Origin of the sequence: Moorella sp. E308F (assembly GCF_006538365.1) — a bacterium.
In the GTDB taxonomy this organism is placed as follows: Bacteria; Bacillota; DSM-521; order Neomoorellales; family Neomoorellaceae; genus Neomoorella.
Genome location: NZ_BJKN01000002.1, coordinates 1,107,273 through 1,164,943 on the forward strand (window position 1 = coordinate 1,107,273; position 57,671 = coordinate 1,164,943).

The window sequence follows — 57,671 nt, forward strand, 5'->3', positions numbered from 1 at the left end:
TCATCACCCACCTCCCTGGAACAGCCTTTCAGCCCTGCCTGGAAAAGGCGGCCGCAGCTGTCATACATCAATAACCTGGTGCCCAAGAGAGGTAGGCCCATGCCTGCAGCAGCCTCGATAAGGTTTTCATCCGGCCTCTTCCCCCGGACGAAGACGATGGCCACGGCGTCGATCATGGCTGCGGTATGGAGAACATGGGTATTGGTCAAACCTGTCAGTAGGAGAACCCGCCCGCAGGCAAAGGCCAGGACGTCGCTCATCAGGTCGGAACCAAAACCGGCTTCTACTTCCAGGTCCAGTTTATCAGCACCGGTAAAGACCTCAGCTTCCAGAATCGCCTGAACTTCCCGGAGTTTCACCGGGTCCGAACCCCCTGATGGTGAATTGCTTCACAATAGCTAGCAAAAATAACAGGCCTTCAATAAGCCCCTGCCTGTTTCTTTTTCATTTCAGTAATAGCGCGCTCATTCACTTTCATTGTAAAGTCCTTTTGTGATAGTTCATATGTGGTTTTTATTCGCCATGAATTTTAATTTTCCTGCTAGGTCTTATAAAATTCTTATTAACCATACATTTTATTGTACATCATTGTCCATTTTTTTGGCATTTTGCTTTTTGGATATAAGGCAAGGATGGCCCGTCAGGCCGGGCCGAGGATTTAATGGAGGGGAGCCACGGAGCGAAAGCGGAGTAGGGTGGAGGCCGTTTAAGCCTCAGGCCGTATCCTTGCTAGAAGTATAAATCCGCAGTCAGTATTAACGTCCCACCAGCACCTTAGACATGCGTGGTCACCTCCAAAACATAATTAACATCGCAGGGGAAGGGAGCAGGGGGCAAAAAACTTTCTCACCTGCTCCCAAAGCCCTGAGATTTAATACAGTTTATCCCCAAGACGGCCTTCATAACTTCTGGTCAGCAGTTCTACTGCCGCATCTTTGGTCATCGGCCGCTTAGACCAGCCGTAAAAAGCAGTAATCCATGGGCTCTCAACCATCATTTTGGCTAATATTGGAATATCTTCCTTCTTACCGAATGCTGCCCATGTAGTGGGAAGACCAACATCTTCCAGCAACTGTTTGACCGCACGTATAGCAGTCTGGGCAGCCTGACGGACGCTCATGCCAGCTGTATTCTGACCTAAAGCCACGGCAATGCGAGCCAGCTTCTCCATACCGTGCCCCATGTTATATTCCATCGCGTAGGGCAGAGCTACTGCACAACCAACACCATGCGGTACATGGTATACAGAACCTAGAGTATGCGCTAGAGCATGCCCCTCTACGATACCTGGATCATTAAAAGCCATGCCGGCCATCATTGAAGCATAAGCCATCTTGACTCGAGCTTCCAGGTTATCCCCTTCGTAAACAGCTACCGGTAGGGCCTCTGCTATGAACTCCACCGCCTTAAGAGCAATTGCGTCAGTAAGCGGGTTTTCCTGCCTGGCCATCATCGTCTCAATAGCATGCGACAGGGCGTCGGCACCCGTAGAAGCAGTAACTTTAGGTGGCATACTTACAGTCAGGGTAGGATCCACCAGTGCCATATCCGGCAGGATGGTCGGTGTGGCGAAGAAGCCCTTAATATTATCTTTAGCAAAGGTTACCACAGAATACATTGTACATTCGGTACCGGTTCCGGACGTGGTAGGGACGGCAATAATAGGCGCACCCTTTTTGGGGAAGGTGGTATTAACCAGATAATCCTCGGTTTTACCCGGCAGCGCCAGGAGCTGAGCAACCACCTTAGCAATGTCGATAGCACTACCGCCACCCAGACCAATTACAAAGCTGCCAGCTTCCTTTCGGGCAAAGTCAGCAGCTTGGTCACAGACCACATTATCCGGCTCGGGTTTACCCTGGTCAAAAACCGCTGCTTCAAATCCATCCTTCTTAAGGGCCTGTACTACCCGATCAGCGATCCCCGCCTGAGCTACCCCGGGATCAGTTACAATAATAGCCTTTCCGCTTATACCCATTTCTTTGATATACTGGCCAATATTGTCTACGGCATTTACACCAAACACTACTTTTTGAGGAGTATAGTACTGAACCACTTTGAGCACTGAGAACATAATAATAACGTAACCTCCTTAACCTTAGTATTTTTTCATGGGATTTAAACCACAAGTACTATCACTGGATTTACTTCTACCACCAGGCCTCGCTATCTCTTATCAAAAATCACCTTCTCAAGTTTCTAGTAGGTTCTCGGAAATTCTCAACCGTTGCCATGCAAGCCCTTAAAGAGAGCCTTTATTTTTTCTCCTCACCCCCAGGGAGTATTGGTTTTAAGGGGTCAGTTTTGCTATTCTTTTTTTGCCTCAACTTTTATTACTTTTTCCCTGATGAATGGTTTCTTGGTTTGTTAAAGCATTTTTTATTGTTCTTCTTGGTATTATTAGTGTGTGTTGCCCCCTCCTAGCATATTCCCTGTTTATCCCTGGAGGTTTATGGGGCTTTCCGAGAGCTTACATGGTGCACCCGCGGACGGTAGCAGTCGTCAAAGAGCAAGATGATGGCCCTGACACCGGCAGGCGAAGAATTCCTGGCCGGAATATTAAAATACCGTTCCTCAGTTTTATAAAAAGCCCTGGCAAACCAGGATGGTATAAACTTAGGACAATTAAACGCTTTTCTGCGTTTGCTCCTTACTAACCTCAGGTACCTGTGCCCTCATCTGCGGTCCTCGCCAGGTTTGGGTTGCCGTACAAAAATCGCATCCGACCCCAGCACTAGCTGTCCTGTTAATAGATAAGGGAGTAGCGTGCGGCTGACCATCATGGATCCATGCCGCGGTGATTACTAACATTACAGTAATTCGACATCCTGCACCGCCTGGCAAATTGGTAATCTACGATAGCCCCGGTCACCTGGGACGCCGGGCCTCAGGTTGAGCCTCACAATAATAAAAACCCCCACTCCTGCCAGGGTGGGGGTAAGGTTTAAGTGAAGGCGGATTTAAAAATACAAATCCCTTTCGCCGCTAGCGATTCGCTCCAGGCGGCGTTCGGTTTCGGCCCGGATGGCAGCACTAGGTATCTGGGCCAGGTGCTCCCTGATAGCCGCTTCTCCCGCTTCCCGGGTGGCCGGTCCGGCGTAATCCAGCAGGTATTCTTTAAAGGTCAGGATGGCGTTGGGCTGGCATACATGCTGGATCTCGCCGGTTTTGGCCAGGGCCATAAAACGGTCCCCTGTACGCCCGCGGCGATAACAGGCCGTGCAGTAGCTGGGTAGATAACCACGCTGGCACAGGTCGCGGATTACTTCATCTGGGTGCCGGTGGTCGCCGATTTCAAACTGGGGCACATCGTCGCTGTTTTCAGCATAGTGGCGGCTGTATCCGCCGACACCGGTGCAGGAGCCGGCGCTGAGCTGGGAAATTCCGAGGGCCAGGAGTTCGGCCCGGAGTTCCGGCGTCTCGCGCGTAGAAATGATCATGCCGGTATAGGGCACGGCCAAACGAATGATGGCCACCAGCTTCTTGAAATCGTCATCGTTAACCAGATATGGGAAGTTTTCCAAACTAATGCCATACGCCGGCCGCAGGCGAGGTACGGAGATGGTATGCGGCCCGACGCCGAAGGTTTGCTCCAGATGGCGGGCATGGTAGAGCAGGCCCATCACCTCAAATTTATAATCGTAAAGACCGAAGAGGACCCCCAGGCCAACGTCGTCGATGCCACCTTCCATGGCCCGGTCCATAGCGGTGGTGTGCCAGTCATAATCAGCTTTGGGACCGCTGGGATGCATGTAGGCGTAAGTCGGCCGGTGGTAGGTTTCCTGGAAAAGAATATAGGTGCCGATGCCGGCTTCTTTGAGCCGGCGGTAAGCATCCACAGTAGTGGCGGCAATGTTGACGTTCACCCGGCGGATATTACCATTGGCCTCGGTAATATGATAGACGCGGTTGATAACATCCAGAACGTAGTCCAGGGGGCAATGGACCGGGTCTTCCCCCGCTTCCAGGGCCAGGCGTTTATGCCCCAGGGACTCTAAAATGCGTACCTCCCGCTCCAGTTCCGCCGGTTCCAGGCGACGGCGTTCAAATTTGTTTTCCCGCCGGTAGCCGCAGTAACGGCAGTTGTTAACGCAGTAGTCGCTGAAGTAAAGGGGAGCAAAGAGGACCATGCGCCGACCGTAAATCTTTTCTTTTATTTCCCGGGCGGCGGCAAACATCTGCCGGCGCACGCCCGTATCGTCGTTCTGGAGCAAAACGGCTACTTCGTAGGGTTCCAGTCCCTTCGCTTCCCGCGCCTTTGCGACGATGCGGGCAGCCTCGTCCCTCGTTGCCCGCTTGGCTTCTTCCAGGTAGCCTTCTATCTCTTCATGCTTAATAAAGTCGGCACGATAACCGTACTGCATGGAAAATTCCCCCATTCCGTTTAATGATACTTAAACGTTTAACCGGACCTTCTCTGCTTTTACTCCTCTTTCACATCGTTTTACGAACGTATATTAAATAAAGCCGTGCTGATATCTTTTCCAATTCGTGGCTACCGCCACCCACTAAGCCGGGAGGGGCTTCAAGGTGTGTCCCGGTCCCCGCCCCAGCCGCCGCCCTAAAGCGCGCACCATGCCTTCCAGGCAGTAGCGGCAGTCTTCCGGGCCTTCGTTGACGCAAATCTTATTGGGGTAGATTTGATAATTGGACCGGTATTTGGTCGGCGTCAGGTTAGGCATAATGACGTTCGCCCCCCGTTGCAGGGCGAGCTGGCGGCCATTGGGGGCCAGTGTGCCCACCGCGGTAGTTGCCGGCAAATGGGCGTATGGTATGACCAGTCGAGCGGTAGCTACCACCCGGTAAGTGAGGTCCAGGCTCCCCGCCGGTTCCCCGCCCAGGGGCGTTGCCGGATGGGGGATAAAGGGGCCCAAACCTGCCATTTCCACGTCCAGCTGCCGCAGGAGGATTAAATCATCAGCCAGGTCCTCCAGGGTCTGACCCGGCAGGCCGATAATGTTGCCGGAACCTACCTGGTAGCCCAGCTCCCGCAGCCACTGGAGGCACTGGAGGCGCTCCTCCCAGCTCATACCGGGGTGGAGGCGGGCGTAGAGGTTTTCATTGGCCGTCTCATGTTTCAGGAGGTAGCGGTCGGCCCCGGCCTCCCGCCACATAGCGTATTCATCCCTCGTCCTCTCCCCGGCGCATAAAGTTACGGCTACCCCCAGCTTTTTTATTTCCCTGATTATTCCTGCCAGCATCGGGCCTGTATACCAGGGGTCTTCCCCCGACTGGAGGACGATGGTCCCATAACCCAGCTCCGCCCCGCGCCTGGCGGCAGCAACGATATCTTCTGGCATTAAGCGGTACCGCTGCAATTTCACATTGTCAGCCCGCAGGCCGCAGTAATAACAGTGGCGGCGGCAGTAATTGGAGAACTCGATGACGCCGCGCAGGTGGACTTCCTCCCCGGCTACCCGGGCGCGGACGCCGTCCGCCAGCCGGTAGAGGGCTTCTTCTTCCGCCCCGGTGTCTGCGGCCAGCAGGTTCATGATGTCTGCCTTGGTGAGTTCTTCTCCGGCAGCGGCCCGCTCCAGGCTGCAGGCAAATTCCCGTCGCACGGCAATAACCTCCTTCCATTTCCAACCAGTATAACCTAATTTTCGGCCTCCCCGCCGCCGGGACAGGCAGCTCACTTTCCCTTTCCTGTCAGGGCCGCCCGCACTTTTACCCCGGGGAGGCTGCCCAGCTTTCCCGTCAGGGCGCCGATGGTATCGGTGGTCCCGTCTACAATCAAAGCTATAACGGCCACGCCCCGTTCCCGGTAGGGAATACCCATGCGGCCGACGATGCAGTTGCCGTAATCGCTTAGGATGGCATTAACCCGGGCGGCAGTATGTTCGCGATCCTCAATTACTATCCCCACTACTCCCAGGCGGTTTTCCATCGTCATACTCCTTCATACTCCTTCCACGAACAAGGCTGCACCGGATTATTATCGTTGCAGCTAAACCAAAAAACGCCTGCCAGCTTGAATACTAAGCCGGCAAGCGTGAAAAATTACTTCCCATACAATTCCTCCTTCCCTAAGGTTCAGGTAATCCCTCACCGCAGGATAATTTTTGCCGCCCTCCCGCACCGGTCCTTAAACCCGTACGGTCAGGTTTGTTCTAGATCTATTTTGTACGATTATGAACAAAAATGCAAGTTAATTTTTCAGCCCGGACCTGGAAGGAATTTTTTACCCGGCGGAGAAATTATATCCTTTAAAAGATAACCTGAGAAAGGAAAGTGAATTATATGGAAGAAATCTTAAAACAGCTCCTTCAGGGACAGGAAGAAATCAAAAAGACATTACAACAGCATACCGAAATTCTGCAGCAGCATACTGAAATTCTACAGCAGCATACCGAAACTCTGCAGCAGCACAGCAAACAGTTAGACTATCTGGAACAAAGAATGATTAAAATCGAAAACCGCCTGGATAACGAACTGCTGCCGAAAATCAACGTCCTGTTTGACGCTTTTGAGCTGCGGGGGGATGAGATTGCCAAACTCCAAAAACACCTGGATGACAGGCTTGATATAATCGCCCTGGATGTTAATTACCTGCTGGGCAAAACCGCCCGCCAGGAAACAGCTATCCTGGAATTAAGACGGGCTAAGTAAAGGAAATCGCCGGAACAGAAAAACGAGGCTGTCGACATAAATGCCGCTAATCATCTCCAAAGCTGATCCCTATAGCCCGCGCCGTGGCCAGGAGCTGGTGATCTAGAGGTATGGTCCGGGGTTTCCCGACGGCTGCTTCCAGGGGGACATGAGAAATATCGTTACCCCGCAGGCAGACCATCACCCCGTGAATGCCTTTAACGGCGAGCTCCGCTGCCGCCACGCCGAAGCGGGTGGCCAGTACCCGGTCGTAGGACGACGGCGAGCCGCCCCGCTGGATATGGCCCAGGACGGTCACCCGGGTTTCGATGCCGCTCTTTTCTTCGATTAGCTTCCCTACCAGCTGGCCGATGCCTCCCAGGCGCACCCGCTCTACACTGCCCTCCACCGTCCGTTGGACAACCAGTTCTCCCTCCGGCGACTTGACCCCCTCGGCGACAACGACGATGCTGAAAGGTTTACCCTCGGCCCGGCGGGCTTCTATTTTTTTCAACACGCTTTCAATATGCCAGGGGATTTCCGGTATCAGGATGACATCGGCCCCGCCGGCCAGGCCGCTGTAGAGGGCGATCCAGCCGGCATAGCGGCCCATGAGTTCCAGGACCATGACCCGGTGATGGGATTCGGCCGTGGTATGCAGCTTATCCAGGGCCTCGGTTGCCGTCCTCACCGCCGTGTCGAAGCCGAAGGTCTGGTCGGTGGCCGCCAGATCGTTGTCGATAGTTTTAGGAATACCGATCACCCGTGCCCCCCTGGCTTTAAAATCCCTGGCCCCGGCCAGGGTACCGTCACCACCCACTACCAGCAGCACTTCGATGCCCATTTGCTCCAGGCGGGTTATGGCCTTATCTGACATATCACGGTAAGTAACCTCACCGTTTTCTTTAACGGGAAAGTAAAAGGGATTGCTGCGGTTGTTCGTCCCCAGGATGGTACCGCCCCGGTGGAGAAGGCCGGAGATGGCCGGCGGGTCCAGTTTGATATAACGTCCTTCTACTACCCCGGTATAGCCGTCCAGGAAACCGAACATTTCGTAACCATGGCTATAGGCAGTTTTGGTCGCCGCCCGGATGACGGCATTGAGGCCGGGACAGTCTCCCCCGCCGGTGAGAATGCCTAGACGTTTGGGCATGAGATAACCTCCTTATGATACCAATCCCAGCATCGTTATTTCCTGTCTCTTCCCCGGTTGCGCTTCAGCCTGGCCAGCAACCGTTCCAGTTTCCAGGTGTTGACTACATTCTCCGGTTCCAGCCAGCCGCGCCGGGCGGTAAGGACGCCATATTCCATGTCTGCCAGACGGATGGAATCATGGGCATCCGTATTGATAGCTATAGGTACATCGTATTCTTTGGCCAGGCGTACGGCCGTATCATTTAAATCCAGCCGGTCGGGGCTGGCATTGATCTCCAGGATGGTACCCGTCTCCGCTGCCAGCTCAATAATCCTGGTTACATCTACGGCGTAGGGCCGGCGCCGTCCCAGCATGCGGCCGGTAGGATGACCTAGAATATCTACGTAAGGATGGCGCAGGGCCGCCTCCAGCCGGGCCATCATCCGCTCCTCTTCCTGGCGGAAGCCGGAATGGACGGAAGCGATCACCAGATCAAACTCCTTTAAGATTTCATCCTCATAATCCAGGCTGCCGTCGGCCAGGATATCGACTTCAATCCCGGCAAGGATGGTAATATCTTTCAACTCTTCGTTCAGCCGGGCTATTTCCTCCCGCTGGGCCTTTAACTGTTCGACGCTCAAGCCCCGGGCCACCACCAAAGAGCGGGAGTGATCGGTAATGGCAATATACTGGTAACCCCGCCTGCGGGCTGCTGTTGTCATGGCGGCAATGGTTTCCACGCCATCGCTGTAGCGGCTATGCATGTGGAGGTCTCCGCGGATGTCGGCCAGGGTAATTAAGCGGGGCAGTTCACCTTTCACGGCGGCTTCTATTTCGCCTCGATCCTCCCGTAATTCCGGCACTATATAAGGTAAACCCAGGCGATGGTAAAAAGCAGCCTCCTCTGCCTCGCTCCCAGATGGAGTTGCTTCAATCCCTCTGTCCTCCAGGCACTCAACCCCAGCAGGAGTAGCTCCAGCTTTAGAAGGGATTGAGGCCCGGTCCTCCGGGCTAAATGACGGCCGGGAAGCTATAGCCGTATCTCCATATTCTCCGGCGAGTACTGCTTCCTCTTCGGCCAGCCAGCGGGAGGTAGTCAGACCAATATCGGCAACCTTCAACCCACGCCCAGCTGCCAGACGCAGCAGCCCCTTCCGGTGGGCTTTAGAGCCGGTAGCATAAAATACAGTGGCCGCAAATTCTTTCGGCGGAACCAATATGATTTCCACTTTCAGCCCCAGGGTCGTCCTTAAGGAAAGGCGATCCGGCTCCCATGCCAGGACTTCCTTCACCCTGGGGTGCCGGGTCATGACGTCCGCCACCTGGTGGCCGGGCTGCACGGCTACCACCAGGTCGACATCGCCCACCATTTCCCGGCCGCGGCGAACGCTGCCGGCTATGGCCACCCTCTCAACCCCTGGTATGGCCAGGATCTGGTCTTGCAGGAGCAGGGCCAGGGGCCTGGCTATTCCCAACGGCACCTGCTCCTTTACTTCTTTTAACATTTCCACGCCCCGCAGGATGGCCAGCTCGGTCTTGCTACCCATGCCGGGCAGGGTCCTGATACGCCTCTCCCGGGCCGCTGTTTCCAGCTCTTCCAGGGTGGTAATGCCCAGGCCCTGGTAGATCTGGCGTACAGAGCGGCTGCCCAGACCGGGTATAGCCAGCATTTCCCTCAAGCCCGGCGGTACTTCCCGGCGTAAATTTTCCAGGAAAGTGGACCGGCCCGTGGTTAACAATTCGGCGATTTTTTTGGCCAGGTTTTTCCCCACTCCCGGGATCTCCTCCAGGGCATCCCGGGCATAAAGGGAGGCGGCCTCTTCTTCCAGGTTTTCCAGGGCCCGGGCGGCGCGGTGATAGGCGCGGACTTTAAAGGGGTCTTCCCCCTTTAATTCAAGTAAATCACCCATTTCTGTTAATGCCCAGGCAAGCTCCAGGTTGGTCAACCCCGTTTTTCCTCCTGTATCAATTTTACCAGGGTTTCATAATCCTGCTGGACTTTATAAAGTTCATCGGCAATATTCAGGGCGGCAAGCACGGCAACCTTTACTGGAGGATAATGGGGGAACTTCTGGTTAACCTGGCGCATCTTTTTGTCTACGTACGAAGCCAGCATCTGGATGTATTCCGGCGCTTCCCCCTTAACCACGTATTCCTGCCCGTTGATGTTGACCGTGGTTCGGTCTGGTGCAGCCAGCGGCTTTTCCGCCTGAAGCAAGTTTACCCCTCCCTTTGCCTGGATATATCTTTGTTTGTTCGCCTTTACCCGTAGAAAATCCTGCCAGAGGTTAAAATTCACTAACGCAGCCTGGCGCCCAGGCGTTCCTCCAGGGCCCTTTGAATCCTTTCCTGGGCGGCATTCACCTCGGCATCCGTAAGGGTCCGGTCCGGCAGCTGGTACACCAAGGAATAAGCCAGGCTTTTATATCCGGCCGGGACAGGAGCTCCCCGGTAGACATCAAAGAGAGTGCAGCCTTTAAGCTGGTCACCCCCCGCTTCCCTGATGACTTCTTCTACTGCTGCCGCGGGGAGATTTTCCTCTACCACCACCGCCAGGTCCCTTTCCACGGCCGGGAAACGGGGTAACGGTTCGTAACCCACCTGCCTCTGGTTTAAACTGCCTGCATAATCCCAGTCCAGCTCTAAGACACAGGCCCTGGCCGGTAAATCAAAAGCCGCCAGGACGTCCGGGTGCAGCTCGCCTATGAATCCCAGGATTGCCTCCCCGGCCTTGATATTTGCCGCCCGGCCGGGATGGAGGAAGGGAATAGTAGCCGTAGCTTCCCAGGTGATGCCTTTGATTTTGACCCTGGCCAGGATATTTTCTACTATACCTTTTAGATAGAAGAAATCCATCTCGCCTGCCGGCCAGTTCCAGCCGCGGCCGGTAGTCCCCATGACCAGCCCGCCCAGGCGTAAGGGTTCTACCGGTAACTGCCGGCCCGCAGGAATAAATACCCGGCCCAGTTCGTAAATGGCCACCGGCAGCACCCGGCGGCTGGCATTGCGCCCGGCCACCTCCAGCAAACCGGGTAAGAGGGAAGGCCGCATAATACTTTGCTCATCCCGTAAGGGGTTATGGATTTTTACTACCCGCCGCCAGGGATGATCGGGTGGGAGCTGCAACTGATCCAGGGCGCGGGGACCGATAAAGCTGTAGGTAACGACTTCCACGAGGCCGGCCGTTGCCGCCGCCTCCCGGCCGGCTTCCTCCCAGCGCTGGGCCGGAGTCTGCTTTTCCAGCGCAGTGATATTCCCCGGCAGGGTCACCGGGATGTTATCATAGCCGTACAGCCGGGCAATCTCTTCCACCAGGTCGATTTCCCGGGTCAGGTCGCCCCGGTAGGCCGGAACTGTTACCTGGAAAGGCCCTTCCCCGCTGACTTCCAGGTGGAGGCGCTCCAGGAGTTCCTTCATGGCCGCTGGCGTAAGGGTAGTCCCCAGGAGATAGTTTACCCGTTGCGGTCTTAAAAGTATGGTCACCGGCTGGCGCTTCCTTACATAGCAATCCAGCCGGCCCCGGGCCACGCTGCCGCCAGCCAGTTCAGCCATCAGCTGGGCCGCCCGGTCGGCAGCTGCGGCTGCCCCTTCCAGGTTCACACCCCGTTCAAAACGGGTCGAGGCTTCCGAGCGCAGGCCCAGCTTGCGGGAAGTGCGGCGAATGGAAGCGCCGTCGAAGTGGGCAGATTCGATCAGAATGTTGGCCGTCTCCAGGGTAACCTCTGTCTCCAGACCGCCCATGACGCCGGCTACGGCCACAGGCCGGGCAGCATCGGCAATGACCAGCATTTCCGGATCCAGTTCCCGCTCCACATCGTCCAGAGTTTTTATTTTTTCCCCTGCTTCGGCCCGGCGGACGATAATGCGGTGCTGCTGCAGGAGGTCGTAATCAAAGGCATGTAAAGGCTGTCCCATCTCCAGCATGACAAAGTTGGTTATATCCACCACGTTATTAATCGGTCGCATGCCGGCGGCCCGCAAACAGGCCTGGAGCCAGGCAGGTGAGGGGCCGATGCGCACATTGCTCACCAGGCGGGCTACGTAACGAGCGCACAGGTCGGGAGCTTCGATTTCAACTGCCGCGAGATCCTCGATGCGCCGCCCGTCTTCCCGGACAGCAATTTCCGGCAGGCGTAAAGGGGCGCCGGTAAGGGCCGCCACTTCCCGCGCAACGCCCAAAATGCTCAGGCAGTCGGCCCTGTTAGGAGTGAGTTCCAGCACCAGGACGACATCATTGAGCCCCAGGACCTCAGCTGCATCAGCGCCCGGGAGAGTATCGGGCGGCAGGGTAAGGACCCCTTCCCGGTCGGCCGGGGAGACGAGGTTGGCATCCAGCCCCAGTTCCTGGGCCGAGCAGAGCATACCTTCAGAAGTTACACCGCGGAAGGTGGCCCGGCGAATCTCCCTGCCTCCAGGTAACTTTGCTCCCTCCAGGGCTACCGCCACCTTCTGGTCTATATAAACGTTGGGGGCTCCTGTTACCAGCTGCAGTTCCCTACCGGTATCGACCCGGCAAATTACCAGATGTTCAGCATTGGGGTGGGGGGTAATAGACCTAATCTTCCCAACCACCACGCCTCGAAAATCCGGGGCCAGGCTTTCTATGTTTTCCACCGGCAGGCCGGCCATGGTAAGTTTCTCCGCCAGCTTTTCCGGCGGCAGGTCGATATCTACGTATTGCTTAAGCCATTTATATGGAACACGCAAGTACGATCACTCCTTTAAAACTGCCTTAAAAAGCGCAGGTCGTTTTCATAGAAGAGGCGCAGGTCATCAACGCCGTACTTCAGCATGGCCACCCGGTCTACCCCCAGGCCAAAGGCAAAGCCGCTCACCTCTTCCGGGTCATAGCCGGACATGCTTAAAACCCGGGGGTGAACCATACCGCAACCCAGGATTTCCAGCCAGCCGGTGTGGCCGCATGTCCGGCAGCCCCCGCCGCCACACATAACGCAGGATATATCAACTTCGGCGCTGGGCTCGGTAAAGGGAAAGTAACTGGGCCGGAACCGCACCTGAACCTGGTCACCAAACATCTGCCTGACAAAGGCCATCAAAGTACCTTTCAGTTCGCCAAAAGTTACCCTCTTATCCACCAGCAGGCCTTCTACCTGGAAAAACATGGGCGAGTGGGTGGCGTCATCGTCGCGCCGGTAAACCTTGCCCGGGGCGATAATACGGATGGGTAACTGGGGACGCCGGGCCTCCATTACCCGCACCTGAACGGGGGAGGTGTGGGTACGGAGCAGGACGTCCTCAGTTATATAAAAAGAATCCTGCATATCCCGGGCCGGGTGTTCTTTAGGAAGATTCAGAGCCTCAAAGTTGTAATAGTCGCTCTCTACCTCAGGGCCTTCGGCCACATCAAAGCCCAGGCCTATAAAAATGGTTTTGATTTCATTTAAAGTCTGATACAGGGGATGGCGGTAACCACGGGGAACAGGCCGTCCCGGCAGGGTTACGTCGATGGCCTCTGCCCGAAGACGCTCGGCCTGTTCCCGGCGCGAAAGGACTTCCTTAGCCTCCTGAAGGGCTTTTTCCAGTTCTTCCCGTACCTGGTTGGCCAGCTGCCCTACCCGGGGGCGCTCTTCAGGCGGAAGTTTTCCCATTCCCCTTAAAACCCCGGTCAGCTCCCCTTTCTTGCCCAGGTACTGAACCCTTAAAATCTCCAACTCTTCACTGCTGTTGGCGGCAGCCACCCGGGCCAGGGCTGCCTTCCTGATGGCTTCAATAGTTGCTAACATCTGCATCACCTCGGGTATGACAAAATAAAAAGCCTTCGCCCCTTCGGGACGAAAGCTTAAAAGATATCTTTTACCACCCCAAGTCTCCCGGCACCATCATGCCGCTCCCCTCTAACGGTGGGAACACCGGCTCGGCCTACTCTTTCTTTTCAGCCTGCTGCTCCCGGGCGAACTTCACGCGGCCTTTCCCCAGCAGCGCTTCCAGTCAACGACGCCGCCTCCCTGTGGGTTCCGTACCGGCTACTTTGCCCATTCATAGCATTTGGACGCTAATAACATTTTTGCCTACTGGGTAACCAATCTACGATAAATAATGTAAGCAGCTATAGAACCGGTTTTTTCGAACAGCCTCCAAAAGAACTCCGCCGACAGGAACAACCTATCACGACCTTTCCTGGAGCTTTTGGGGGTAACTTCTGGGTTAATTATAGCATAGCCCCACTGGCCGTGACAAGGCGGAGTTTACCCCCGCGCCCGACGTTTAAACAGGAGCCTGGCTTTGAGGGCGGCCAGGAGGTCCAGCTGGGTCTCCAGAGAGTGAATATTCACAGCGAGGATTTCTCCGATTTTTTGTAGGCGGTAACGTAGAGTGTTGGGGTGGAGGTAAAAGTGGCGGGCAATAGCCTGAAAGTCACCGTTAAACTGGAAGTACTTTTCCAGAACTTCCAGGTAGTTCGTCCCGTTCTCCCGGTCAAAGGCCTCCAGACGGCCCAGGGTTTGCTGGTAGTAGTCTTCCAGCTGGTGGGGCGTTAAATGGTAAAGGAGCTTTTCCACTCCAAGTTCGGCAAAAAAGACAAGTCCCGGCTCCCGGCGCAGTTTGCCTATTTCCAGGGCTATTTTAGCCTCCTGGAAACTTAAATACAGTTCGGTAGTGGAAGGGTAAAAAAGGCCTACTCCGCCGCCAACGAGCATTCCGGGGACGCAACGGGCCAGTTTTTCCTGCAGGGTGCTGAAAATTCCCTTTAACTTCTGGCCGGTGGCTCCCTTATCCTCGAGGGCGGGGATGATAATTACCAATTGCCGCTCCCGGGGCAGCAGGATGGCTTCCGGGTAATCCTCCCGGGCTATGGTGCTTGCCAGTTCTTGAAACTGGTCCTCCGGACCGGTCAGGAGTTCCACGACCATTAAGGCATGGGGCCGGTTTAAATCCCAGCCCCACAACTGCCCCCTGGCTACCAGGACTTCTTTGGATTCAAAGTTGTTGTAGAGGAGATCATAAACGAAATCGGCGCGGTGGCGCTTTTCGGCAGCAATGACTGCCTGATCCCTGGCCAGAGCCAGCAGGAGCAACCTGCTGACCTGGTCGATATTGGTGGCTACCGGTTGGGGAAGACCCTTTTCCCCCAGGGCCAGAAGGTAACCGTAATTAGTAGCACCGCTTTTTAAAGCCACCGCCAGATAAGTCCACCGGCCAAAGGCGGCTTCTTCCCGGCCAGGAGATAAACTGAAGGGCAGGTAACTGCCGACAGAGAACTGAACCGCATCGCTGGTTGCTATAACCTTTCCCCAGGGATTGCTAATGACAAAGACGGCCCTGAACTGCCGCCCCAGGTAATGAACGAGGCTTTCCAGGGTACTGCCTTTAATAATAAGATCTATCAAACCAGTCAAAATATCCATTTGCACTCTCCGTCCTTTGCGCCCCTTTTCCTGCCTGCCTCTCCCTGTCTGTCTTTCTTCTTTAACCTTTTTTGTATTATTTCCAAACTATCGGCTGTTATTTTGTAAAAATTACAAACTTCCTCCTGCTGGACTTGCTGCCAGTAATGCCGGCTTTCTCCAGAGCGGTTTATTTGCAGGGAAGGCAGGGTTAAGGCTGGATCAGGCAAAAAAGCTACCCACTGGGAATAGGGGGCCTCGCCGGGATCACTTTCCCAGGTCATCATATTCAGGGCCCCGGTGGGGCAGGCGGCCACACAGGCCGGCTGCAACCCCTCGTCCAGGCGGGCCAGGCAGAAATTACATTTTTCTGCCTGGCGCGTTTCCGGATTATAGCGGGGGGCCTGGTAGGGACAGGCCTGGACGCAGGCCTGGCAACCCTGGCAGCGGCGGGGCAGGTGCAGGACCAAGCCGTCGCGCCGCTTCCAGTAGGCCTTTTCCGGGCAAACCCGGAAACACTCCGGGTTGCGGCAATGGTTGCAGGCAAGGGATACATAGTAACGGCGGCCGTCTTCTTCTCCTTCCCTTACCTGGCGCCAGTTGATACGGCTGGCTGTCCTGTGCTCGTTCTTGCAGGCCAGCTGGCAATTGCGGCAGCCAACACAGCGCTCCAGGCGCAGGGCAAAGGCTCTTTGCTTCACAAACGGCAGACCTCCACAAAGCAGTCGTAAAAGGCACAACCGGGAAAGCCGGTGGTAAGAATGCCCATATCGGTTGCCAGGGGAGACGTTAAAAAATTGACATTATAGTCCCCCGGCGAAAATAACCTTGTCCCCTGGTATTTATCTCTTCCGTACCAACCTTCATAGGCCACCACTACCGCCTCCGGCACACCCGGTTCTATCTTCGCCCTGGCAATTATTTCTCCCTGGCCGTTAAAAACCCGCACCACATCTCCTTCCGCCAGGTCTCGTTTCCGGGCCGCGGCGGGGTTGATCAGCACCACTGGTTCAGGATTAAGCGCCTGCAACCAATCCAGGTTTTGAAACTGGGAGTGGAGCCCGTACTGCTGGTGGGTGGTCAGGAGCTGCAGGGGGTATTCCGGCGGCGGCGAGGCTGGCCGTATATAAATGGGCAGGTTGGGTAGGCCCAGTTCACCCGCTCTGGCTGAATCCAGTTCTATCCTCTCCGGCAGTTCAGGCGGCCGGGCCTTACGCGGCCCACTCAAAAGTTCCTGCCAGCAACTAATGCCAAAGAGTTCCTGCATGCGCCTGTCAAAGAGTTCATCCAGCCAGTCCCTTGCTTTTTTATGGCTAGGAAAGGTACTGCTGCCGGGGGATAACTCGTTTAGTTTATCCGCCAGGGCGGCAACTATCTCCAGGTCGCTCCAGCTTTCATACCAGGGTGCCAGGGCGGGCTCGTTAACGGCCACCCAGCGGTGCCAGTAGCTGGAAACAATATCCCAGGTTTCAAACAAGGAAGCCGCGGGCAAGACGATATCGGCCAGCCTGGCCGTGGGGGTCAGAAAGTGATCGACGACCACGATCATTTCTAAAGTATTTAAGGCCTGAGAGAGCAGCCGGGCACCAGCCTCCTGGGTGAGGGGATTGCGGCCGGCCACCCATAAAAATTTAACCGGTGGATCCTGGCAGTGCAGGAGTTCGGCGGCAAAATTGTTCATATTCAGGTAACGGTTGCCAGCCTGTCCTGGCGCCCCCGGCCCGCTTCCAACCCTGGGCCACGTATCCAGGTGAGCGTAATACACTCCCCCACCCCCGGTTCCCAGGTGACCGGTCAGGGCTGCCAGGGCATTGATGGCCCGGACGTTCTGGCCGCCGTTGGTGTGACGCTGCAGGCCGAAGCCGATCCAGATGGCTGCCGGCCGGCTGGTAGCATACATCTCCGCCAGTTCGGTAATGGCGGCAACCTCCAGGCCGGTTTCCCTGGCGGCCCAGGCCTGGGACAGCCCGGCCAGGTAGCTACGTAAGGCCGGCCATCCTGCCGCATAGCGGCTTAAGCCCTCTTCATCAAGACGCCCTCGCTGCCAGAGGTAGGCCAGGACACCCAGGGCCAGAGCTCCGTCAGTACCGGGTTTAATCTGCAAATAGTAATCGGCCCACTTTGCCGTCGCTGTAAAGACGGGGTCGATGACCACCACCCTGCCCCCCTGGTCCCGGGCCTGTTGCAGGAACGGCAGGGAATGAACCGCCGTCCAGGCAGGATTGGTCCCCCAGAGGATAATACATTTATTCCTGGCCAGGTCCTCGGGGTCGGGGCTGGTCACCCTGCCGAAGTCAAGGTAAAAAGCGTCAAGGCCTGCCGACCAGCAGGGTGAGCCCCCGGCCCGGGTGGTGGGGCCCAGGCTATCAAAAAAGACGTCTATTATATTTTGCAGCCAGCCGAAATTCCCCGAGTATTTATTTAAAGCAACTGGGAGGGTGCTGCCATACCTGGCTTTAAGGTCCAGGATGCTGGTGGCAATAAGTTCCAGCGCTTCCTCCCAGGAAAGGCGTTGCCAGTTGCCGGAACCCCGGGGATACTGGCGCAATGGGTAGCGCAGCCGCTCCGGGCTATGCACCCGGCGGCTGTAGGCGTAACCCTTGGCACAGAGACGACCCAGGGTATAGCCGTGCTGTGGGTCTCCTTCCAGTTTGACTACCCGGCCGTCTTCCACATAAGTCAGCATGGCGCAGGCGTCGTAACAGTTACAGGGACAGGCAGAACGGTAAACAGGCACACCCACCACCCCTTCTCCCATCCCTCTCTTCAATACTATTTTACTTTATTTTGATTCCTTCTGTCCACAGTTCCTGATTAACTAAAACCCCTCGCAGCCGCAGGCATCAGGCAGCTTCGCAACCATGCCGGCTCCACGATTAATAAAAACCCCTCGCAGGGGAGGGGTTGCAACCGCAGGTAAGGAACAGGGCTTTCCGCTAATTTTAGAACTAACCGATGGCCAGTGGTACTGCTGTACCGTAGAAAAGGGCCCGGCCGATCAATTCTCCCGCCAGGAGAAGGAGCAGGAGGACCAGGGAGAGGGATAGAGAGCCCCTTTCCTGCCGGCGTAACTGATAACTGACGGCCAAAGGTGCCAGCCACCCGGCCAGGACCCGCAGCCACCACCATGGGCTGGCCAAAAGAGTGGTCAAGGTCAGCCGGGCTTCCGGCCCCGCTGCGGCCAGGAAGGTTAGGTATGACAGCGAGCTGATGATACTCAGGAGCAAGAGCGAGACCAGAGCCCGGCTGGCGAGGCCGCCTTCCAGCCATGGGGCGAGGCCGGGGAGCAACTGCTCGAGGCACATCCCCAGGGCCGGGCCCAGTAGTAAGGCTGTCAGGAAAAAGGTAAGGACGGTATGAAAGTTATACCAGGCCGGGCGAGCCGGCAGGACATAGATGAGGGCACTGGCCAGCACCCCCAGGAGGCCGCTGGCCAGGGCCAGGACGGCGGCCAGCCGCGCCAGGGGCTGCTTTCCTCCCTTTGCAGCCAGGTAAGCTGCCAGGAGCAAGAGAAAACACAGGCTGAAAAGCAGGACTTCCCGGCTCAGCCAGGAGGAAGCCAGGTGGGTCAAGGCCCGGTAGGCGTTTTCCGGGTGGCCGAGGTGGCCCAGGGAGATAACCATTGCTGTCGCTAAAATCCCGGCCGGCAGGAGATAGGTCCATCTGGGATTAGCTTTACCGGCTGCACCTGGAACCACCATGACCAGGTAGCCGACGGCCATTTGCGCGAAGATGGTGAAAAAAACCAGGGGCCATTCCCAGTTTGTCATTCAAACATCCCTCCTGATCTGGACTCCGGCTCGCGGGGGTACGAAACGGACGGATGGCCGGGTAATAGTTATATCGGGAAATCCCGGCAGTTCTTTTACAGTGCCCGGCTCGGGGAAGGAATTGAGATCCTTTATGAGCTGCAGCGCCCCCACCGGGCAGGCGGCCACGCAGGCCGGCTCCTCATTGCGGTCTACCTTCTGGTAGCAGAGCTGGCACTTTTCCACCCGGCGGTCCTTTTCGTTGTACTGAGGGGCCCCATAGGGGCAGGCCATGGTGCACAGGCGGCAGCCGATGCAGCGGGCGTGGTCCTGGAGGACGATGCCGTCCTCGCGCTTGCTGTAGGCCCCCACCGGGCAGACCTTGAGACAGGCCGGGTCGGCGCAGTGGTTGCAGGCAAGGGACATAAAGTTGCGCTCCGGATAAGGGAGGCTGGCTTCCCGCTGCTGGTAGACCCGCCGCCAGCGGGGCTTGACCTCCGTTTGATATTCGTTTTTGCAGGCCATCTCACAGCTGAAGCAACCTATGCATTTTTCCGTATCCACCAGAAAACCCAGTTGCTTGGCCACGGCCCTCACCTCACTTTCTCGATATTAACGAAGTTATCATGGAAAGCCAGGCCGCGGTTACCGGTGGCCTTTTTGCCCATATCGCTGGGCACGGCTTTTACTGTGTAATTGATATTGTAATTGAGATCTTTGTACCAGGCCTCGTAGGCCACCAGGACCTCCGGTGCCGTGGTGGCGGTAATCCTGGCCTTCAGGGTGACGTAACCGATTTCGTTATACACTTTAACCCAATCCCCGTCCTTGATCCCCTTGGCGGCAGCCGTAGCCGGGTGAATTTCCACATAAGGTTCAGGGCTGACATTCATCATCCAGTCGATATTCTGGAACTGGGAATGGAGGCCGTAGCGCCAGTGAGGCGTAAAGAAGCGATAGGGGTATTCCGGCGACGGCTGCTTCTCCGGGACATATATCGGCAGGGCCGGCAGGCCGTATTTGGGGGCCTCGGATGATTTAATTTCGATTTTCCCGGAAGGCGTGCGGAATTTGCCGTCCGCCCAGGCCGCCGGGGGAAGTTTCGCTTTGCGCGGCCCCTTTTTCAGCTCGCGATAGTCGCTGATGCCCAGCAGGTCAAGCATTTTGGGGTTGAACTCCTTGCCCACCCATTCTTCCAGGTTGCCGCTGGTGGGATAAGTGCAGGAGCCGGGCTCCAGGGCGTTAAGTTTGGCCGCAAGCAACATGGCGATCTGCACGTCGTTTTTAGCTTCAAAATAGGGTTCAATGGCCTGCTCGTTAATCCCCACCCAGTAGTGCCAGTAGCTGGCGTTCACGCCGTACTCTTCAAAGTGGGTGGTGGCCGGCAGGACGATGTCCGACCAGGCGGCGGTGCGGGTTAAGAAGTGGTCCACCGTCACCACCAGGTCCATGGTTTCAAAGGCTTTCTGGACCACCTGGGGTTCGGGGTCCTGGGATAAAGGATTGCGGCAGGCGATCCAGAGCATCTTGATGGGCGGGTCGTTAGTGTTGAGCAGTTCGGCGCCAAAATTGTTGATGTTGATAAAGCGGTCGCTCATGGTGCCGTCGGGTTTCTTTACCCCGACCGCCCCGGCCGGTTTGGGCATTGTCATGGCCGCGTAATTAAAACCCCAGGTTTCCAGGTGGCCGTAGAGGGCGCCGCCCCCGCTCTTGCCCACGTTGCCGGTAATAGCCGCCAGGGCGTCGATGGCCCGGACGTTCTGACCGCCGTTGGTGTGGCGCTGCAGGCCGTAACCGATCCAGATGGCCGCCGGTTTGTTGGTGGCGTACTCCCGGGCCAGGTCGGCGATTACCCCGGCCGGGATGCCGGTGATCTTGCTCGCCCACTCCAGGGTCACTTCCCGGCGCAGGTATTCAAAGAATTCCTCCCAGCCGACGGCATTGGCCTTGAGGTATTCCACATCCACCCAGCCGTTGTCCAGGATGTGGCGAGCCATGCCCAGCGCCAGGGCTCCGTCGGTGCTCGGTTTAATCTGCAAATAGAGGTCCGCCTTGGCGGCTGTCTGGGTGACAATGGGGTCGATGGCGACGATCTTCGCCCCCTTCTCCCGGGCGGCGTAAATAAAGCGCATGGAATGGACAGAAGTCCAGGCCGGATTTACTCCCCAGAGGATAATATAACGAGAATTGACCAGGTCTTCCGGGTCGTTGTTCCAGAGGGTGCCGAAATCGTAGGTCTGGGCGTCGATACCAGCCGGCCAGCAAGGCGTTCCCAGGGCCCTGGTAGTATAACCGATACTGCTCATCATGCCTTCGATGCCGTAATGAAGAATATCAAAGTTGCCGGAATACTTATTCAGGCAGATGGGCAGGGTACTGCCGTACTCTTTTTTGATAGCCAGGATTTTCCGGGCGATTATTTCCAGGGCTTCGTCCCAGGAAATGCGCTGCCACTTGCCTGAGCCCCGTGGCTCCTGCTTCATGGGGTACTTGAGCCGGTCCGGGCTGTAGACCCGGCGGGTATAGGTATATCCCTTGACACACAGGCGCCCGTTGGTAAAGGTATTGACCGGATCGCCGCTGACTTTGCGTAAGACACCGTCCTTGACGTAACTTAGCATGCTGCAGGTATCATAACAGTTGCGGGGGCAAACATTGCGGAAAACTTTTGCACCGGCTCCTGCTTCCGGGTAGCCTGCCTCCACAGCGGCGGCGGGAGCAGCATATTTCAGACCACCATAGGCAGTAAGGGCAGTCAAAGCGCTGCCGGCGGCCAGGCCCTTCAGGAAAGACCGGCGGGTAAGCTGGTAAGCCATACTTCTTCACCTCCATTTACCCGGATGTTGCTAAATGTTGGGTTTACCGCTATCCGGCCCCTTGAAATTATCTTGGTAGATAACTCCCCGGTAATTGGGATCCGTGGGGCCGCTCTGGACGGACAAGGCTTTCTGGCTGCTGCCGCAGCCAACCAAAAAAAGGCTGAGGGCCAGCAGGATAAGTAAATATCGTAATCCCTTATTCACCTTTAACATCCCCCCCACTTGTTCTTGCTGTTACGTGAACATATTCGGGAAAATAAAAAATCCCCCTTTAGAAGAAATCAAAACTTTCTAGAGGGGGATTTGCAATTTATCCAAAGGCTAGCCTATCACTTGTACAGCAAAGTTGCTATGGTCCCGATAAAACCTACAGCAATGGTAATTACGGCGCTAATAGCCCAGAATCTGAGGTTACCAAGCTTGTCATCCAATGTGTCAATACGCTGGCTTAGCTTTTGCTCCACCGTTTCAATACGCTGGCTCAGCTTTTGCTCCACCGTGTCAATACGCTGGCTCAGCTTTTGCTCCACCGTGTCTATACGCTGGCTCAGCTTTTGCTCCACCGCGCTGATGCGTTCCTCGGACTTTTGATCCCCATCCCGGATTTCTTTCGTCAATTTTTCATCTAGCCGGTCTAAACGCTGTAAAAGAAAGAAAAATTCCGGTGAAGCCAGGGTGCGTGGCGGTTCATTTGTAGCTGCTATTTCTCGCAAGCTCTCTTCCGGCATGGCGCTCACCCGCCTTCACCTCCATTCTAACCCAAAGTTTTCCTTAGATCAACGGCAAAAATCCTGCCGCTGGCGCAGGGCTTCGTACAAAAGGAGGGCCGCCGCTACGGCAGCGTTCAAGGACTCCACCGGCCCGACCATGGGAATGCCCACGCGGGCCGTAGCTGCGGCCAGCAATTCCCTTCCCGGGCCATGATTCTCGCTGCCCACGGCCAGGGCCAGGGGGGGCCTTAAGTCCGCCTGCCAGAAAACTAAAGGCGCGCCGACGTCGGCCACTACCAGCTTTATCCCGCAAGCTTCCAATTCCCGCATCAGGGTAGCTGGCTCCACGCCGCTAACCACCGGCAGCTTAAAGGTGGCCCCCATGGCCGCCCGGACTACCTTGGGGTTAAAGGGGTCAACGCTGCCGCGGGTTAAAATCAGTCCCGTAGCTCCGGCTCCCAGGGCTGTGCGCCAGATGGTACCCAGATTCCCCGGATCCTGCAGCCCGGCGGCCACCATTAGCAAAGGAGAAGGCCGGCTCAGGAGTCTTGTCAGGGAACTTGCCTGGAAGGGGGCTATAGCCACCACTCCCTGCGGCGTCACGGTCGTGCTGATGGCCTGCATCAATTCCTCCGTCACCGCCAGGCAGCGGTAGCCAGCCTCCTGCAGGCCGGCTACCAGCTGCTCTCCCCGCGGGGCGGCAAGAATTTGCGGGCTGTACAAAACTACTTCCAGGGGTATCCCGGCCTGCCGGGCTTCCTCCAGCAGGTGGATGCCCTCGATTAGATAAAGACCCCTTTTCTCCCGCCAGGAACGCTCCTTTAAAGAACGGGCCAGCTTCACATAACGGTTGGCTGCCGAAGTGATTAACTCCACCTTAGCTTTCCTGCAACCTTTCCAGGGCCTTGTTTCGGCCTACCAGTACCATGATGTCGCCTTCTTCCACCACATCGTCGGCTCCGGGAGCAGCCAGTATTTTATCATTGCGTTTGATAGCCATAACGCTGACACCGTGCTGGGCGCGTAAATTCAGCTGCCCCAGGGTCTTACCCGCCACCCTGGCCGGGGCCACAATCTCCACAATGCTGTACTCCGGCGAAAGGTCGATATGCTCCAGGACGTTGCCGGAAGCAAGGGTATGGGCGACCCTGATTCCCATATCCCGCTCCGGGAAAACGACTTTATCCGCACCAATTTTAGCCAAGACTTTACCGTGCAGGTCGTTCATGGCCTTGGCTACGACGCACTTAATGCCCATTTCCTTGACGATTAAAGTGACCAGGATATTGGCCTCGACATTTTCCCCAATGGCGACAATGGCTACGTCCACATTGCGAATGCCAGCCGCCTTCAAGGCTTCCTCATCGCGGGCATCAGCCTGGATGGCCGTGGTGACATCATTCATGAGGGCCTCCACCTTGGCCTCGTCGCTATCAATGGCGATTACCTGGTGGCCCATGCGGGCCAGGGTGCGGGCTACGCTGGACCCGAAACGTCCCAGGCCAATGACGGCAAACTGTTTCACAACCCTGCCTCCTTTAGCCAACAATAATCCTCTCCTCAGGATAATGTTTTATTCCCTGGCGGCCCAGGCGCTGGGCAATGGCAAAGGCCAGGGTCAGGGGGCCTACCCGGCCGGTAAACATGGTAGCGGTAATAAGCAACTTGCCGGCCACTGTCAGCTTTGGCGTCAGTCCCATGGAAAGGCCGACGGTGCCAAAGGCTGAAGTTACTTCAAAGAGTACCATTTGCAAATCTGCCTGTTCGGTAATTAATAAAATGCCAGTTACGGTAACTATCAGGAGCAGGGAAACAGCAGCAATGGCCAGGGCCTTTAAGACTGTACCCCGGGGTAACCGCCGGCCGAATACCTCAATATCAACGTTACCCCGGATAATGGTCCAGACAGCCACGGCAATGGCCGCAAAGGTAGTTGTCTTGATACCGCCGCCGGTCGACCCCGGCGAAGCACCGATAAACATCAGGATGGTGATAAAAAGCAGGGTTACCGGCCTTAAGTCGCCGATTACGAGGGTATTAAACCCGGCCGTCCGCGGCGTCACGGCCTGGAAGTATGAGGCCAGGATCTTTTCTCCTAGAGGCAAAGGCGCCAGGCTTTTCGTGTTAGTATACTCCAGGAGAAAGATAATTACTGTGGCCGTAACGATTAGCAAAAGGGTGGTACGAATGACGATCTTGCTGTGCAGGGAGAGCCGCTGCCAGGAACGTTTGGTATAAATATCAGCTACGACGCTGAAACCCAGACCTCCAAAGATAATTAGCAAGGTAATAACCATGTTGACCAGCAAATCGCCCCGGTAATCAACCAGACTCCTGGAGAAAAGATCAAAGCCAGCGTTGCAGAAGGCGGAGACGGCATGGAAGATACCAAAATAAATGGCCTGTCCCAGGGGCATCTGGCTGCTGAAACGGATACTTAAAAGCAACGCCCCCAGGCCTTCAGCAAACAGGGTAAAAATGAGGACATACTTGCTCAGGCGCACGACCCCTTCTACTGTCAGCTGGTTCATGGCTTCCTGCATGACCAGCCTTTCCTTCAGGGTGATACGCTTGCCCAGGAGCAGGGCGACCAGGGTAGATAGGGTCATAAAACCCAGGCCGCCGGTTTGAATTAAAGTGAGAATAACCAGTTCACCAAATAAAGAGTAAGTAGTCTGGGTATCAACTGTTACCAGACCGGTCACGGCCGTAGCCGAGGTGGCCGTGAACAGGGCATCAATAACCGCCACCGGTTGCCCGCTCTGGCTGGCAATGGGGAGGCTTAAGAGGAGCGTACCGGTGGCGATAACCACTGCGAAGCCAAGGGCTAAAACTTGCGGCGGCCGCAGGCGAAAGGGCCACTCTCGTATAATACTCGTACAGATTCACCTTCTTTTAGCACTAAGTACATCTTACCTCATTTTAAAGCTAGCCATGACTTTGTCAAGCACTAAGTTAAAGGCCAATTAGTTTTTAAAAAACTAATTGGCCTTTGACACCCTATTTTATGCTCCCAAACCCAACTTTTCTTTTGCCATATTCACTAGGCGGTTAAAACCTGCTACGTCGTTCACCGCCATGTCAGCCAGCATCTTGCGGTTAACTTCAACGCCGGCCTTTTTTAAACCGTTAATCAGGCGGCTGTAAGTAATGCCCTGCATCCTGGCGGCGGCATTAATGCGGGCAATCCAAAGCTTCCTGAAGTCGCCTTTGCGCTCCCGCCGGTGAGCGTAAGCATAGGCCAGGGATTTTAATACTTGTTCATTGGCGGGGCGGAATAATTTGGACTTAGCGCCAAAGTAGCCTTTGGCCAGCTTCAAGATCTTTTTATGGCGTTGGTGCTTGGTGACACCACGTTTTACACGGGCCATTTTTTTAACCTCCCTCTAAGCCTGGTAAGGCAAGAGCCGGGCAATACGCCTGCGATCGGTTCTATCGATTAAGGCGGGCTGGCGCAACCGTCTCTTGCGCTTTGGTGCCTTTCCGGCCAGCAAGTGACTTTTATAAGCCCTGGCGCGTTTTACTTTTCCCGAGGCTGTGACGCGGAACCTTTTGGCCGCGCCGCGGTGGGTTTTCATCTTGGGCATAATATCACCTCGAATAAATTTTCCCTTAAGCTTTGGGGGCCAGAATCATAACCATATTGCGCCCCTCTACTTTGGGCGGTTTTTCAATGGAGGCAAGGTCTGCCACCTGGTCGGCCAGGCGCTGGCACAGCTTCATCCCGAGGTCGGCATGGGCAATCTCCCGCCCCCGGAACATAACGGTCACCTTGACCTTATCACCATCTTCCAGAAAGCGGATGGCATTGCGCGCTTTGACCTGGAAGTCATGCTCTTCAATGTTGGGCCGCAGCTTTACTTCTTTAATGTTTATTATCCGCTGCTTTTTCCTCGCCTCGCGCTCCCGCTTGCTCTGCTCATATTTATATTTACCAAAATCCATGATGCGGCAAACTGGCGGTCGCGCATTGGGAGCCACTTCTACCAGGTCCAGGCCCTGTTCCTGGGCGATACGCAGGGCTTCTCGTGTTGGCATAATCCCTAGCTGCTGTCCATCAATGCCAACCAGGCGCACTTCCCGGGTCCGGATTTCTCCATTGACCCTCAAATCCTTGCTGATAATGCGTCACCTCCAGCTAGATTTACCGCCCAGTCAAAGACCTCCTTAAAAAATGAAGCGGGTGGATTCCACCCGCCAAAATTAGACCTTTTCCTGGGCAAACCTTACTGGCCCCGGGCCGTAAGGTGAGAAGCGAGTGGCTTCTACTTCCTGGGAAAGTATAACACAGAGGTGTGCCGGCGTCAATAAGTCCGTAGAGATTTGTGTCACCGTTTATTACTAAGGATTGCGCACCGGCTTGCCCAGGTAATAACCCTGCCCGTAGCGAATGCCAGCGCGGCGCAAAATTTCAGCCGCTTCACGGCTCTCTACAAACTCGGCCACTACCTCTATCGAAAGCCTTTGCAAAAGTCTTGCCATGTTTTCGACAATCAACCTGGTGCGTCCACTCCTGGTTATCTCACGCACCAGGGAACCCTCTATTTTGGCAAAGTAACAGTCAAAGTAACGAAGATAAAGGAATGAAGAAAAACCGCTGCCAAAATCGTCGATTGCCAGGCGCACACCAAGTTCGGTCAGCTCCCTGGCAAAAACATGCACAGCATTCATATCCCGCACGGCTTCTCGTTCGGTTATTTCGGCCACAATTTCTTCTGGACGGATGCCGTAGCGGTTGAACAGGTCAGCCAGGAAAGATGGAGTTTCTTTGTTCTCTACCTCGCGCATAGAAAAGTTAATAAAAAAAAGCATGTCCTTCGCCCAAGAGTTCGTTTTTTCCCGCATGGCCTGCTCTATAATTATCCTACCAATATCCTTCATAAGGCCAGATTGCTCAGCCGCCTCTACAAAAAGCCCGGCAGGAAGAAAATTTTCCCCTCTCTTCACGCGAGTAAGCACTTCGTAACCTACAGGCTTGCCAGTCTCTAAATCTACAATCGGCTGGTAAAAGGGAACGATCGCCCCTTCCGAGCGCAGGGCTTCTTGCAAGAGAAGAATTCTCTCATGAACTACAGTAGGATTAGTAACTCTATCGACCATCTCTATGAGCTGCGCCCGGTCCCCACCTTTCCTCTTGGCCGCTACCTGAGCAACCTCGGCGGCACACATAAGGTCGACCAGAGCTTGTCCATGATGGGGGAACGAAGCCACGCCAATACTGCTTGTAATGAAAATGCCCTCATCCCCCAAGGGTCGAATTTTTAGCTTAGCAATGCCCTGGCACAGCCCTTGCGCCTTTGCCAGCGCTTCATCAGGCCCTGTATCCATCAACAAAATTCCAAACTCGTCACCCCCTATGCGGGCAATGACATGATTCCCCGGGAGAGCTTCCAGCAGGAAGTCAGCCACAGCCCTAAGTACAATATCCCCTATGGTATAACCGTAAACGTCGTTAACCAACTTAAAATTATCAAGGGCTATCCAGCACAAAGAAAGCTCTCGTTTTGTGCGCCGCGCAAACTCGAGTGTCTCCTCCAACTCTTCTTCGAACTTGCGTCGGCTCAAAAGGCCTGTAAGAACATCTGCTTCCGAAAGCATCTGTATCTGGCGCACTACCTCCCCCTCGTATCCGAGGAGTAACAGGCCGAGGTCGAAAAGCAACGATGTCCCGCCGTACTTCAATCTTTGCAGTTCTCGCTCTGCGGATGGAAGAGCCGTGCCCAGTTCGTCATAGCAATGCCCTAAAAGGAGCGCGTAGGTTGTCACCAGTTGCTCCAGCGACACTTCTGTAGTGTGGAGCTCTCTACCGAGTTCTATCCGCCGCCGCAAGAGTTCCTCGTCATGGTTGCCAGCAAACAACGCCAAAAAGTCGCTCGCTACCTTGTACAGTTCCGCCTCGTTTGCCTCTTGCCCTACCCGCTCCAACATGGACCGCAGACGTCCGGCGTATGCTTGTGCTACTTTTTTGTTAAATTCTTTTCCCTTCGGGAAAAGTTGTCCAGCCTGGGATGTTAGTTCTTGCATGATTTCCTGTATTCCCTTGGAAAACCGCACCGCACGTCTCACCCCCCGATGTCGCTCTGGGCAAAAACCACCCTGTTTTTGCCCAATTCTTTGGCTCTATACATGGCTTCATCTGCTTGCCGGATTAGCTCATTGAGCTCGACAGGCCCCTGGCCGGTATACCCGGCAACACCTATACTTACCGTCAGACCCTCCCCAACCGGCAGCATCCTTTCCGCTACTATTTGGGCCCGAATTCGTTCCAGGGGAATCTTGGCCTTTGTAAAATCCGTCGCCGGGAGGACAATTACAAACTCTTCACCACCGAAGCGTACGGCCAAGTCATCATTCCGCAAACTTCTTTTGATAACGCCTGCTACGAAACGGAGTACTTCGTCGCCTGCCTGGTGGCCGTGCTGGTCATTGATTCGTTTAAAATCATCCAGATCGAGCATGGCCACAACAAGTGGCTTTTCCTGCTCTTGTGCTCTTTTGAGCATGCGGGGAAGCAAACGATAGAGGGCCAGCCGGTTATAAAGCCCGGTCAGATGATCGCGTTCGGCCCTTTCTTTTAGCTGGAGGAAGAACGTGTCAATAACTACCAGGATCTGGGCCAAAAATTCCGTTGCCCGCACTATATATATCCACTGCACGTTGTCACTGTCTTGCCTAATTCCCATGACCTCTCGGAAAGCGCGTGTGTGTACGTCCAAAATGTTAGCTGCCTGCACCTCGCTGTCATCTAGGTAGTGCGGCAACTTCTCATACGCTTCGAGAAGGAGCCCCTCCATAGCCCCCTGGAACATATAACGTCCAAGATAATTGCAGTAGGTTGAATAGAATTCTCCAGACACCTAAATATGCCTCCCTACCAGCACACTGGCATCGTCTTCAGCGATGCCATATTTCTCTACCACACGGCGCGCCATGGCTTCGCCTGTTTCCTCCCAGAGCCACGGCGAACCAGCGGGCGAAAAGCTGCGTTTGATCCCGTCGGTACAGGCCAGAAGAAGGGTGGGCGCTGAAAGCTCCAGCCGGCGGAAGACGGGATCAAACATCTTTTTGCCTACAATGCCTGGCTGCCCAATCAGGGCCTCCGTATCTTTTCGCGTTAGCACCCATCCTCTGATGTTTCCGATCAAGATATATTCTATCGTTTTCTGGTCAAGCATGGCTAAAAAAAGAGCGCATCCCCGTGTCTGTGAAGCTGCTTTATTCAAAACAGCGTATATCTCCTGCAGACTACCCCCGGCTTCTCTGAGTGCCCGTGCCAGGACTACTGCTCCTTGATGGGCACCTTCTCCATGGCCCAGTACATCTACTACGGCTACCATCACGTGGACATCCAATTCCTTAGTGTAACAAAGGTCCCCGTTCACTTTCTCCAGCCAGTGGGGGCGCGAATAAGCTGCTACTTCCCATCCGGAGCCTTCCCGGGCCTGTCGGCCAGTTCCCTGTTTTTCAACTTGTAATTTCAAAACTTGCGTCTCCTCTTTTCAAACATTACTGCGGTGCCCTTACCAACTTCAGAGACAATCTCAAAATAATCCACAAGGCGTTTTATTCCTGATAAGCCTATACCCAAGCTGCGCTCATATGTTGTGTAACCTTTTGTCAGAACGAGTTCTACGTCCTCAATACCCGGACCTTGATCAATCGCCACCGCCTGGATGATAGGCCCGCCGTTCTCCTCAAGACGTTTGCGGATCATTATTTTGCCAGTTTGCGCATAGCGGTAGATATTGCGCGCAAGTTCGGAAACCGCAGTGGCAATTTTGGTTACATCAGCAAGGGAAAAACCTGATTCCTGAGCAAGTTGCTTGGCCGTCTGCCTGGCTATGGCTATGTCTTCTTCCCGGGCAATGCGCACCACCACGTCAAAGTCGTCCGCCGGCATGGCCAGCAACTCTCTCACTTTCCGCGCCAAGACCACCTACTCCTCTCCTAAGGAGACCATACCAGAGCTAAAGCGTGCTCGAGGTCGCGGGCAACTAAAAAGCCTTGCAGTTCTATCCCCATTTGTGCCAGGGTCAGAGCCACAGGAGGCTGGATACCGCAGATCACCGTGCGGCAACCCATCAGGTGAGCCATCGCAGCAGTCTCTGAAAGGGTATAGGATATATAGCTGTCGATCACTTCTACCATCCGTACGTCCAAAATGATCGCCCGGACACGTTGCTCCTGAATTTCCGCCAGTAGCTGTGCTTGCAGCTTCTCCACAGTCTTATCGTCCAGGTCTATCTGTATGGGCACTAACAGACAGTCGGCAATCCTTATGGTTGGAACCACCTTTTCTTTAAATGTCATCGGGTTCTCCACCTTCGCGCGTCAAACTACTACTATGCCCCAATGCAATTTGTTTGCGTTGCCTTTTCTCCTCTTCGAGCATAGCTATAGCCTTGCGGAGAGCGTCTTCGAGGTCACGCGCTATCGCCACCATACGGAAATCTACGCCTAACTTAACCAGGGTGTGGGCGATTTCAGGCTTAATGCCAGTTAAGATAACCTCTGCTCCCAGTAGCTTCACCGCGCTAAACATTTCAATAAGAAAACCTCCTGCTGCTGTGTCAATCATGGGCACCCCGGTGACGTCCACAACAACCATTTTGGCCCGCGTGCTACTGGCGCGCTCCAAGAGCCTTTCTGCTATAGCCTGCGCCCGGTCAGTATCTAGACTGCCAATCAGCGGCAGTAGCAGTACCTCACTCCAAATGCGAATAATCGGCGCTGCCAACTCTGAAAGCATGTCCTCAAGCCTGTGAATCACCTGTTCCCTATCGTGGGTTAGCTTACCGCAGAGTTCCAGAACCAGCGGTAAAAGTTCATTTGTTGGGAAAGATGGTACACGCTCAATAACAAGCTTCAGTTTTTCCCCAAGGGTGGTTTCGCCTAATTCCTGAAGCAGTCCAGATAGGGGTTCTCGCAAAGTTTCGCGCAGATTATTTCCGGTAGCCCCCGAAACAGCTATTAATAAAAATTTGTGCCACAGTTTCTCTTCCTGCTCATTTCTGCCCAGTTCTTTGGCCAGCATTTCCAATTGCATCTTGTCCACTTTAACATGCTCCTTTCAACTAAGTATAAATTCTGGACCATAACCGGCCCGTATTAGCGCAAGTTTTGTGTAAAACATTCTCGAACACTAAACAGGTATGCGTTATTTATTCAAGCGAGCTTAATTTACCGATAAAATCCAGATATTTTTCTCTGCTCAGCTCTATGGTGTCCTCAGGTTCTCGTTCTAAAACCTTTTGCATTGCTTCTACTACTGCCGGGTCAAACTGTTTCCCGGCACAACGTCTTAGTTCCTCAATTATCCACTGCTGAGAAAACGCCTTGCGATAAGGCCTGTCTGATTTCATAGCGTCATAAGCATCCGCCACCCTGATGATCCGGGCTAGCAGAGGTATCCTTTTACCAGTAAGGCCCTCCGGATAGCCGCCACCGTTATAGTCTTCGTGGTGGTATAGAACCGCTGCCACTACTTCGCGGGGAAGGTTTGCCGGTTTCAGGATCTTTGCCCCTATTCGCGGATGCGTCATGATTTCTTTTTTTTCTTCTGGTGTAAGACCGCCTTTCTTAAGCAGTATATGTTCCCTTATCCCTACTTTTCCGATATCATGTAAAAGCCCTCCTATATAAACCATTTCCTGCTCATTTTCCGATAGCTTCATTTCTCTGGCGATAACCCTCGCCCACCATGCTACCCGGAACGAATGGCCCTGCGTATACTTATCTTTTGCTTCTAACGCTGCGGCCAGCGCCTTTACAACGCTCATATAATATTCTTGCAGCGTGGCATAAAGCCGGGCGTTCTCCAGCGCTAGGCCCACTTGACTGGCTATGATCGACAGGTAACCCTTCTCATCCTCTTTCCACTGCCGGGGAAACGGCAAGCATAATATAATCACACCCAGTGTTTTCCCCCTGGCCTGCACGGGGACTATCGCGGCCGCTTTTACATCCCTGTCCAAAAACGACAGTTGTAGAGGCCCATCATACCTTGCCAGGTCGTCGATGAACAGCGGGCTTGCCGTTTTTACTATCTCCTTTAAGGTCGTGCTTTCCAGCAGCATTCTTCCAGTCTCACCTAGTAATTCTTCGTCGGCTTCCCGGCTGCCCTTTACCGTTATTGCTCCGGTTTCTTGATCGTATAGCTCCAGCACACACCACTTTGTACCCATTATTTCTTTCATACTTTGGAGAGTTTGATTAACGATCGCGTCCATTTCCAAACTGGAAGATATCAACTGCCCAACCTCAATAAGCCGCTTGAGCTTTCCCGCATATTCCTCCAAACCCCGGTCCATGGCTAAAGCAAGACTTTCGCGCAGGGCGCTCAAGAAACGTATTTCCTCTTCGCCCGACACTACATCTTTAGGCTTGTCATTCATTTCGACACCTCTCCATTACCGTCTTCGTGACCACATGGCTATTACCGTCTCTGTACCTGGCCTCACTGAAGATCAGAGGATTGATTTTGGTCCCAGCAGACGCGGTTTTTTCCTTGCTTCTTCGCCTGATAACAGGCCTGATCCGCCCTTGCAAACAACGAGTCTGCGGTATCATTTTTTTGCGCCACGGCTACCCCAATGCTCGCCGTAACCTGGCGGTGCGGAAAGGGGTAAAGCTCTATAGACTTCCGTATTCTTTCCGCCACTGCAACAGCGCCTTCCCCTTTTGTGCCGGGAAGAATAATTGCAAACTCCTCGCCTCCATAACGGCCCGCAATATCCACCAGCCTGATGGATTTTTTTATTATCTCTGCCGTCTTCTGCAGCACCACATCCCCGGCCAGATGGCCAAAGGTATCATTGTAACTCTTGAAGTCATCGATATCTAAGAAAATAACTGCCAGGGGTGTGTTGTATCTTGTTAACTTCTCCAGTTCTTGAACCAGCATATATCCCAGGGCACGCTTATTAAAGAAACCGGTCATGAAGTCGGTTTCAGCTTCTCTTTCCAGGCGGTATATAAGCTTCGCGTTCGCCAGGGCTACCGCGGCAAAGTTTGCATATATCTGCAGGTTTCTTCTGCCGTCGTCATCCAGGGGAGCAGGGAATACTATCCCCAACAGCCCGGCAGCACCTAAAGCAGACCAGAGGGGATAAATCACGATTTCATTCCTGTGAGCAACCTCTAAACCGGTGAGACCTGGTAGGGTCATTAATTCCTCAATACTCAGAGATGACGGCTCTAGTTTTGAAAAAACCTGCTCAATCAGCGGCTGAGTCATCGACCATTCGTTACCAATCAAAAGGTGCCCGTACTCACCTTTAGCCTGGGCTATCCTGATTTTATCGCCCTCGCGAAGGCCGACAAAACTAAGATCGGCCTTATAAATTATGATTAAAGAATTTGTGATAAGATCCAAAACCTTGTCCAGTTCAACGGTCGACGTCAACAAGCGGCTGATTTCGTAGATGCTATTCAATTCAAGCCTCCGCAACCCTAACAGATTTTTTTCCAGGATGGCCTTAAGAATCTCATTGATTGTCTGATAAATACTGTGCGCTTTAGTTAGAAAAACATTTTCTTCCTCACTGCTCATCTGGGCGTTGGGCTTAATAGAAGTAATGACCAGGAAGCCTATCTTTTGGGCATAGGTGCCCAGGCGGTAGGCATAAAGTCTTATCCCGTTAGGACAGGTAAGCACGTCTTTATCCTCCAATGAATGGAGAGCAGATTTGTAAAAACGGATGCACTTTTCATTGCAGATCTTACTGCCTTTGTTTATCTGCTGGCATAATTCAACGGGCCGGCTGAAGCGGGAAAAAGAGCCCCCATTTACATCAAAGATGTAAATATTGGCATCCATTACCTTGGCCAGCGTATCCTGAAAATCCTGCCAGTATTTTACTGAAATGCTAAGGAGAAGGTTTGTTGGCATCTGCCGGCACCTCATCTCAACATATCTGCTTTATCTAATTTGCCGAGAATATTTATTCCGTTCTTGGTAATCTCATACTCCCTCAAGGCCTTGTCGTGGTCGCTTCCGCGGACTTTAAGGATGCCAACAACCTTCCTGATGCTTGAATCGGCTTCCACGTACCGCAGAATGATTACATTATCGGCCATTAAGGAAATCTGAGCTTTCGTTACTACCATTGGTGAAAAGAGTTCTTCGTTAAGTACCGTGAAGATGGTGGTGATGTGCTGCCCCTTGAGCTGGTGTCCCATCGCCCAGAGATAATCTCTATACTTTTGTAGATCATAAACGCTCTTTTCAAAAGAAGAGATGCTGTCGATGACAAACCTCTCCACCTTCTTTTCCCTGACTATGTCCAGTATTTCAAAAGCGTGCTTATCTACGTCCAATTCTATGGGAGAAATAAACTTGATATCGAGTCGACCATCTGCCAGATATCTATCTATCTCCCATCCCAAATGACGGGCTGTATTCTGAAGTTGAGCCACAGGCTCTTCAAAAGAAAGGAACAGTCCTTTTTCGCCTTTTTCCGCCCCTTCCAGTAAGAACTTAAGGGCAAATGCGGTTTTGCCCGTACCTGTACTACCGGAAATGAGGGTGATAGTCCCTTCGGTTAACCCACCACATAACATTTCGTCCAACCCTGTGATCCCAAATCCCTTTTTTTCCAATCGGACCTCATACTGGAGTTCATTATCTTCCGGCTTCATTCTCGGGTACACTTCTATTCCAGCATGGCTAATTTTAAACAGGTGTTCCCCATGCTCAAAATTAGTCCCCCTCATCTTCAGAATACGCAAATACCTTTTTTGAAATCGCTTTTCTTCCTGCCCATAAAGGTGAAAAATCCCATCGGCAACGGCAAATTCACTTAATAACGTTAGTTCTTTTTCTTCGTACTCGCCGATGAGAAATACAGTGACCTCCCATATCGATAGAGCGGCAGCCAGGTCAAAAACAAAAGCCTTAAAAGCCTTTTCGTCCGGGAAGATGTCTCTTATGGCCTTGAAGCTATCGATTACAACTATGTTGGGTAGATGTTTTTTAATCATATCAGTCAAGTATCCAAGAACTTTGTCCGTGCCCTGGTTGCGCAGAACAGCTCCCAGATCCCCGTAAATAACCTTGTCATCCAATAAATCATCGGAGAAAAACTCAAACTCCTGCAGGTGTCTTACCATCTTGAACTGTGATTCCGATATAGTGGTCAGGTATAGACTTTTGAGGCCGTTCCTCGCGCTGTTAAATATTATGTTTTGGACAAATATCGTCTTACCGCTCCCCGGAGAGCCAGAAATAATGTTCAGGGAATATATAGGTATGCCGCCATCAAGAATATGATCGAGATTCTTTATGCCCGTTTTCAATTTATCCATCTCTAATTCCCCCTTGCAGTCAAAAGGAATCCTGGAAATTCTTCGTCCAACTTCTTCGCTATTTTCTCCGTTTTTTCATGACCAAGGAGCCTGGCTAAAATTTCTAAATACCTGAGGATAAACTTTGCAAACATATCATTGGCCGGCAGGTCTGGGTTTTTCTTCAAACTAGCAGATATCCCTGCACAAGATATTCCCTCCTCGTTGTATTGCAACAACTCCATTTCCCTATACTCCTGCGAAAGCTCCCATTTAACCCTTTCCACTAAAAGGTTCGCAGAAAACGTCCCAAGGTACTTCGCTGACGCAGTCCACATCTCCCTCAACAAAGTTTCATAGCGCTTGATCTGCTTCTCGATGAGTTCGCCCATAACAGTCCCTCCAAACCATACCTTCCTAGGAAAGCGCGCCATGGTTCTGCCCTTATCAAAGCCTTAGATGCAATGTCTCCGATACGGGTATACCTGTACTCGTTTAAAACCTCACGCCTTAATTCGGCTTAATATGGTTCAATTCGACATCTTCCGAGCAATCCCCCCTGCAATCTATTTTTAGCACGCCGACGCTGGTTTTGCATCCTGGCTTAAGTTCTCCAGGTTAGCCGTTTCAGAGTTAACTATTTATATTTAGACCCTTAATCCGGTTATAGAATCTGCGTTAAGAATTGTGCAATCAAGTTGGGGGGTAATCACATATGAAACGTTACAATTTCAGTCTCCGTCCGCCTAAGGTGTTGACTAATTGCTTCGCCATAGAGCATAGGAATCCTCTAACATCTTTTACCACTTCCGAGTTTATACAGGTTAGTCGCACAGGCTGTTAGCTGAAAGAAAAGCCCGCCTGGCAACTTTCCCTGCCAGGCGGGCTCACTATTATCCATGGGCTTATTCCCGCCGGCTAATCTCTCCTGTTACTTTGTCGATAAAGGCCTGGAGTGGCACACTGCCCGTATCCCCGGCGCGGCGTTCCCGGACGGCCACAGTACCTTCGGCTGCTTCCTTATCCCCCACTACCAGCATGTATGGGATTTGCTCCAGCTGGGCGGCGCGGATCTTGTAGCCGATTTTATCGTTGCGGTCGTTGACTTCGGCGCGGATGCCGGCCCGCACCAGCTCCTCCCTGACCTTGAAGGCATAATCGTTGTGGCGGTCGGTTATGGGCAGCACCCGCACCTGCACCGGGGCCAGCCACACGGGAAAGGCACCGCCGTAGTGCTCGATCAGGATACCGATGAACCGCTCTATGCTGCCAAAGACGACACGGTGAATCATGACCGGCCGGTGTTTCTGGCCGTCCTCCCCGATGTAGTAGAGGTCAAATTTCTCCGGCATGAGGAAATCAAGCTGGATGGTGCCGCACTGCCAGGTCCGGCCCAGGGAATCCTCCAGGTGGAAATCGATTTTGGGGCCGTAGAAGGCGCCGTCGCCTTCATTAACCACATAAGGCATCCCCCTGGCCTCCAGGGCCTGGCGCAGGGCGACTGTGGCCGTTTCCCAGATCTCGTCCGAACCCATGGCGTTATCCGGCCGGGTGGAGAGCTCGACGTGGTATTTGAACCCAAACAGGCTGTAAAAGCGGTCTACCAGGTCGATGACGCCCTGGATCTCTGCTGTTATCTGGGACGGCAACATAAAGATGTGGGCGTCGTCCTGGGTAAAGGCCCGCACCCGCATCAGGCCATGAAGGACGCCGGACTTCTCATGGCGGTGCACCAGTCCAAGCTCGGCCAGGCGTAAAGGTAAGTCGCGGTAGCTGTGCTGCTCCGATTTATAGACCAGGATGGCTCCCGGGCAGTTCATGGGTTTGATGGCGTAGTCGGCCTCATCAATTTTGGTAAAGTACATATTTTCCCGGTAATGATCCCAGTGGCCCGACTGCTCCCAGAGGGAGCGGTTCAATATCACCGGCGTGCGAATCTCCAGATAACCGGCCCTGCGGTGTTCTTCCCGCCAGAACTGTTCTAATTCGTTACGGATGATCATTCCTTTAGGATGGAAAAAGGGGAAACCCGGTCCTTCTTCCTGGAGGCTGAAAAGGCCAAGCATAGCTCCTAGCCGCCGGTGGTCCCGCTTTTTCGCCTCTTCCAGCCGGTGGAGGTATTCTTCCAGGTCTTTAGCTTTTGGGAAGGCAGTGCCGTAAATACGTTGCAGCATGGGGTTGGCCTCGCTGCCGCGCCAGTAAGCCCCGGCCAGGCTGGTGAGCTTAATGGCCTTGAGGTAGCCGGTGCTGGGCAGGTGGGGCCCGGCGCAGAGGTCTATAAAGTCGCCCTGGCGGTAGGTGCTGATGGGTACCCCTTCCGGCAGGTCGTTAATAAGCTCGATTTTATAGGGTTCATCGAGTTGCCGAAAAATTTCCAGGGCCTCATCCCGGGTTATTTCCTGCCGCTCCAGGGGCAGGTCTGCTTTGATGATTTTCTGCATTTCTTCCTCTATGGCGTTTAAATCATCGGGGGTAAATTTATGCTTGCTGTCGAAGTCATAGTAAAACCCATCGGCTATGGCCGGGCCGATACCCAGCCTGGTGCCAGGAAACAGGCGCTTGACGGCCTGGGCCAGGACGTGGGCAGCTGTATGGCGGTAGGCCAGGCGCCCGCCTTCATCGGCAAAGGTCAAGAGCTCCAGCCGGCACTGCTCCGGCAGAGGACGGGTTAGGTCCCATACTTCGCCATTCACCCGCGCTGCCAGGGCCTCCCGGGCTAGCTTCGGCGAAATGTCCCTGGCCACCTCCAGGGCTGTAGTGACGGTTGCATATTCCCTTACGCTGCCGTCCGGTAAAGTTACCTGCATAATAAAAATCCCTCCTGCAAAAATAACTCTATCACAGGCTGGCATTGTCGCGCTTGCTTCCGACAAATGCCAGCCAGGCATTTTCATACTCTCGCTGGTGGTACCGTCGCCATGACAGGCTCCCTTCATGCATACTATACCAGGCCGGGAAATCCCCTTCCTACAAAAATAAAAACCCTCATCCCGCAAGGGACGAGAGTTGCTCCCGTGGTTCCACCCTTCTTCAGGGGAAACGCTCCCCCCTCCAAAGCTTATAACGGTAGCCAACCGGCCAGGCTTACTTGCTTTTCAGCCTGGCAGCTCCGGAGCGGTCCGGCTCCCTGCCATCGCCCGGGACGCTTCCAGCCGCGACATCCCTCTCTGGAGAGCCGTTCAGGGGCCTCGTCTCCTTCTTCGCTGTTAGGTACATTATAGCGACATAAATTAATACGTGTCAAGATTCCGGCAATATTTCACCCCTACCTCCATCCTGCCAGGACAGCCTGGACCAGGCCAATGATAAACCCCAATAGCCCGCCCAGCCATTCTATGTAGCGCAGTTCCCGGCCGGCTACTTCAACGACTACTTCCTCTACCTGGTTTAAGTTTAATTTATTAAATTTTGCCGCTAGAATCTCGCCAATTGAGAAGGTCCCCGGATTGCGGCCCAGTTCATCTATCAACTCCTGCAAGGCCGACGGCATTTCCCGGTAAAGGGTTTCTTCTATCGCCCTGCCGGCCGCCTCTCTTAAACCCTGGGGAATAAAGGATGGCAGGCGCTCTACCAGGCGCCGCCGGGCCAATTCTGCCACTACGGTCGTGAGCCTTCCAGCAACGTCGGGAGTATTAATGTGGGCCAGCACTTCGTCGAGGGGAAGTAAATTTTTATCAACAACGCCGGCGATATTGGCAGCTATCTCGGCCTGCCTCTTGGGAATAAGCCCCTGCAAGGTCCAGCAAAATATTTTTAACGGGCGGCGGGGGCGGAAAAGCATCCTGATGGCCAAAACGTTGGTCAACCAGCCAATAAAAGCGCCGATGAGAGGGACCAAGATCCACCTGGCAAGCAAATTTATTTCACCCCACCGAATGCAATAATAACAAAAGCCCGGCCATAAAACAACTGGCCCGGCCATGGTAAAAACTGCAATCGTTAGCGCTTTTGCAACGGTTGCAAACACCGGCTGCAACCGCTGCAATGGATGATTCGCTCACCAAAAACGCTCTTGATGGTGCTAATGGTATTATGGTGTCGCCCTTTATCCGTAGCGTGCAGGACTACCTGGCGGGGAGCAATGGTTATCAGCGCGCTGATTAATAAATCCTCATAGTTGAGATCACTATCAGCCATATCGACGACAAAGCCTTCCAGATAGTCGCCATTGAGGTTCCGGTTTTCGCCGTCATAGAGCTGGAAGCCGCCACCTGGATTTAAGACTACATGGACTTTATCCACCCGTGGTTCCTGGGCGTCCACAAAGTAGCGTAAAAGGCGGATGAATTCATCATATTCCTTTTCCATAAGGTATTCATCAACGGCTTCTTCCAGGGCCTGCTCCAGTTCCATTAAATAATCCGGCAGGCGAAAGCGAACAAAACCATCGATATTTAACCAGGTGTTTTCCTGGAAATATTCCCGTATGCGGGCAGCAATGGACTCTTCCCGCTGCTGGAGCTGGAGGCAACTGTCTTCCCCCTGATCCAGGATTACCCTGGCGCGCCGGCAGATTTCTTCTACGGCTCCCTCATCAAGTCCTTCATACTGGTTTAAAAGCATCCCTTCCAGTAAAGCCACTTCCCACCGTTCGACAATAAAGGCGGCCACAATCTCGGCCACCTGCTCTGTAAAGCGTTTAATTTCTTTTTTTGAAGGCCGGCCTGGTCCCGTTTCTAAAAAACAACGAAAGAAATTAAAGCCCCCCGCCTGCCACAGGTGGAGGCCCACACTATAACCAAATCTATGATTAAACTCGGCCTGTAAAAAATCAATCGGCCTGGCAGTAACTAACGTAATATTCATGGGCGTCGTACCTCCTTGTGCTGCTATTATATGTGCCGCCCATGTTTTGTATACAGTTGAGCTGCTGCCAGGTTGTCAAAAAATAAAGCTATTGCAAGGCCCGGTGTGCCGGGTAAAATTGGTATCAAGGTAATTTTCGTCAAAAAAACTCCTGCCTTCTTGCAGGAGTAATTTTTTCTAAATGGTGGGTCCGGCAGGGATTGAACCTGCGACCCCCTCCGCGTCAAGGAGGTGCTCTCCCACTGAGCTACGAACCCGTTTCTTTTTATCTCCAGTGACGTTATATATTATGCCAGAAAAAGGCCCGCATGTCAAGGGAATCAAGCGAGAGCTTACATCTTGGTCGACAAGTTCATACTCAAACCATGGCCTCTGAAACGCTCTCCTGCTTCTCCCCGGCCACTTTCTCACTAAACTCGGCAGCATGGTAGGAACTGCGGACAAAGGGAGCAGAGGCTACATATAAGAATCCCATTTCCCGGCCTTTTTCGGAGTACCAGGCAAAGGTATCCGGGGTGACAAATTCCTTAATTTCCAGGTGTCCCGCCGAAGGCCGCAGGTACTGACCGATAGTTAGAATATCGCAGTCTACCGACCGGAGATCGGCCATTACCTGTAAAACTTCCGCGGTTGTTTCTCCCAGGCCCACCATCAGGCCGGACTTGGTATAAATGGCCGGGTCAAGCTCTTTTATTTTTTTAAGAACCTGAAGGCTGCGGCGGTAATCAGCCTGGGGCCGGACCTTCTCGTAGAGGCGGGGAACTGTCTCCACATTATGGTTAAATATATCCGGTTTCGCCCTGGCGACAATGGTCAGGGCCTCTTCGTCGCCACGGAAATCCGGGGTGAGGACCTCAATATAAGTCTCCGGTAGGGCTGCTCGCAGGGCGGCAATGGTGGCGGCAAAATGGCCGGCGCCGCCGTCGGGCAGGTCGTCCCTTGTTACCGAGGTGACAACCACATGCTTTAAGCCCAGGCGCCGCGCCGCTTCGGCCACACGCTCGGGTTCATCCTGCTCCACTGCCTGCGGCCGGCCGTGCTCGACGGCGCAAAAACGGCAGTTGCGGGTGCAGGTATTGCCCAGGATCATAAAGGTGGCCGTGCGCCTGGCAAAGCATTCCCCCTGATTAGGACAAAGGGCGCTCTGGCAAACAGTATTGAGATGTAAACCTTTAAGGAGCTTACGAGTGGCTTCGATATCCCCAGAGGAAGGTATACGTTTGTGCAACCATGGGGGCAGGCGCCGGCGCGCCACCGGTGATGACACGGCCACACTTCCTCCCACTTTTGCTTTCGTTTATGAATGTATGCTTTTGCCGTGTACCGCCTCGGCGGCTTCCATGACGGCTTCGGCCAGGGTGGGATGGGCATGGATGGTCGCTGCCAATTCGGTGGCAGTTATACCCTTGTTTACCGCCAGGGCACCTTCAGCGATGAGCTCGGTGGCATGGGGGCCCATGATAAAGACCCCCAGGATCCGGTCGCTTTCTGCCTCGGCAATTATCTTGACCATGCCTTCTGTTTCCCCGCTGCACAGGGCCTTGCCGCTGGCCTGGAAGGGGAATTTACCGACCTTGACCTTTATACCCCGTTCTTCGGCGGCTTCTTTGGTCAGGCCAACGCCGGCAATCTCCGGCAGGGTATAGATACAGCTAGGTACGGCGTCGTAGTCGACCTTTGTGGGCCGGCCCATGATGGTGGCTACCGCCGCCAGGCCCTGGGCCGAGGCCACATGGGCGAGCTGTATTTTATTGGTAACGTCGCCAATGGCGTAGATGCCGGGAACGTTCGTCCGCATATATTCGTCGACGATTATTTCACCTTTGGGGCCCATAGCGACGCCGGCTTCTTCCAGCCCTAAGTCCCGGGTGTTGAACTGGCGGCCGATGGAGATCAAAACTTTATCGGCCTCTATGGTCTGGCCATCAGCCAGGGTGGCCCGAACGCGATTGCCTTCTTCTTTAACTGCCGTTATCTGGGCCTTCGTCTTGATCTCCACCCCGGCTTTTTTGAGCATCATACTGAAGCGCCGGGAAATCTCACTGTCAATCATGGGGAGGATAGTGGGCATCATTTCTACAATGGTAACTTTGCTCCCCAGGGTGGCGAACAGGCTGGCAAATTCGCACCCAATGACCCCGCCGCCGACGATGAGGAGCTCCGCCGGTACATCCTTCCAGGCCAGGGCCTCGTTGCTGGTCACAACAGTGCTGCCGTTATAGCCCAGGGCGGTAATCAATGCCGGTTCCGACCCGGTGGCCAGGATGATGTTTTCGGCTTCGATATTTTCTACGGTACCTTCGGCGGTGACCACCTCCACCCGGCCGGGACCTTTGAGAAAGCCGCGCCCTTTGATATGGTCGACTTTATTTTTCTTGAACAAATAGGCAATACCCTGGGTCAGCTGCTTGACCACGGCGTCCTTGCGCGCTGCCAGGCGGGCATAGTCCACCCGGTAATCCTTAACGTCAATACCAAAGGCCGCCGCTCCCTGGATACCCTTAACCAGGGCCGCCCCGGCCAGCAGCGCCTTGGTGGGGATGCAGCCGCGATTGAGGCAGGTACCGCCCAAAGCGTCCTGCTCGACTACTACCACCCTGGCTCCCAGCTGGGCCGCCCGGATGGCCGCCACATAGCCTCCCGGCCCGCCGCCGATGATGGCAATTTTATAGCTCAATGTAAAACCCTCCCGCCTAAAACTTGGTCAGGTACTGATCAATTTCCCACTGGTGCACCCTGGTGCGGTATTCCTCGCACTCAATCCGTTTGGCTTCCAGGAAACGCTGGTAGATATGGGGACCCAGGGCCTCACGAATAACCTGATCCTTCTCTAATTCATCCAGGGCTTCATCCAGGGTGCCCGGCAGAAGTTCAATACCATGGGCCTTCAGGCTGGCTTTATCCATGTCATAAATGTTACCGTTTACAGGAAGCGGTGGCTGGATACGCTTCTTTATTCCATCCAGGCCGGCTTTCAGCATGACGGCAATGGCCAGGTAGGGATTGGCCGAGGGATCGGGATGGCGTACCTCCAGCCGCGTGGACAGGCCCCGTTTGGCCGGGATACGGATTAAGGGGCTGCGGTTCTGCGGTGACCAGGCAATATAGACAGGCGCTTCATACCCCGATACCAGGCGTTTATAGGAGTTAACCGTAGGGTTAGTAATGGCCGTCATACCCCGGGCATGGGTTATCAAACCACCGATAAAGTAGTAGGCAATTTCACTTAACTGCAGTTTATCTTCCGGGTCATAAAAGGCATTTTTACCGTCGCGGAAAAGGGAGATGTTACAGTGCATACCCGACCCCGCTATGCCGTAAATGGGTTTAGGCATAAAAGTAGCATGGAGGCCGTGGCGCTGGGCAATGGTCCGCACCACGAACTTGAAGGTGGCGATATTGTCGGCCGTCCGCAGGGCGTCGGCATACTTAAAGTCGATTTCATGCTGGCCCGGGGCCACTTCATGGTGGGAAGCCTCAATTTCAAAGCCCATCTGCTGCAGGGTCAGGACCATATCCCGCCGGGCGTCTTCGCCAAGGTCAACCGGGGTCAGGTCAAAGTAACCGGCGCGGTCGTGGGTCTCCAGGGTCGGGCGACCATTGGCGTCAGTGTGGAAAAGAAAAAACTCCGCTTCCGGCCCAACATTCATCGTAAAGCCCATGGCTTCCGCTTCGGCGATAACCCTTTTCAGCGTTCCCCGCGGGCAGCCGATAAAGGGCGTGCCGTCAGCGTTGTAAACATCGCAGATGAGCCGCGCTACAGCATCGCCGTTGGGTCGCCAGGGAAAGATAGTAAAGGTGGAGGGGTCCGGTCGCAGGTACATGTCGGATTCCTCAATGCGGACAAAACCTTCAATGGAGGAACCATCAAACATGAGTTCATTATTGAGGGCCTTTGGTAGCTGCTCGATTGTAATCGCTACATTTTTTAAAACACCAAAGATATCAGTAAACTGAAGGCGTATAAACTTGACTCCCAGATCAGCCGCTTGTTGTAAAATCAACTCCCGGCCTTCGGCCATAAACTAGCTTCCCCTCTCTAAAGCTGAAAGCGCCCCGGTAAAATGACGCCTCTTTACTTATACAAATTTGATTATATCATCCGCCCCTGCAGGATTCAACAATTTTTACACCTACCACCGCTATACCTGGCCCAACATTTCGGCCGCATAACCCAGGATGCGCTGGAGGATTTCTTCCCGTTTGGCATTAATGGCTGCAAAATCCATGGCCGGGGTGTAATAACTTTCCATGCGGTCATGGGTAAGTTTCGCCTCACGGATATGGGCAATAGCCCGGTCCAGGGCCGCCTGGTAACGCACAACGGCGCTGGCAATCTCATTGCCGTAGAGGTTTAAATGCTCCCGGTCAATAAAGCGGTTTAAATCTAAAGCCATAGCCACCTGGAGTCCGGGGATGGCCTGGACGTCAATATCATGGGGTGGCTGCCAGTTCATCACCGCCACCTGAATTTCCGGGATAATAACCATATCAATATTGTTGGGGTCAAAGGGGCAGTGGTAAACTTCGGTATCAAGGCCTTTCTCGTGGGCCATTCGCGCTACCGCAGCCAGGATCCCCGAAACACCGGTACCCGGGTCCCCGGCAATGGTAAAAAGACGCCGGATATCCTGGAGCAGGGTTTCCACGTTGCCGGTCACCAGCCCCTGGGGTGTCAGGGCGGTGGCAAAGAGATGGCGTTCCCGGGCCTTCCTGTTATAACGGGGCCGTACCCCGGCAAAAATAGCTTCGAGGAGTTCCGCCTTGGCCTGGTAGACCCGGGGGATAATCATGCTTTCGGCTACATAACTCTCCCACTCATCCCGGATCACCCTGGCCTCCTTTAGAGCACTATAGGCTATGCGGTACAGGCGGCTGATACGGGCATTATCCTGCAGGACCTGCTCCTTGCTGGCCCGCATTTTATCCTCATCCCAGTAGTCGCCCAGGTGGATAATTTCATCCACCGCCCCCGGGTTCTTGGGGTCAAAGATGTGGGGAGCGGTGCCGTCGATTATGGCTACCCTGATCTTAGGGATAACCACCCCATCGAGGGAGTTGTTATCCGAAGAACAGCAATGGAATTCCACGTCAAAACCCCGCTCCAGCATGGCTTCGCCAATCTTATGCATGAAAGTGGACTTGCCCACTCCGGGCCCACCTTTGACAACAAAGATGCGCGTGGCATCGGGTTCAATAATAAAATCGTAAAAGGAATAAAAACCCATGCAGGTATTGCCGCCGGGAAACACTTTCTTTAATTTACCTTTCGGCATGGCTGTCCCCTCCCTTGCTGGTCCGCATACTCAGCTCGAGCCATTCCAATACATGTTATGCAGCCGGCCGCGGGAATTTCTCCTGCGGCATGAGGAAATGAGTGGAACCAGAGTTTTAAGGAGGGCCTTATAGCTTGGACATTGGCGAAAGCCTGGTCGGCTCCTATTTTAAATACGTCCTGGGCAGCAAGATCGTCGTCTACAACTGCCACCTGGAGGGCGGCGGCGAGATAGACGTGATCGCCCTGGCGCCGGATGGCAGCAGGGTCTACCTGTGTGAAGTAGCCACCCACCTGCGGGGTCTCCTCTACGGTGACAGCAACGCTGCCACGTGCACGCGCATAGCGCATAAAATAAAAAGGGCGGCTGCCTTTGCCGCCGCCAATTTTCCCGGGTGGGAACCGGTTTTTATGCTCTGGGCTCCGGTCGTGTCCCGGGGCCTAGTACGGGATCTGGTTGCCATAAAAGAAAACTGCCCCGCCCAGGGCATCACGGTAGAGCTGGTCCTCAACCGCGACTATACCGCCTGCATCCGCCGCTTACGGGAAGCGGCGCGGCAAAATATTAAAACTACCGACGAACCTGCCTTCCGTTTGCTCCAAATTCTGGAACACCTGCGTTAAGATTTGTCTTCTCACCGCCGCACCAGCGTGTTGCCAGCTCGAACTCAAGTCCAAGTTGGTCCAGAATGCGCCCCACCAGGTGGTTGACCAGGTCGTCAATATTCCGCGGGTGATAATAAAAAGCAGGCATGGGAGGCATAATAACAGCCCCCAGTCGCGCCAGGGTCAACATATTCTCCAGGTGAATTGCATGCAAAGGCGTTTCCCGGGGGACAAGGATAAGTTTCCGGCCTTCCTTTAAAGTAACATCGGCAGCCCGAATAATTAAGTTTGCCGCGTATCCGTGAGCAATCCCGGCCAGGGTTTTCATACTGCAAGGTACGATTACCATGCCCTGATGCTGGAAAGAACCGCTTGCCAATGGCGCCGTCAAATCGTTTTCCGGATAGTAGTGAGCGGCCAATTGGCGGAGATTTTCTTCGTCGAGGCCTGTTTCAAGACGCATAGTTTCCCTGGCCCAGTGGCTTAAAACTAAATGCACCTCGACCTCCTTAGTTTTTAAAGCTTCTAGCAGCCTGACGGCATAGATGGCGCCGGTAGCTCCGGTAACCGCCACGACTAATTTCATGTATTATTTTCCCCTTCCCGCACTTTGCCAGTTCCTCCGTGTTAACCATAATTTAATCCCCCAGTACTGTCAAGCATCAATTGAAATGTCAACTGCCTTCCGTAAAAAACGCTCCAGGATAAACCTGGAGCTCTTGATTATATCTGTACTAATTCCCGCGGGTAATCCGTCAGGATCTCATTCTTATTCTCGCCAACGTAAATAACATCTGTCACCCTGGGTCCGCCAATGCCGGGACGGTAAATAGTAGGTAGCAAAAGATCCACTACCATGCCGGCCTCGATAACCTCCGTGCGGCCTTTACCGATGATCGGGTAAAACTCCGACTGGCGCAGGCCTACCCCGTAGCCGACCAGATCCAGGTAGTTGTTGCCATAACCGGCGGTCTCAACCACCTCCCGGGCGGCGGCATCCACCTCCCCTGCTGTAGCCCCCGGCCTTAAGGCGGCTATGGCCCGGTCCTGGGCCTCCAGCAGGAGATAGTAGATATTTTCTTGCTCCGGAGGGATCCGGCCTACAGCCACGGTCCGACACATCTTAGCACAGTAACCCTCGTAAGTCGCGCCCAGGTGGATGACCACCGCCTCCCCCGGCGCAATCTTTTTATTGCTGGCGCAGGGGTGGGTCAGGAGGGCCCGTTCCCCAGAGACCACTTGAGGTCGGAAGGAAGACCCACCTGAGCCGGCTTTCAACATGGCATATTCCGCTTCGGCCAGGATATCCAGTTCTGTTACCCCCGGCCGGACGCTTTTGATGGCCGCTTCCATGCCGCGACAGGCGGCCGCCGCCGCCTGCCGCATAAATTCAATTTCTTGAGCTTCCTTCACTGACCGGATCCGGTAGAAAAGATCTGCAGCCCCGATAAAATTTTTCTCTGGGAAAGCCTGGCGCAGGCCATCGTAAAGGGCGAAGTCGACAAAATAGCGTTCAAACCCAATACGTGGCTCCTTCAGGCCATAAGCTCTAATCCGTTCTACAACCTTGCTGGCCAGGGTCTCACGAGGGAAGTAATAGCCATAGGTGGTAAGCCCCGACTCCCGTTCCACGTAACCAGCATCCAGCCACAGTGTAACGGCGCAGGGTTCCCCTTCCCGGGGGATCAGGACCGCCAGGCACTCGATCTGGGTCAGGCCGGTGAAATAAATCAGATTTTCCCGGTTGACCACCAGCAGGAGGTCCAGATTTTTTTCCGCCATTAATCTCCGGGCTTTTTCAAATCGATCGACAAAACGCGCCCCCAAGGTTAACAACTCCTATCTATCAGTTAAAATCCTTAGGTTCCACCAGTAGGGAAACTACGATCCCGCCTACCAGTGACCAGAAGGGGGAACTGATCTTCAAGATGGTAATCCCCGACATGGCAATTACCAGGGCAAAGAAGGCGCCGTAGCGGAATTTTTTGGAGGAAAAGGCCAGCTCAAAGGCGCTCAAAAGCACTCCGATCATGGCCAGACCAGCCAGGAGGCTTACCAGTTGCACTGGCAGGGCTTTGACGAAGGGTACTGCCACGCTGGCAAAGAGGCCAAAGGCGCCAAAGGTGAGGCCGTTAACTATAGTCGCAGCGTAGCGACCCGATTTGTCCGGTCCTGCCTCATCCGAGCTGCAGATAGCCGTCATGGGGCCGGCAATATTGGCGTTGTGACCGCCAAAGAAAGAAGTTATTATGCCGCCAATGCCGCTGATGATAGTCATAGCGTTAATGGGAGCCTTATATCCCTGGGCTGTCAGGACACCATAGGCCTGAGCATTTTCAGCGCCAATTACCAGCACCGCCAGGGGTATGGCAATGGCAAAGAAGGCTCCTGCGGAAAAATCGGGGGCGAAGAACCGCGGTAGTAGCCAGGTTATTTTGACATCAGCAAACTTGAAGCCACCTACTAATAAAGCTACAACTACGCCAACGACCAGGGACCAGAGAATAGGTGACACCTTTTTCGTCAGCCTCTGACCCAGGAAATAGCCTGCCAGGGCGGCGCCGGCTATAATCGGTGCTTGCTGGGTAGAGGTAACAATGCCCGTACCAAATCTGATCATAGCTCCGGCGATCATGGCCATCACTATCGGCAATGGGACCCAGCGCATGGCTTTTCCTATCATGCCGGATACCCCTAGAAACAGGACAAGGATGCCCGCAATCAGGTAGGCACCTACCGCTTCGTTAAAAGAGAACAGAGGCAAAGCTGAAGCGAGCATGACGGCGGCGGGGATGGAATAGGCTCCATTAATGGGCATTTTGTAGTATAGACCTAAAATAATACTAATGAGACCGCCAAAGAAATAAATTGAAAATAACCAGGATATGGTTTGAACATCCGTAAGTTTTGCATTCTGGGCAGCATTCATAACAATCAGGGCAGGACCAGAACATCCGAAAATGGTGGCCACTATCCCGGTGGTGATGGTGTTGGCATTTAGTTTACCCCAAAGATTGCGCCAACCTTCACCAAATCCTGGGCCCCTCTCCCATATGGCTTCTTTGGTCTTTGATGGTATCTCGGTAGCTACGGACATTGCAGGTTTACCTCCTTCAAGTAATTTAGCACCTCTCCGGCTGGCCAGCCAGCCGGAGAGGTGTTTTTCTTTTACCTTTTTTGCTTTTTTAGCTTACGGCTTTTCTGAGCACGCTCATGTCTACGCCCCGCTGGCGCAGCCATTTAGGCAAGAGCTCATTCTCTACCCTTTCGCTGACAGCCGGCGCTTTCTTGAGCAGCAGCTCAGCCATGGGCTCGCTGACGTTGATACCGCCCATGGCGCCGTCAAAGATGATGACCTTGCGGGTACCGGTAGTCTTATAGGCAAACTCCATGGCCGCTTCCGTTGTTTCGGCCACTACTGCATGCTTCATATAGGTCAGGTTCTGGGGATCGCGGTTGAAGAGGTCCGCCTGCTCCTGGCCCACTACCACCGTGGGGATGTGCTCACTGAAGAAGGCACTGGGATAACCCGTCCAGGCGTAGTTGTGGACGCACATCTTGATGGCCGGGTTCACCGGTGGTATATCCTCCAAAAGCGGCCTCCCCGCCTTGCCGTAGAAAGCCTCCGTGTACCAGGTATAGGCCGGCAGGGGCATATCAAGGTCATACAGGTCGGTGTTGGCTCCCGCAAAGTTGGCGTATATCACCCCCGCTGAGAAGACATACACCACCGGGCAGGGGAAGTCCAGCGCGGCGATGCACTCGTCGATCTCGCCGAAGAGGGTCATCATCTTGCCGTAGTAACGGCAGCCGATCTGGGTCACCCGGTCGTTCAGGGCATAGAGGTCGCTGTCGGCGTCGACGCCGATGATGCCGTTGGGCGCCACCGTCAGGAAGGAAGCAAAGGCAAATTTCTTCTGGACAAAGGGCGAGTCAAAGATGGCCCTGGCCGTAAAGTTGGCCGCCCGCGGCCCCAGGTTCTGGTGATAGGTGGACCGGGTTTCAATGCGGGCGTAGGACATGCCGAAGGGCTTTACGGCCCGGTCTACCTGGCGGTGGAAGTGGACCTCGCGGACATCGCTGTTATGGGCATGGACAATCCAGTCAGCGTCGTAAATCTTGCGGATGCCATACAACGTGCCGATTTCGGTTTCAATGGGTATCCCCTGGTCTATGGGAGCCACGCCGATGGCCTTGCCGTCAAAGTGTTTATCCAGGCCGTAGCGCTTGATATACTCTTCCGTCTCCCGGAAGCGCAGGCCCACTCCGGCCCTAAGGCGGATATTCTTACACCCCGTCCGGGCTTCGATGACGTCTTTTATTGTCTTTAACATTTCTGCATAGGGTTCGCCGCCTAAAAGGGTAAAGCCGTGGTGGGAAGCCAGGATATTAACCGAGTGTTCCGGCTTGATCTTGCTCATATCGATTTTTTGTAAGGCTTCCTCCGTAGCTTTACGGACGGCAGCGACCCCCCCTTCACCTGGATAAATTACTTCCGGCAGGTCGGGGAAAAGCTCTTTGAGCAGTACAGAGGTCATTCCCGGTAATTCGCAGACCCTGGTTTTAACTAACGCTGGGTCAATACCATACTGGGACTGCCTGGGTGGTATAGGTTTAATGGGAGGTCGCATCAGGAATCCCTCCTTATCTGTACAGGCGCTGCCGCTACCCGGTCCAAGAGTTTGATGTCTTCGTCAAAGTAAAAACCGCGGGTAGCGTATTTGCGCTTGACTTCCTCTGGTATCTCCCACACTGTTACCGTCCGGCCGTACCACTGCCACCCGTCTTTGGGCGGCTCAGGTTTGATGCCAGCCGCTTCCAGGAGACGCAGGATGGGCTGGATACATTCTACCTTGCAGCCGGTACGGGCTCCCGTGAGGAAGGAAACCTCTTCCGGGGACCTCGCCCCTTGCAGGATAGCGGCGGCTACTTCTTCCGCCCGGGTGGCGGTGCAGTAGCAGATGATCTGCTCCGGGTTCAGTTTGGCGCGCCGGCAGAGTTCTTCTATCCGGCCGTAGTCGACAGCACTGACGTCGACTTTGACCACTATCGGCTGCTCCCGTTTCACCATGGTAATGGCATAGTCCGGGCAGCGCTGCTCGCAGGCGGCACAGCCCCGGCAACGCTCTGTATCTACCACAGCTTTCTTGTTTTCTACTTTGATGGCCAGTACGGGGCAGACCTTCTCGCAGGTTTTACAGCCCCGGCACTTGCCGGCATCCACTTCAGCCAGCAAATTGACTACCTTCAAAGCTTAAGCCCCTCCTCTCTTTTGTGCCAACTGGTACGCTACATCAACAATCATATCTTCCTGCCCGCCGACCATCCGCCTCCTTCCCAGTTCTACAAGGATGTCCCGGGGATCGAGGTTAAATTTCTCGGCCGCCCGGTAGGTGTGCAAGAGGAAACTGGAGTAAACACCGGCATAGCCCAGCATCAGAGGTGCGTTACGCACCACCTGGGGCCGGTGCATGATGGGCTCAACGATATCTTCAGCTACATCCATAATCTTGTAGAAATCAATACCCGTCTGGTAACCGGCCTTATCCAGGACGCCCACCAGGGCTTCCGTCTGGGCATTGCCTGCCCCTGCGCCTAAGCCCCGGCAAGTACCATCCAGGAAAGTGGCTCCAGCTTCCACAGCAGCTAAGGCATTGGCCGTAGCCAACGTAAGGTTGTTGTGAGCATGGAAACCCACAGGCACCTTTACTGCTTCCACCACCGCGCCGACACGGGCTTTAACATCCTCCGGCAGCATGGCCCCGGCCGAGTCGGCGATATTAATATAGTCGGCCCCGTAAGATTCAAAGAGTTTGGCCTGCTCGACCACCTTTTCCGGGGGCACCATGTGGGCCATCATCAAAAAGCCTACGGCCATCATGCCCATTTTTTTGGCGATGCTAATATGCTGTTCGCCGATATCGGCTTCCGTAACATGGGTGGCTACCCGTACAACTTTAGCACCGCAATCAGCCGCCATCTTCAGGTCCTCGACGGTGCCGATACCGGGCAGCAAAAGGACGGTTAATTTCCCTTTCTTGATAGCCCCGCTGGCGGCTTTGAGCAGTTCTTCTTCACTTACTGCCGACCAGCCGTAGTTAAAGGAGGAACCGGCCAGGCCGTCACCATGGGAAACTTCAATATATTCCACGCCGGCCGCGTCCAAACCCGCGGCAATGGCGGCTACCTGTTCGGCCGTGAACTGGTGGCTGACGGCATGGCTACCGTCCCGCAAGGTTGTATCGACCAGGTGGATGAATTTGGAGTTTTTCATGCTGCCACCTCCCCTGCCAGAATCTTTTGGGCGAGTTTTTCAGCTACTGCTACTGCAGCCGAGGTGATGATGTCCAGGTTCCCGGAATACTTGGGCAAGAAATCGCCGGCCCCTTCCACCTGGACAATGGCCGTTACTTTATTTCCATCTAACAAAGGTGGCACCCGAAGCTGATAGCCTGGTACGTAGCTCTGAATTTCCTTCACCATGGCTTCTACCGAGGCCCGGATGGCCTGCTCGTCTGGTTTTTCTACCTCTACGTAAATGGTGTTGGTCATCATAATGGGTGGTTCGGCGGGGTTCAGGATGATAATGGCTTTGCTTTTTTGAGCTCCACCGACAACCCTCAGGGCTCTTGCTGTCGTTTGGGTAAATTCGTCGATATTCTGGCGCGTGCCCGGTCCAGCGCTTTTGGAGGAAATGCAGGCCACAATTTCGGCGTACCTGGCACCAGCCACCCGGTTGATGGCATAGACGATGGGCACCGTGGCCTGGCCGCCGCAGGTTACCATGTTAAGATTGGGTTCGGCCTTGACCTGGTCCAGGTTGACACAGGGCACGACATAAGGGCCGACGGCGGCCGGCGTCAGATCGATGGCGATTTTACCGGCCTCTTTTAAAAGCGGGGCGTGCTGCAGGTGGGGTTTGGCCCCGGTGGCGTCGAAGACGATTTTGATGTCCTCTTCAGCCAGGACGGCATTGATACCTTCGATAGAGGTTTTGATACCCATGTTCCTGGCCCTTTTGATGCCTTCCGACTCGACAATGCCAGCCATGAGAGCCATCTCTAAATGCTGGCTGCGCAGGATCTTGTACATCAGGTCGGAACCGATATTCCCCGGGCCGATGACGGCCACTTTTACCTTTTTCACACTCACATCCCCTTTAATTTGAATTGGTTTTCGTTCGCTCACTCCAAACCAAAGTCATTTGATTTTTGTTAAATAAACTTCAGGCTCAGGCTGCCCAGGCCGTGGAAGGACACGGTGAAAACATCGCCGGCGCTGGCGTTTTCGGCTGCCGTGACGGCGCCGGAAAGGATGATTTCGCCGGCCTCCAGGGCGATGTCAAAGGCGGCCAGTTTATTGGCCAGCCAGGCCACGGCTGCCGCCGGGTGTCCCCAGACAGCGGCACCGGCGCCGCTGCTGACCACTTCGCCGTTCTTCTCCAGCACCATGCCGATGAGGCGCAGGTCCAGGTCTTTGATGGGCACCATGCGGCTGCCCAGGACCAGGCGGGCGCTGGAAGCGTTGTCGGCAATGGTATCCGGCAGCTTGATCTTCCAGTCGCGGATGCGGCTGTCGACAATCTCAAAGGCAGGCATGATGCCTTCCGTGGCCCGGAAGACGTCGGCAATGGTTACCCCCGGGCCTTTGAGGGTGTCCTTTAAGATAAAGGCCAGTTCACCCTCCACCCGTGGTAAAAGGAGTTCATCTCGCCGGCAGGGTTCGCCCTCGAGTAGCAGCATGTTGTCCAGCAGGTGGCCATAATCGGGTTCGTTTACCCCCAGGAGCTGTTGCATGGCCCTGCTCGTCAGGCCGATCTTTTTACCAATGACCTTGTTTCCCCGGGCTTTCTTTATCCCTATGCCGGCCAGCTGGATGCGGTAGGCATCTTCTACCGTTAAATCGGGATAAGTGCTGGTCAAGGGTTCGATTGGGTTACAGCTGGCTTCTGCTGCCAGGAGTTCAGCAGCAATGGCCTGGTAATCCATGTTCGTGGCCTCCTTCTTTCATTACACTGCGCCAGCGTTCCCGCAATGCGCTGGCTATATATTCTGCCAGGTCGTCTTTTCCCAGCCCCTGCTCCAGTCCGGCAAGCAGCCGGTCACAGCCCAGCCTGGCTTCTTCGTGGGGACCGGGCAGGGCTGCCAGGTAGGCCAGGCCTACCCTGCCTACGGCAATGCGTACACCTTCTTTATGGTGACGGTGGTAATCAGGCTTAAACTTCAGGATCCAGGGGGTACAGGCCTCCGGGTCCAGGCGTAAGATGGCTTCAATGCTGAAATCCTTGTCCTCGGCCCCGACGCCTCCGGTGGTGATTAGCAATCCATAACCTTCTTCCAGGGCCCCTTCCAGGCGGTTGGCCGCCGCTATGGCGTCATCCTCCAGGATGCCGCCGAACTTTGCCTGGTAGCCTGCTTTTTCCAGGGCCGTTATAATATAAGGTGAATTGGTGTCTTTGATCTTCCCCGCTATAACTTCGGCTCCCGAAGCAAAAACCATGGCCCGCCGGGCGACAGCCTGGCTGATATCCCGGGCCAGGGTGACCGTTTCTTTCAATACCCGGGCGGCTTCTCCCGGCTCCAGGGCAATTAAGCCTAAGACTCCTTCCGAGTGGACAGCGGCTTCCGGTCTTAAAGTTACCCCCGGTAATTCCGCCAGGCGCTGTAAGATTTCCTTCTCCTTGCCGGCTACTGCTTCCGCCCGTACCCTGCGCCGCAGGATATCAAAGGCCACCAGGCCCGGCCGCACGTCCACCACCATCACGTCTTGCGCGGCCAGTTCCAGAGCGGCGGCTGCTGCCGCGGCAACCTGGCCCAGGTCGGCGTCGGTTAGTTCAATGTTATCGATCCAGAAGGTCGTTTTCTCCAGCAGGTCCCATTCCACGGGTTATCCCCCCTTTCTTTTGATATCTGATCCGGCCCTCTTGCCATATGATAGAAACAGTCTGGTGTATAATTTGCTTGAGTTGGAATGTACAGGAAAATGTAATCCTTCCGTTTATAGCGAAATCCCTTCCACATCCAGGCTTAAATCTAGCAGGGGTGCGTCGATAATGGCCCGGCCGACATCGACGATGTCCGCCCCTGCGTCTATTACCTCCTCAAGGCCTGCCGGCGTAACGCCGCCGGCGAAGGCGAGTTTTACTTTTTCCCGCCAGCCTCCTTGCTGCGCTGCCGTTACCACGTTTGCCAGGTCCTTCAAATGGCCGGTGTCTACCATGATAATTCCTGCCCCGGCCTTTACCGCCGCCTCCGCTTCAGCGGCTATGGGCCGGCCTTCCCCGCGGATTTGTACGACGATCACCCGCTCCGGGTCATAGGCTCGCGCCCGGTCCACCGCCGGCTCGACGCCTCCCAGGAGGCGGACGTAATTTTTATCCAGGTAGATAAAGGGGCGTTCGGTAATGCGGATACCGGCACCTCCGGTGGCGATGGCCTGGCGCAGCTCGCCCCTTATTTCCGGAGCTACCTTTTTCCAGGCACCGCAAACGACTTTTATCCGCTCCCCGGCCTGCCGGACAAAACCGGCCGCCGCCGTGGCCACCCCGGAAGGCTTACCAACAACTCCCAGGAGCATTTCTTCCGCCCGGATAATGGCCGTGGCCTCGCCCCTACCCCGGAAAAGGCAACTGCCAGGCTCCAAAGCATACCCTTCGGGGGCCGACCAGGTTACTTCCAGCCCCAGCTCACCTGCCAGTTGTTTTAACCTGGCCGCCCCGGAGAATATTCCCCTTTCCCGGGCGGTGATGGCAAAGGTCAGGGTATGCCCTGCCAGGGGGGCAAAGAGAAACTCCCTAAGTTCCACTAATATCACTTCCTAAAGCAGGCCGGTATCCCAGCCCGGCCGATATCTCTGCTGCCGTCCGGGTGATCAGTTCTACGGCCAGCTGGAACTTCTCTCCCTCCAGCCTCGCTACCGGGCCGGCAACACTAATGGCAGCACATACTTTGCCGTTATGGTCCCTTATTGGCGCTGCAACGCAGCGCAGGCTGTCCATAATTTCCTCATTGTCTACGGCATACCCTCTTGCCCGTATCTTTTCCAGTTCCGCCTCCAGCCGGCGCGGGTCGGTGATGGTTTGACGGGTATAGCGGGGTAGGCCTTTTGTGGCAATGATGCGCTTCACTTCACTAGGTTGCAGGTAGGCCAGCAGTACTTTGCCCACGCCGGTGCAGTGGGCCGGCAGGCGCATCCCCACCTGGGAAACAATCCGCAGGGACTGCTGGCTTTCCCGCTTATCAATGTACAAGACTTCCCCCTTATCGAGGATCACCAGGTGGACTGTCTCCCCCAGTTCGTCTACCAGTTTCTGTATATAGGGGCCGGCTACTTTGCGGACGTCCCAGTTATTGGCCACAATATTGCCGATTTCAAAAAGGTGCACTCCCAGACGGTAACGGCCGTCAAAGGGCGACTGCTCCAGATAACCGAAATCCCGCAAGGTAGCCAGCAACCCATGCAGGGTGCTTTTCGGCAAATCCATGGCGCGGGCTATCTCTGCCAGGGACATATCCCGCTGGTTGGCGGCCAGCAGGTCAAGGATCATTAATGCCTTGGCTACCGAGCGAATCCGCGATGGATTATTTTGGTCCTTTATTGCCATTTTGCCAGCCCCCATTCTATATAGCTGAACTAGATTTGATGTATTTAGTATACAATACTTTTCCGTCAGATACTACCCTTCTCAGGCTGGCAATGTTCGGCAATATCAAACCCCATTCTGTATCTTACGTTAAAACAAATTCGCCATTAATTTTGGTATTCCTGCCGTACCATAGCCTCATTCATTCGGGATTATCGCAAATTTATTTACCATAGCGAAAAAATCACGGTACATTCATACCGGGACTGGCATATCCTGGTGGTAATAAAGGGATAATATTTAGAGGACCGGCAAAAGGAGGTGCCCCGGCCGTGGATTTCCTGAGTATCATCTGGATCATCTTTTTGATATCGGCCTTTTTACCCATGTTGCACCAGCGGCGGATCGAAGCCGCCCGCCTGCATCTTATCCGGGCTTTTGAAAGAAAGAGGAATTCGCGCCTCATTACCCTCATTCATCGCCAGGAAGCCTTGAGTTTCCTGGGTATTCCCCTTACTCGCTACATCAATATCGAAGATTCGGAGCAGCTCCTGCGGGCCATTCGTCTAACCCCCGAGGATATGCCCATTGACCTGGTCCTCCATACTCCCGGCGGCCTCGTCCTGGCAGCTGAGCAGATAGCCCACGCCATTTTAAAACACCCGGCCAGGGTAACCGTCTACGTTCCCCACTACGCCATGTCCGGCGGCACCCTCATCGCCCTGGCAGCCGATGAAATCGTCATGGACGAAAACGCCGTCCTGGGCCCCGTTG

General features: G+C 54.4%; 55 protein-coding genes and 1 tRNA gene (2 of these 56 cut by a window edge). 3 read left to right on the plus strand and 53 right to left on the minus strand.

Annotation, left to right across the window (positions count from 1 at the left end; translation table 11 throughout):
* From E308F_RS16235 to E308F_RS12065, 5 genes are all read right to left on the minus strand, one after another.
* A protein-coding gene (locus E308F_RS16235) for a hypothetical protein (RefSeq protein ID WP_216364528.1) crosses the window boundary here: on the minus strand, positions 1-359 show its 5' portion. It extends 199 nt beyond the left edge of the window; the window shows 359 of its 558 coding nt (coding positions 1-359); the start codon lies at positions 357-359; its stop codon lies off the left edge, out of view.
* 512 nt (positions 360-871) lie between these two features.
* On the minus strand, positions 872-2,074 hold the full coding sequence (locus tag E308F_RS12050) for an iron-containing alcohol dehydrogenase (protein ID WP_141265118.1): 1,203 nt from the start codon (positions 2,072-2,074) through the stop codon (positions 872-874).
* 886 nt (positions 2,075-2,960) lie between these two features.
* The gene (gene hydG / locus E308F_RS12055; RefSeq protein WP_141265119.1) at positions 2,961-4,364 is read right to left on the minus strand and encodes a [FeFe] hydrogenase H-cluster radical SAM maturase HydG; all 1,404 of its coding nucleotides are present in this window, start codon (positions 4,362-4,364) and stop codon (positions 2,961-2,963) included.
* 144 nt (positions 4,365-4,508) lie between these two features.
* Positions 4,509-5,561 (minus strand): [FeFe] hydrogenase H-cluster radical SAM maturase HydE, encoded by a 1,053-nt coding sequence (gene hydE, locus E308F_RS12060; protein ID WP_141265120.1) that lies wholly within the window; start codon positions 5,559-5,561, stop codon positions 4,509-4,511.
* A 71-nt stretch (positions 5,562-5,632) separates the two neighbouring features.
* On the minus strand, positions 5,633-5,887 hold the full coding sequence (locus E308F_RS12065) for a TM1266 family iron-only hydrogenase system putative regulator (RefSeq protein WP_141265285.1): 255 nt from the start codon (positions 5,885-5,887) through the stop codon (positions 5,633-5,635).
* A 353-nt stretch (positions 5,888-6,240) separates the two neighbouring features.
* Here E308F_RS12065 and E308F_RS12070 point away from each other — a divergent pair, with 353 nt between their 5' ends.
* Positions 6,241-6,609, plus strand: coding sequence for a hypothetical protein (locus E308F_RS12070; protein ID WP_141265121.1), 369 nt, complete (start codon positions 6,241-6,243; stop codon positions 6,607-6,609).
* A 46-nt stretch (positions 6,610-6,655) separates the two neighbouring features.
* Here the strand turns inward: E308F_RS12070 and E308F_RS12075 are convergent, their stop codons facing one another.
* The 37 genes from E308F_RS12075 to E308F_RS12255 all read right to left on the minus strand — a co-directional run bounded on the left by E308F_RS12075 (position 6,656) and on the right by E308F_RS12255 (position 45,710).
* On the minus strand, positions 6,656-7,741 hold the full coding sequence (locus tag E308F_RS12075) for a 6-phosphofructokinase (protein ID WP_141265122.1): 1,086 nt from the start codon (positions 7,739-7,741) through the stop codon (positions 6,656-6,658).
* Between the two features lie 35 nt (positions 7,742-7,776).
* The gene (locus E308F_RS12080; RefSeq protein WP_141265123.1) at positions 7,777-9,669 is read right to left on the minus strand and encodes a PHP domain-containing protein; all 1,893 of its coding nucleotides are present in this window, start codon (positions 9,667-9,669) and stop codon (positions 7,777-7,779) included.
* The gene (locus E308F_RS12085) at positions 9,666-9,941 is read right to left on the minus strand and encodes a cell division protein ZapA (RefSeq protein WP_141265124.1); all 276 of its coding nucleotides are present in this window, start codon (positions 9,939-9,941) and stop codon (positions 9,666-9,668) included. Before E308F_RS12085 ends, E308F_RS12080 begins: the two co-directional genes overlap by 4 nt.
* Positions 9,942-10,021: 80 nt before the next feature.
* Positions 10,022-12,430: a phenylalanine--tRNA ligase subunit beta gene (gene pheT, locus E308F_RS12090; protein WP_141265125.1), complete on the minus strand. Its 2,409-nt coding sequence runs from the start codon at positions 12,428-12,430 to the stop codon at positions 10,022-10,024.
* A 14-nt stretch (positions 12,431-12,444) separates the two neighbouring features.
* Positions 12,445-13,467, minus strand: coding sequence for a phenylalanine--tRNA ligase subunit alpha (pheS, locus tag E308F_RS12095; RefSeq protein ID WP_141265126.1), 1,023 nt, complete (start codon positions 13,465-13,467; stop codon positions 12,445-12,447).
* A 462-nt stretch (positions 13,468-13,929) separates the two neighbouring features.
* On the minus strand, positions 13,930-15,087 hold the full coding sequence (locus tag E308F_RS12105) for a PucR family transcriptional regulator (RefSeq protein WP_141265127.1): 1,158 nt from the start codon (positions 15,085-15,087) through the stop codon (positions 13,930-13,932).
* On the minus strand, positions 15,075-15,767 hold the full coding sequence (locus tag E308F_RS12110) for a 4Fe-4S dicluster domain-containing protein (protein ID WP_141265128.1): 693 nt from the start codon (positions 15,765-15,767) through the stop codon (positions 15,075-15,077). The genes E308F_RS12105 and E308F_RS12110 overlap by 13 nt, the downstream gene beginning before the upstream one ends.
* On the minus strand, positions 15,764-17,812 hold the full coding sequence (locus tag E308F_RS12115) for a molybdopterin-containing oxidoreductase family protein (protein ID WP_216364529.1): 2,049 nt from the start codon (positions 17,810-17,812) through the stop codon (positions 15,764-15,766). The genes E308F_RS12110 and E308F_RS12115 overlap by 4 nt, the downstream gene beginning before the upstream one ends.
* Before the next feature lie 202 nt (positions 17,813-18,014).
* On the minus strand, positions 18,015-18,836 hold the full coding sequence (locus tag E308F_RS12120) for a dimethyl sulfoxide reductase anchor subunit family protein (RefSeq protein WP_141265130.1): 822 nt from the start codon (positions 18,834-18,836) through the stop codon (positions 18,015-18,017).
* Positions 18,837-19,403, minus strand: coding sequence for a 4Fe-4S dicluster domain-containing protein (locus tag E308F_RS12125; RefSeq protein WP_141265131.1), 567 nt, complete (start codon positions 19,401-19,403; stop codon positions 18,837-18,839). It abuts the gene before it with no gap.
* Between the two features lie 5 nt (positions 19,404-19,408).
* The gene (locus E308F_RS12130) at positions 19,409-21,631 is read right to left on the minus strand and encodes a molybdopterin-dependent oxidoreductase (protein WP_141265132.1); all 2,223 of its coding nucleotides are present in this window, start codon (positions 21,629-21,631) and stop codon (positions 19,409-19,411) included.
* A 30-nt stretch (positions 21,632-21,661) separates the two neighbouring features.
* Positions 21,662-21,838 carry a hypothetical protein gene (locus E308F_RS15925; protein ID WP_172613563.1) on the minus strand — a complete coding sequence of 59 codons (177 nt, stop codon included), beginning with the start codon at positions 21,836-21,838 and terminating at the stop codon, positions 21,662-21,664.
* Between the two features lie 125 nt (positions 21,839-21,963).
* On the minus strand, positions 21,964-22,371 hold the full coding sequence (locus E308F_RS12135; protein ID WP_172613921.1) for a hypothetical protein: 408 nt from the start codon (positions 22,369-22,371) through the stop codon (positions 21,964-21,966).
* A gap of 39 nt (positions 22,372-22,410) precedes the next feature.
* Entirely contained in the window at positions 22,411-23,220 is an 810-nt protein-coding gene (locus E308F_RS12140; protein WP_141265133.1) for a TrmH family RNA methyltransferase, read from the minus strand.
* Between the two features lies 1 nt (position 23,221).
* Positions 23,222-23,869, minus strand: coding sequence for a potassium channel family protein (locus E308F_RS12145; protein WP_172613922.1), 648 nt, complete (start codon positions 23,867-23,869; stop codon positions 23,222-23,224).
* Positions 23,870-23,882: 13 nt separating this feature from the next.
* Positions 23,883-25,157, minus strand: coding sequence for a TrkH family potassium uptake protein (locus tag E308F_RS12150; protein ID WP_253260455.1), 1,275 nt, complete (start codon positions 25,155-25,157; stop codon positions 23,883-23,885).
* A gap of 192 nt (positions 25,158-25,349) precedes the next feature.
* On the minus strand, positions 25,350-25,715 hold the full coding sequence (gene rplT / locus E308F_RS12155) for a 50S ribosomal protein L20 (RefSeq protein ID WP_141265136.1): 366 nt from the start codon (positions 25,713-25,715) through the stop codon (positions 25,350-25,352).
* 15 nt (positions 25,716-25,730) lie between these two features.
* Positions 25,731-25,931, minus strand: a complete 201-nt coding sequence (rpmI, locus tag E308F_RS12160; RefSeq protein WP_141265137.1) for a 50S ribosomal protein L35 — start codon at positions 25,929-25,931, stop codon at positions 25,731-25,733.
* A 25-nt stretch (positions 25,932-25,956) separates the two neighbouring features.
* Positions 25,957-26,454: a translation initiation factor IF-3 gene (gene infC, locus E308F_RS12165; protein WP_216363880.1), complete on the minus strand. Its 498-nt coding sequence runs from the start codon at positions 26,452-26,454 to the stop codon at positions 25,957-25,959.
* Between the two features lie 231 nt (positions 26,455-26,685).
* Complete coding sequence (locus E308F_RS12170; protein ID WP_141265139.1) at positions 26,686-28,398, minus strand: putative bifunctional diguanylate cyclase/phosphodiesterase; 1,713 nt, start codon at positions 28,396-28,398, stop codon at positions 26,686-26,688.
* 8 nt (positions 28,399-28,406) lie between these two features.
* Positions 28,407-29,201, minus strand: coding sequence for a GGDEF domain-containing protein (locus E308F_RS12175; RefSeq protein ID WP_141265140.1), 795 nt, complete (start codon positions 29,199-29,201; stop codon positions 28,407-28,409).
* Positions 29,202-29,825: a SpoIIE family protein phosphatase gene (locus tag E308F_RS12180; protein WP_141265141.1), complete on the minus strand. Its 624-nt coding sequence runs from the start codon at positions 29,823-29,825 to the stop codon at positions 29,202-29,204.
* Positions 29,822-30,274 carry an ATP-binding protein gene (locus E308F_RS12185; RefSeq protein WP_253256465.1) on the minus strand — a complete coding sequence of 151 codons (453 nt, stop codon included), beginning with the start codon at positions 30,272-30,274 and terminating at the stop codon, positions 29,822-29,824. The genes E308F_RS12180 and E308F_RS12185 overlap by 4 nt, the downstream gene beginning before the upstream one ends.
* Before the next feature lie 17 nt (positions 30,275-30,291).
* Complete coding sequence (locus E308F_RS12190) at positions 30,292-30,654, minus strand: STAS domain-containing protein (RefSeq protein WP_141265142.1); 363 nt, start codon at positions 30,652-30,654, stop codon at positions 30,292-30,294.
* Positions 30,644-31,390: an STAS domain-containing protein gene (locus E308F_RS12195; protein WP_216363941.1), complete on the minus strand. Its 747-nt coding sequence runs from the start codon at positions 31,388-31,390 to the stop codon at positions 30,644-30,646. The genes E308F_RS12190 and E308F_RS12195 overlap by 11 nt, the downstream gene beginning before the upstream one ends.
* A gap of 115 nt (positions 31,391-31,505) precedes the next feature.
* Complete coding sequence (locus E308F_RS12200) at positions 31,506-32,738, minus strand: HD domain-containing phosphohydrolase (protein ID WP_141265144.1); 1,233 nt, start codon at positions 32,736-32,738, stop codon at positions 31,506-31,508.
* Positions 32,739-32,800: 62 nt separating this feature from the next.
* Complete coding sequence (locus E308F_RS12205; protein WP_307722589.1) at positions 32,801-34,249, minus strand: GGDEF domain-containing protein; 1,449 nt, start codon at positions 34,247-34,249, stop codon at positions 32,801-32,803.
* Positions 34,246-35,649 (minus strand): ATPase domain-containing protein, encoded by a 1,404-nt coding sequence (locus tag E308F_RS12210; RefSeq protein WP_141265146.1) that lies wholly within the window; start codon positions 35,647-35,649, stop codon positions 34,246-34,248. The genes E308F_RS12205 and E308F_RS12210 overlap by 4 nt, the downstream gene beginning before the upstream one ends.
* A gap of 2 nt (positions 35,650-35,651) precedes the next feature.
* Positions 35,652-36,020 carry a hypothetical protein gene (locus E308F_RS12215; protein WP_141265147.1) on the minus strand — a complete coding sequence of 123 codons (369 nt, stop codon included), beginning with the start codon at positions 36,018-36,020 and terminating at the stop codon, positions 35,652-35,654.
* A gap of 513 nt (positions 36,021-36,533) precedes the next feature.
* On the minus strand, positions 36,534-38,435 hold the full coding sequence (thrS, locus tag E308F_RS12220; protein ID WP_141265148.1) for a threonine--tRNA ligase: 1,902 nt from the start codon (positions 38,433-38,435) through the stop codon (positions 36,534-36,536).
* 458 nt (positions 38,436-38,893) lie between these two features.
* Positions 38,894-39,466 carry a DUF445 domain-containing protein gene (locus tag E308F_RS12225; protein WP_172613559.1) on the minus strand — a complete coding sequence of 191 codons (573 nt, stop codon included), beginning with the start codon at positions 39,464-39,466 and terminating at the stop codon, positions 38,894-38,896.
* A 101-nt stretch (positions 39,467-39,567) separates the two neighbouring features.
* Positions 39,568-40,434, minus strand: coding sequence for a putative sporulation protein YtxC (ytxC, locus tag E308F_RS12230; RefSeq protein WP_141265149.1), 867 nt, complete (start codon positions 40,432-40,434; stop codon positions 39,568-39,570).
* A gap of 182 nt (positions 40,435-40,616) precedes the next feature.
* Positions 40,617-40,691, minus strand: a tRNA-Val gene (locus E308F_RS12235).
* A gap of 101 nt (positions 40,692-40,792) precedes the next feature.
* The gene (gene lipA / locus E308F_RS12240) at positions 40,793-41,701 is read right to left on the minus strand and encodes a lipoyl synthase (protein ID WP_253260456.1); all 909 of its coding nucleotides are present in this window, start codon (positions 41,699-41,701) and stop codon (positions 40,793-40,795) included.
* Positions 41,702-41,731: 30 nt separating this feature from the next.
* A complete protein-coding gene (lpdA, locus tag E308F_RS12245; RefSeq protein WP_141265151.1) occupies positions 41,732-43,111 on the minus strand; it encodes a dihydrolipoyl dehydrogenase in 1,380 nt (459 codons plus the stop codon).
* Positions 43,112-43,127: 16 nt separating this feature from the next.
* Positions 43,128-44,456 (minus strand): type I glutamate--ammonia ligase, encoded by a 1,329-nt coding sequence (gene glnA, locus E308F_RS12250; RefSeq protein WP_141265152.1) that lies wholly within the window; start codon positions 44,454-44,456, stop codon positions 43,128-43,130.
* Between the two features lie 120 nt (positions 44,457-44,576).
* On the minus strand, positions 44,577-45,710 hold the full coding sequence (locus tag E308F_RS12255) for a PRK06851 family protein (RefSeq protein ID WP_141265153.1): 1,134 nt from the start codon (positions 45,708-45,710) through the stop codon (positions 44,577-44,579).
* 134 nt (positions 45,711-45,844) lie between these two features.
* Here E308F_RS12255 and E308F_RS12260 point away from each other — a divergent pair, with 134 nt between their 5' ends.
* Positions 45,845-46,333: an NERD domain-containing protein gene (locus tag E308F_RS12260; protein WP_141265154.1), complete on the plus strand. Its 489-nt coding sequence runs from the start codon at positions 45,845-45,847 to the stop codon at positions 46,331-46,333.
* Here E308F_RS12260 and E308F_RS12265 read toward each other — a convergent pair.
* The 11 genes from E308F_RS12265 to E308F_RS12315 all read right to left on the minus strand — a co-directional run bounded on the left by E308F_RS12265 (position 46,281) and on the right by E308F_RS12315 (position 56,918).
* On the minus strand, positions 46,281-46,901 hold the full coding sequence (locus E308F_RS12265) for a UbiX family flavin prenyltransferase (protein ID WP_141265155.1): 621 nt from the start codon (positions 46,899-46,901) through the stop codon (positions 46,281-46,283). The two genes, E308F_RS12260 and E308F_RS12265, sit on opposite strands and share 53 nt — an antisense overlap.
* 137 nt (positions 46,902-47,038) lie before the next feature.
* Positions 47,039-48,142, minus strand: coding sequence for a M24 family metallopeptidase (locus tag E308F_RS12270; RefSeq protein ID WP_141265156.1), 1,104 nt, complete (start codon positions 48,140-48,142; stop codon positions 47,039-47,041).
* A 19-nt stretch (positions 48,143-48,161) separates the two neighbouring features.
* Positions 48,162-49,412, minus strand: coding sequence for a benzoate/H(+) symporter BenE family transporter (locus tag E308F_RS12275; protein WP_141265157.1), 1,251 nt, complete (start codon positions 49,410-49,412; stop codon positions 48,162-48,164).
* Positions 49,413-49,500: 88 nt separating this feature from the next.
* A complete protein-coding gene (locus tag E308F_RS12280; protein WP_141265158.1) occupies positions 49,501-50,946 on the minus strand; it encodes a hypothetical protein in 1,446 nt (481 codons plus the stop codon).
* A complete protein-coding gene (locus E308F_RS12285) occupies positions 50,946-51,566 on the minus strand; it encodes a 4Fe-4S binding protein (RefSeq protein WP_141265159.1) in 621 nt (206 codons plus the stop codon). Before E308F_RS12285 ends, E308F_RS12280 begins: the two co-directional genes overlap by 1 nt.
* A gap of 3 nt (positions 51,567-51,569) precedes the next feature.
* Positions 51,570-52,589, minus strand: a complete 1,020-nt coding sequence (gene dmpG, locus E308F_RS12290; protein ID WP_141265160.1) for a 4-hydroxy-2-oxovalerate aldolase — start codon at positions 52,587-52,589, stop codon at positions 51,570-51,572.
* On the minus strand, positions 52,586-53,461 hold the full coding sequence (locus tag E308F_RS12295) for an acetaldehyde dehydrogenase (acetylating) (protein WP_141265161.1): 876 nt from the start codon (positions 53,459-53,461) through the stop codon (positions 52,586-52,588). The genes dmpG and E308F_RS12295 overlap by 4 nt, the downstream gene beginning before the upstream one ends.
* A gap of 68 nt (positions 53,462-53,529) precedes the next feature.
* Positions 53,530-54,303 (minus strand): 2-keto-4-pentenoate hydratase, encoded by a 774-nt coding sequence (locus E308F_RS12300; RefSeq protein ID WP_141265162.1) that lies wholly within the window; start codon positions 54,301-54,303, stop codon positions 53,530-53,532.
* Entirely contained in the window at positions 54,278-55,198 is a 921-nt protein-coding gene (locus tag E308F_RS12305; protein WP_141265163.1) for a molybdopterin-binding protein, read from the minus strand. Before E308F_RS12305 ends, E308F_RS12300 begins: the two co-directional genes overlap by 26 nt.
* Positions 55,199-55,312: 114 nt before the next feature.
* Positions 55,313-56,119: a nicotinate-nucleotide pyrophosphorylase gene (locus E308F_RS12310; protein ID WP_172613717.1), complete on the minus strand. Its 807-nt coding sequence runs from the start codon at positions 56,117-56,119 to the stop codon at positions 55,313-55,315.
* Positions 56,109-56,918 (minus strand): IclR family transcriptional regulator, encoded by an 810-nt coding sequence (locus E308F_RS12315; RefSeq protein WP_253260457.1) that lies wholly within the window; start codon positions 56,916-56,918, stop codon positions 56,109-56,111. Before E308F_RS12315 ends, E308F_RS12310 begins: the two co-directional genes overlap by 11 nt.
* A gap of 311 nt (positions 56,919-57,229) precedes the next feature.
* On the opposite strand from E308F_RS12315, the gene E308F_RS12320 reads away from it, so the two are divergent.
* On the plus strand, positions 57,230-57,671 hold the 5' portion of the coding sequence (locus E308F_RS12320; RefSeq protein ID WP_141265165.1) for an SDH family Clp fold serine proteinase. It continues 389 nt past the right edge of the window; 442 of the gene's 831 nt are visible here — the first part of the coding sequence; the start codon lies at positions 57,230-57,232; its stop codon lies off the right edge, out of view.

Coding starts and splice junctions, on each gene's coding strand:
- E308F_RS12050 (WP_141265118.1), bottom strand. CDS start 2,074: ATGTTCTCAGTGCTCAAAGTGGTTCAGTACTATACTCCTCAAAAAGTA.
- hydG (WP_141265119.1), bottom strand. CDS start 4,364: ATGCAGTACGGTTATCGTGCCGACTTTATTAAGCATGAAGAGATAGAA.
- E308F_RS12065 (WP_141265285.1), bottom strand. CDS start 5,887: ATGGAAAACCGCCTGGGAGTAGTGGGGATAGTAATTGAGGATCGCGAA.
- E308F_RS12070 (WP_141265121.1), top strand. CDS start 6,241: ATGGAAGAAATCTTAAAACAGCTCCTTCAGGGACAGGAAGAAATCAAA.
- E308F_RS12075 (WP_141265122.1), bottom strand. CDS start 7,741: ATGCCCAAACGTCTAGGCATTCTCACCGGCGGGGGAGACTGTCCCGGC.
- pheS (WP_141265126.1), bottom strand. CDS start 13,467: ATGTTAGCAACTATTGAAGCCATCAGGAAGGCAGCCCTGGCCCGGGTG.
- E308F_RS12105 (WP_141265127.1), bottom strand. CDS start 15,087: ATGGATATTTTGACTGGTTTGATAGATCTTATTATTAAAGGCAGTACC.
- E308F_RS12120 (WP_141265130.1), bottom strand. CDS start 18,836: ATGACAAACTGGGAATGGCCCCTGGTTTTTTTCACCATCTTCGCGCAA.
- E308F_RS12130 (WP_141265132.1), bottom strand. CDS start 21,631: ATGGCTTACCAGCTTACCCGCCGGTCTTTCCTGAAGGGCCTGGCCGCC.
- rplT (WP_141265136.1), bottom strand. CDS start 25,715: ATGGCCCGTGTAAAACGTGGTGTCACCAAGCACCAACGCCATAAAAAG.
- rpmI (WP_141265137.1), bottom strand. CDS start 25,931: ATGCCCAAGATGAAAACCCACCGCGGCGCGGCCAAAAGGTTCCGCGTC.
- E308F_RS12190 (WP_141265142.1), bottom strand. CDS start 30,654: ATGACATTTAAAGAAAAGGTGGTTCCAACCATAAGGATTGCCGACTGT.
- E308F_RS12195 (WP_216363941.1), bottom strand. CDS start 31,390: ATGCAATTGGAAATGCTGGCCAAAGAACTGGGCAGAAATGAGCAGGAA.
- E308F_RS12200 (WP_141265144.1), bottom strand. CDS start 32,738: ATGAATGACAAGCCTAAAGATGTAGTGTCGGGCGAAGAGGAAATACGT.
- E308F_RS12205 (WP_307722589.1), bottom strand. CDS start 34,249: ATGAGGTGCCGGCAGATGCCAACAAACCTTCTCCTTAGCATTTCAGTA.
- E308F_RS12210 (WP_141265146.1), bottom strand. CDS start 35,649: ATGGATAAATTGAAAACGGGCATAAAGAATCTCGATCATATTCTTGAT.
- E308F_RS12215 (WP_141265147.1), bottom strand. CDS start 36,020: ATGGGCGAACTCATCGAGAAGCAGATCAAGCGCTATGAAACTTTGTTG.
- thrS (WP_141265148.1), bottom strand. CDS start 38,435: ATGCAGGTAACTTTACCGGACGGCAGCGTAAGGGAATATGCAACCGTC.
- ytxC (WP_141265149.1), bottom strand. CDS start 40,434: ATGAATATTACGTTAGTTACTGCCAGGCCGATTGATTTTTTACAGGCC.
- glnA (WP_141265152.1), bottom strand. CDS start 44,456: ATGGCCGAAGGCCGGGAGTTGATTTTACAACAAGCGGCTGATCTGGGA.
- E308F_RS12255 (WP_141265153.1), bottom strand. CDS start 45,710: ATGCCGAAAGGTAAATTAAAGAAAGTGTTTCCCGGCGGCAATACCTGC.
- E308F_RS12265 (WP_141265155.1), bottom strand. CDS start 46,901: ATGAAATTAGTCGTGGCGGTTACCGGAGCTACCGGCGCCATCTATGCC.
- E308F_RS12275 (WP_141265157.1), bottom strand. CDS start 49,412: ATGTCCGTAGCTACCGAGATACCATCAAAGACCAAAGAAGCCATATGG.
- E308F_RS12280 (WP_141265158.1), bottom strand. CDS start 50,946: ATGCGACCTCCCATTAAACCTATACCACCCAGGCAGTCCCAGTATGGT.
- dmpG (WP_141265160.1), bottom strand. CDS start 52,589: ATGAAAAACTCCAAATTCATCCACCTGGTCGATACAACCTTGCGGGAC.
- E308F_RS12300 (WP_141265162.1), bottom strand. CDS start 54,303: ATGGATTACCAGGCCATTGCTGCTGAACTCCTGGCAGCAGAAGCCAGC.
- E308F_RS12315 (WP_253260457.1), bottom strand. CDS start 56,918: ATGGCAATAAAGGACCAAAATAATCCATCGCGGATTCGCTCGGTAGCC.